Origin of the sequence: Actinomadura bangladeshensis (assembly GCF_004348335.1) — a bacterium.
GTDB lineage: Bacteria > Actinomycetota > Actinomycetes > Streptosporangiales > Streptosporangiaceae > Spirillospora > Spirillospora bangladeshensis.
The window spans coordinates 1-57,671 of the sequence record NZ_SMJW01000004.1; the positions used below are offsets into that span (position 1 = coordinate 1).

Below are 57,671 nucleotides of genomic sequence, written 5' to 3' on the forward strand. Positions count from 1 at the left end.
GGCGCCCACCGAGATCTACACTTATGCGATCGTCGGCAGCGTCATATGTGTATAAGAGACAGCCCCAAGGAGCCCGTATGACCCGGGCAGCACGGCATCACATCCCCCTCCTGGCCTTACTGGTGCTCCTCGCGGGCGCCCTGACCGGTTTGACCACGGCCCGGCCGGCGCACGCCGCGGTCTCCACGTCCATCACCCTCGACGGCACCCGCCCCGGCCTGGTCTTCGACGGCGTCGGCGCCATCAGCGGCGGCGGCGGGAACTCCCGGCTGCTGGTCGACTATCCCGAGCCCCAGCGCAGCCGGCTCCTGGACTACCTGTTCAAACCCGGGTACGGCGCCTCGTTGCAGATCCTGAAGATCGAGGTCGGCGGGGACACCAACTCCACCGACGGCGCCGAGGCCAGCCACGAGCACATCCGGGGCGCCGTGGACTGCGACCAGGGGTACGAGTGGTGGCTGGCCGCGCAGGCCAAGGCCCGCAACCCTGACATCAAGCTCTACGGCCTCGCCTGGGGCGCGCCCGGCTGGATCGGCGGCGGCAACTTCTGGTCCCAGGACATGGTCGGCTACCTGATGGCATGGCTCGGCTGCGCCAAGCAGCACAACCTGAACATCGACTACCTCGGCGGCTGGAACGAACGCGGCTGGAACGCCGGCTGGTACCAGAACCTCAAGTCGACGCTGGCGGCCGGCGGCTACGGGTCGATCAAGGTCGTCGCGGCCGACAGCGGCTGGGACGTCGCCGACGCCATGGCCGCCGACCCGGGCTTCAAGAACGCCGTCGACATCGTCGGCACGCACTATCCGTGCGGCTACATGACCGCGTTCACCTCCTGTCCGAGCACCTCGACCGCCCAGGGCCTCGGCAAACCTCTGTGGGCCAGCGAGAACGGCTCGGAGGACGCCGACGGCGGCGCCCCGGCGGTCGCGCGGGCGATCAACCGCGACTACATCGACGGGCGGATGACCTCGTACATCAACTGGCCGGTCATCGCGGCGCTGTACCCGAACCTCCACTACAACACCGCCGGCATGTCGGTCGCCCCCCAGCCGTGGTCGGGCCATTACTCCCTCGGCAAGACGACGTGGGTGACCGCGCACACCACCCAGTTCACCAAGCCCGGCTGGCGCTACATCGACTCCGGGAGCGGCTTCCTGGGCGGCAACCGGGCGAACGGCAGTTACGTGACGCTGAAGTCGACGAACGGCTCCGACTACAGCACCGTCATCGAGACGATGGACGCAACGGCGGCGCAGACCGCGACCTTCACCGTCACCGGTGGGCTGTCCACGGGCCAGGTCCACGTCTGGTCCACCAACGTGAATTCCTCCAGCCCCGGTGACCACTTCGTGCACGCCGCGGACGTCACGCCTTCGGGCGGCCGGTACTCGCTGACCCTTCAGCCCGGGACCGTCTACACCGTCACGACGACGACCGGGCAGGGCAAGGGCACCGCGACCTCTCCGCCCGCCGCCCCGATGGCCCTGCCGTACTCCGACGACTTCGAGACCGCGGCCACCACCACGTCGCCGAAGTACTTCGCCGACATGAACGGCGCGTTCCAGAGGGTGGCCTGCGGCGGAGGCAGGTCCGGCTCCTGCGTACGGCAGATGGCGCCGACCACGCCGATCCGCTGGACGAACGAGTCCTACAGCGCGCCCTATACGATCATGGGCGACGGCTCGTGGGGCAACTACACGGTCAGCGCCGACGCGATGCTGGAGCAGCCCGGCAGCGTCGAAGTACTCGGCCGCGTCAACCTCCAGGCGACCAACAACAACGGCCTGAACGCCTACCACTTCCGGGTCAGCGACACCGGCGCATGGTCCATCGTGAAGAGCGACACCTCGTGGCACTTCACGACGCTGGCCGGCGGCACCACGTCGGCGCTCGGACTGAACAGGTGGCACCGGCTGTCGCTGAAGCTCCAGGACACGACGCTGACCGCCGCCGTGGACGGCGTGACCGTCGGCAGTGCCACCGACGCCTCCTACACCAGCGGTCAGGCCGGCCTGGGCGTCACCGGCTACCAGACCGACCAGTTCGACGACTTCGCCCTCACGCCGGGCAGCGCGCCGCAGCAGCACATCGGCCCGGTGAGGTCCGGTCTGGCCGGCAAGTGCCTGGACGACAACGCGGGCTCGACGGCCAACGGCACCCGCGTCCAGCTCTGGGACTGCAACGGCGGCTCCGCCCAAGTGTGGTGGTGGGGCAACGGCATGCTGCGCCTCGGCGCCTCGGACGGCAAGTGCGTGGACGTCACCGGCCAAGGCACGTCCAACGGAACGCTGGTCGAGCTGTGGGACTGCAACGGCGGAACCAACCAGCTGTGGACCCCGCAGCCGGACGGCTCGTTGAAGGGCGTGCAGTCCGGCCGCTGCCTCGACGTGCCCGGCTCCAACACGACGAACGGCACTCAGCTGGCGATCTGGGACTGCAACGGCGGAAGCAACCAGAAATGGACGCTGCCCTGACGGCCCTCAGACCCAGGTGTGCGGCTTCGGGGCCGACCACCTCGAGCTGAGGTGACCGACAAGAGTTGAGGGCCGGGTACCGCGAACGCGGGTGCCCGGCCCTCAACTCGCGGACCTGCCGTGCGCCGCCGGCGCCCGAGCCTCCGTCCTACCGCTCCCCGTTCGACCCGCGGAACCCGAGGCCCCGGCAAAGGCCTGCCCGCTGCGCCGGACCGGCGGGCGGACGCGCCGGAGGCCGGGCGCCCGCCCGCCGGGAGAGACGTGAGACGTCCAGGCGGGATCAGCGTGGGATGAAGTCCTGGTTGGTACCTGGAGCGTTCTTGCACGGCCACTGGTCGAGCTGCTGGCCGGGGTTGTCGCCCGCACCATAAACGTCCAGGCACAAACCGCTGTTCTGATTCTGGAACTCAAAGGAACCGTCGGATTGCCGAATCGGCCGCCACAACGTACTGGGCGCACCCGTTCGGGATTGCTGAACGATGTCAGGCACACCGGCCGACGTGGACCCACCGGCCACCCCGAGCACCTGACCGGAGTTCTGAGCCTGCAACTCACCATAGCCATTGGAACCCGGCAGGAACTGGAACTGCTGGTTGCTCTGCCCGTTGCAGCTCCACTGGACGATCGCCGCACCCGACGCGCCGGTATTACCGTATACGTCCACGCACAGCCCATTATTGCCGATGACCAACTGATGATAACCAGTCGGGAAGGCACCGCCGTTACCCGTGCTTCCGTAACCGGCGGCCACCAGATTGGCCTGGACGGCATTCTCGGTCGCATCCGACGGGTAACCGGAGACCATGGCTCCTTCGTAGAAGGTTCCAGCGCTGAGGTTGGCGCCTCCGCCGGGCTTGCAGCAGTCGCCGCCGCTCCCCAGGACGATGGCTCCCTGCTTCTTCATGGGGCTGTACCCGCTGGGGAGCGAGCCGTCCCACAACGTGGTCAGACCGCCGGACTGGGCGTCGCCGCCTTTCAGCGCGAACCGCGATGTCCCGTTGTTCTTCAACATCGCGGTGACGAACCTGTTGGTGAAGGCCCGCTGGTTGGGATTCCAGGTCTTACTGCCTCCGGGGAATAGACCCCATTCGAGATCCGCCTGCACCCAGGGACCGGATCCGGAGCACCCGCCGAACCAGCATGACGTGCTGAAATTGATCGAATCCATCGCACCGGGACCGTCGGCGTTCCTCGTCGTCTCGCTGTTTCCGTAGTCGAAGCAGCAACCACCGTTGACGTGCGTGCCGCTCGTCACCATGTACATGCCCTCGGGGGCACTGCCGGTCGGCACCCCCGTCAGATGGCCGTCCCGCCAATAGCTGTTGCCGGGATTGATGTACAGCGAGTAGGCCTTACTGCCCCCGACCGTCAGCGACTCGGAAGCCGCCTTGGCGGGGCTGCTCTGGCTCGAACCGGGAACCGCGTTCGAGCCCTGGTACCACAGGTCGTTGCCGTGCCCCGACTGGTCATAGACGACCGTGATCACGCACGTGGTCCCGGCGCAGAATGAGTCCTGCGCCGCCGCGTCGGCGACGCCGCCCGGACTCTGCAGGCCGATGTTCCGGGTGGCGTTATCCGATGAACGCCTCACCTGGTACAGGTTGCCGTCGTACGAGCCGTACAGCGCTCGCACCGTGCTGTGCGCGGCGACGCAGGGCGTGCCGCCCGAGGTGTAGATGTCACACGGACCCGTGACGGCCGCCGACGCCGACCACGCTGCCGCCATGGTCGCGAGCAGTGCGGCTAGCACCACCACAACCGCGGCGACGGCGGCCCGCGAGCGCCCACCGCCCGCACGGCCCGGCAAGAACACTGAGGAAGGACGCACAGTTCTGACTCCTTGAGTAGGACATGGCGGAAACCACCCCATCCGGGCCGTGCCCGGGGGCCCTCCGATGGCCGGTGCCGAAGGGATCCGGCGGGGACGAAGTCCTGGTTCCGGGCGGCCTCGTCGAATCGATTCGACTTAAGCCATGGAAGTACCTCCGCACCCCGTTCACCGGCACGCGCCGGAACCTCTCGTCCGATATGCCGAACAAGGTGCGGAATCCTGCACGGCGAAGCTAAGCCGGGCGGCAAGCCGGATCAATGGCACTTTTCATCGTTTTCACGCCGATCATCGCCCGGGAGGCAGGACACGAGATCTTGGTGCTACGTCAGCAGTTCGCCGTGCACCCGCCGGTAGCCCCAGCCTGGGTTCTCCCGCAGCAGCGCCGCGAGCAGCGCTCGGTCCGGGCCGGCGAACCGCACCCTCGGCCCGTCCAACTGGCGCTCCAGCACCGTGATCTGATGCCGCAGCACCAAGATCTCGGCGTCCTTCTCCCAGTCGGTCATCGGAAGTGGCGCGTCCCGAGAGCGGGCATCCCGCACCATCTCGGGGTCATGCGCCTGCGGACAACTGGCGTCCCACAGGACGGCCCCACTAGGAATAAGTGTCTGCGCAGGCAGGTTGTTTAGGTCACTTCAGCAACGAGGAAGGGCGATCCCCATGGTCTCCTCGCTCATCCCGGCGCAGGCGGCATGGTGGCGCCCGCCCGGGAGCCCGGTCGCCACCGCGACCGCGAGGGCCCAGCGCCCGCAACACTGTGAAAGGGACGAACGACATGACCGACAGCACCCTGCCCGAGCCGGTGAAGCTCGGTGACCGCGTGACCTACGACGTGCCCGCCGAGCGTGTCGCCCGCGCGACGCTCACCCGGTCCGAGACCGGGAATCTGCAGGACGTCCACCTGCTCTACCAGCTCGACGCCGCCTACCGGCGCGCCGCGGCCGACGACTCGATCTCCGTGTTCGTCCTCGCCGCGGACGGCCGGGACTTCTCGATCGGGCACGACGTCGATGGGCTCTTCAGCACCGACGGCATGGACCAGGTGACGCTGGAGGGCGGACTGGGGCTCGGCGGCGTCGAGGGCGATATGGCCTGGGAGAACGAGGTCTTCCTGCAACTGCACTGGCGCTGGCGCAACTTCCCCAAGCCGAGCATCGCCGCGGTCCAGGGGCGCGTGTTCGCCGGCGGCTTGATGATCATGTGGCCCACCGACCTGATCGTGGCCAGTGAGGACGCGCGCTTCGCCGACCCGGTCACGGCGTTCGGGATGAGCGCTGTCGAGCTGTTCATGCATCCGTGGGAGTTCGGTGCGCGCCGCGCGAAGGAACTGCTGCTCACGGGCGACATCCTGACGGCGGCGGAGGCCAAGGAGATCGGCATGGTCAGCCGGGTCGTCCCCCGAGCCGACCTGGAGTCGGCCACGCTGGCCCTCGCCGAGCGGATCGCGACCCGCCCCACCGCCGGGCTGAAGATGGCCAAGAGGGCCGTGAATCAGACCCTGGAGATCCAGGGCCAGTGGAACGCGCTGCAGGCGGCCTTCAGCCTCCACACCCTCGGCCACGCCAACAACAGGATCGTGAACAACGGCTCCTATATCGACCCCGCGGGCTTTCCGCTGGTCTCTGACATCTGGGAACTGCCGCAGACGGATTCCTGAGCACTGTCCCCACCGTCAGTGCGGTGATTGACCGCCCGACCAGTCAAGGTGCCGGCGTGCCGGAACACGTAGTGGTGGCTCAGGTTCTCAACGGAGTCGTCGCCGCCACGCCGGGACGCCGGCACCTTGGGCCCCACATCGGCGAACAACGCGGTTCGCCTGAGGCCGGTGCGGTCACCGCGGGCCGGCGCCCTCGTCGCTCTCCGGCCCGAGGCGTGACCAGATCCGGGTGAGGGCGTGCAGGTCGTCGTCGTCGAGGCGGTCGAGGAAGAGTCGGCGCACGTCGGCGTGCTGCTGCTTCCATGCCTTGCGCAGGAGGTTGCGCCCATCGGGTGTCAGGACGGCGACGTAGCCGCGTCCGTCCGCGGCCGCACGCTGACGCTCGATGAGCCCGCGGCGCTCCAGCCGGTCGGCGAGCCGGGTGAAACCACCGGTCGACATCAGCCGCTCCCTGGCCAGCTCGGACATCCGCATGCCGGAGCGACCGGCTCGACCGAGCAGGGACAGGACGCTGTACTCGGCCATGCTCACGCCCAGCGGCGCGATCCCCGCCTCGATCTCACGCCAGATGCGGTCGTGGGCATAGAGGAAGCCCTGCCAGGCCTCGTTCTCAAGGTCGCTCAGACGTGGAGTCGCCACGTCCGAAGTGTACCGCGAGGGCCGTCCTCATCGCCGGGCGTACATGTCTGCGCAGGCAGTACATCGGCTGGAATATCTGCCTGCGCAGACATCTTGTTATGATCGGGACACCGAACGGCGTCCACACATAGACCGTGAGGAGAGCACGTTGCCCACCACCGTCACCGGCGAACGATCCCCCTTCGAGATCGGCTTCATGACGTTCGCCGAGATCACCGCCGACCCGGATACCGGCACGCTCCCCTCCGCGCACCAGCGCGCCCGGGAGACCATCGAGCAGGCGCGGCTGGCCGACGAGGTCGGGCTCGACCTGTTCGCCGTCGGCGAGCACCACCGCACCGACTTCGTCGGCTCGGCCCCCGCCGTCGTCCTGGCCGCGGCCGCCCAGGCCACCACGAACATCAGGCTGACCAGCGCGGTCACCGTGCTCAGCTCCGACGACCCGGTGCGCGTCTGGGAACAGTTCGCCACACTCGACCAGTTCTCCGGAGGCCGGGCCGAGATCATCGCCGGCCGCGGCTCCTACACCGAGTCCTTCCCCCTCTTCGGCTACGACCTGGCCGACTACGCCGACCTGTACCGCGAGAAGCTCGACCTGCTACTGCGGATCCGCGCGCAGAACCCGATCACCTGGAGCGGACGGTTCCGCCCCGCACTGGACGCCGCCGACGTCGGTCCCCGCGCGATGCAGGAGGAACTGCCGATCTGGGTCGGCGTCGGAGGAACCCCCGCCTCCGCCATCAGCACCGGCCGACTCGGCCTCCCCATGGCCATGGCGCTGCTGCTCGGGCCGATCACATCTCACCGGCAGACCATCGACCTGTACCGAGAAGCCGCACGGCAGGCCGGGCACGACCCCGCCACGCTGCGCACCAGCATCAACCTCCACGGCTACGTCGGGCGTACGAGCCAGGGCGCCCGCGACACGATGTACCCCTACTTCGCGCAGGGCATGATGGCCAACAACCACCAGCGTGGCCGCGGGTTCGCGATGCCGCGGGCCGCCTTCGAGGCCCAGACCTCCCCCAACGCCGGACTCGTCGTCGGCAGCCCGCAGGAGGTCATCGAGAAGCTGCTGGCCTACCACGAGCTCTACGGCCTGGACCGCGCACTGATCCAGATCGGCTTCGGCGGGATGCCGCAGAAGGACGTCCTCGAGGCGATCGAACTGCTCGGCACCGAGGTCGCCCCCGTCGTACGCCGCGAGGTCGGCTCCCGGAAGGAGCGGGCGGCGTGACCACCACCGTGAGCGACCAGCGGGCTCTCACCGGCGGCCGCACCGGCCGTCCCCCCTCCCGGGAGGAGGCTCGGACACTGCGGGTGGTGGTCGTCAACGGCAGCCCGAGCGAGAAGTCCAAGACCGTCGGACTGGTCGGCGTCGTGCTGCGAACACTCACCGGCGTGCTCGCCGCCCACGACGTCGCGGTCGAGCACACCCGGATCGACGTGTACCGGCTCGGCCCCGCCTTCACCGGAGCCTTCGAGAGGGAGGGCATCGCCCCTGAGATCGAGGACGCGCTCCGCCGCGCCGAGGAAGCCGACCTGCTCATAGCCGCCACCCCGGTGTTCCGCGGTTCCTATACCGGCCTGTTCAAGCACTTCTTCGACCTGGTCGACCAGTACGCACTCGCGAACAAGCCGGTCTTCCTCGCCGCCACCGGCGGCGGGGATCACCACGCGCTGGTCCTGGAACACGCCCTTCGCCCGTTGTTCGGGTTCTTCCAATCGATGACCCTGCCGGTCGCCGTCTTCGCATCCTCCGGCGACTTCGACGGCACCACGCTCCTCACCCCGCGCGTCTACGGCCGCATCGAGATGGCCGTCGAGGACGTGAGCGACATCCTCACGCTCGTGGCGACTCGCGGGAGGCCCGCTGACTGACACCAGCCGCGTCACGGTGACCACAAAGGAAACAAGCAAGGAGAAAGTCATGCCGCACACACCACTTACCGCCGACAACAGCGCGGTCGTCCTCATCGATCACGAGGTCGGTTTCTCGAACCTCATCGGATCGCACACGATCGAAGAGAACCTCAACGGCACGCTCGCGCTGGCCAAGACCGCGAAGCTGTTCAACCTGCCGCTGATCGTCACCGCCGCTCCCGAGGACTTTGCCGCGGGTCCTCTCTACCCCGAACTCGCCCAGGTCCTCGGCGACACTCCCGTCATCCACCGTCCGCCGGTCTTCGACGCTTTCGATAACGACCAGTTCGCCGCGGCCGTCGAGGCCGCAGGACGCAAAAAGCTGATCATGGCGGGCATCCAGACCGACGTCTGCCTCGCCCTGACCGCCTTGACCGCTCTCGACCGCGGCTACGAGGTCTACATCGTCGTCGACGCCTCTGCGGCGACCACCAAGGAGACACACGACACGGCGGTCATGCGCCTCGTCCAGGCCGGCGCGATCCCCGTCAACTGGCTTGCCGTCGGCTCGGAGATCCTTCGCGGTTGGGTCGACCAGCCGCTCGCACCGGCCTACGGTGAGCTTCTCTACGAGCACCTGCCGTCCTGGCGGCACAACCACGTGGCGAGCGACGCCATCGCGAAGTACGCCACCAAGTAGCCCCCGAACCGCACCCCCGGGCCGGGCGTGCCCCGCAAAGGCCGCCCGGCCCGGCCTGCCTCTCCGCCGGTGCTCGATTTCAGCCGCGGCCACCAGTTCCCGTGCCGTCGGCCGTTCGCGCGTTTCGGACGGCGGGTCGCCCCAAGCAGTACGTGATGAGCAGCCGGTCAGGCCGGGGCGCGAGTACGGTCGCCTGCCCGCAGTAGTCCGCTGGGGAGGGAGATGTCCAGGATCTCCTGTGCTCGGTGCCCTGCCGCAAGCAACTCCTCGAGTTCGAAACCCGTCTCCAGGCCGAGATCGTGCGCCATGTAGACGAGTTCCTCGGTCGCGATGTTCCCGCTCGCACCCGGCGCGAAGGGGCATCCGCCGAGACCGCCGATCGACGAGTCGAGCCAGGTGACATCGGCCAGCAGGGCCGCGTAGGCCGACGCGAGGCCCGTGCCGCGGGTGTTGTGCAGGTGGACGCCGACGTCCACGCCGGGTGCGATGCGGCGCGCCGCCTCCACCAGCGCCGTCAGCCGGCCCGGTGTCACGGTGCCGATGGTGTCGGCCAGGCAGAGGCGGTCGGCGCCGCCGTCGATCGCGCGCGCGACGACGTCGCGTGTCCGGGCCGGCGGCGTCTCGCCGTCGAAAGGGCAGTCCCAGGCCGTCGCGACGATGACCTCGAGCACCCCGCCGGCCTGCCGGACCACGTCCGCCACCTGGGGGACGAGCCGCAGCGCCTGCTCGGTCGTGCGCCCGACGTTGGCCTTGCTGTGCCCGTCCGCCGCGGAGACGACGTAGTCGACCTCGACGATGCCGGCCGCGACGGCCCTCTCCGCTCCTCTCACACCGGCGACCAGGGCGGACCACCGGACGTCGGGCCACCGCGGCAGGGCCGCGGCCAGGTCCGCCGCGTCCGCGAGCGCGGGGACCGCGCGCGGCGAGACGAACGACGTCGCCTCGATACGGCGGGCGCCCGCTCGGACGAGGTGCTCGATGATGTCGAGTTTGGCCTCGGTGGAGATGGGCCGTTCGTTCTGCAGCCCGTCGCGCGGGCCCACTTCGCGGATGTCGAGACGGGAGCGGGTCGCAGTCGTCATCGGCGGTGCCGCCGGTTCGCGCCCCGCGGCTTCAGATGACGCCTTCATCGGCCAGCTCCTCAAGGTCGTTCGCTGTCAGCCCGAGTAGTTCGGGATACACGTCGGCGTTGTGCGCCCCCGGCACCGCGGGACCGGCCCACCGCACCGAACCGGGCGTGGCGGAGAACCGGGGGACCACTCCCGGCCCGAGCACCTCCTCGCCGAGCCGCTCGTCGAAATGCGGAGTGAGCATGCCCCGGGCCAGGAACTGGGGGTCGCTGACGACCTGGTCCACCTTGTACACGGGGCCGACGGCGACACCGCTGTCGGCCAGCACCTCCTGGATATGGCGGGCGTCGTGCCGTCCGGCCCATTCGGCGACGATGCCCTCGATGGCGTCCTGGTTGGCGGCACGGGCCTCGTGGTCGCGGTAGCGCGGGTCGGTGGCGAGCTCAGGCCGGCCCATCACCTCGCACAGCCGCTTGAACAGGGTGTCCTGATTCGCGGCGATGACGACCCAGATCCCGTCCTTGGAGCGGAACAGGTTCGAGGGCGCGATCCCTTCCAGGCGCGTCCCGCCCGGTTCGCGGATCCTGCCGAGGCGATCGAATTCGGGGATGACCGACTCCAGCAGCGCGAGGCAGGATTCGGTGAGCGCGACGTCGACGACCTGGCCCTCGCCCGTGCGGTCTCGGTGCAGGAGTGCGGCGAGGACGCCCTGGACCGCGAACATGCCGGCGAGCGAGTCTCCGAGCGAGATGCCCATGCGCGGCGGCGCCTGCCCGGGGTATCCGTTCAGGGCCCGGAGACCGCTCATGGCCTCGGCCACGGAGGCGTAGCCGGCGCGGTGACTGTAGGGTCCGGTCTGCCCGAAGCCGGAGATCTGGCAGAGGACGATCCCCGGGTTGGCGCGCCGCATGCGCGGATAGCCGATGTTCCAGCGTTCGAGCGTGCCCGGACGGAAGTTCTCCACCACCACGTCCGCGGTGGCGACCATGGCCAGCAGGAGCCGCTGCGCCCGCTCGGTGCGGAGGTCGAGCGTGACGCAGCGCTTGTTCCGGGCGTGCACGGTCCACCACAGCTTGTGCCCCCGGTACGACTCCTGCCCCCAGTGGCGCAGGGGGTCCGGTCGTCCCGGGGCCTCGACCTTGATCACGTCGGCCCCGAGGTCCGCGAGCAGGCGGCCCGCGAACGGGCCGGCGACGACGGAACCGAGTTCGATGACGCGCACTCCGGCCAGCGGTCCGGACGTGCCTGGCCCGGCGGGCCGGTCTTCACCCCGGTCGTCGGGCGGAACTGTGCCGGTCATGACTCTCCTGAATAGTGGAAGCGGCTGGTCAGAACGGAGGCGGGGTCCACAGGCCCGGGTCGGGGTCACCGACCGCGACCGGGATGAACTCGTCGATGGGACCCGCCGTCCCCCACTGGTCGGCCTCCTCGCCGTCGCCCTCCCACCGGCAGGGCACCCAGGTGCTCTCGTCGACCTGCAGCAGCGCGGTCGTGTACTCGACCACGTTGCCGTCCGGCGATCGGAAGTAGGAGAAGGTGTTGTCGCCCGGCCCGTGCCGCCCGGGACCCCAGAGCGCGGGGAACCCGGCCCTGGTCATGCGTCCGGTCCCCCGCATGTACTCCTCGACGCCGCGCATCTCGAACGAGACATGGTTGAGGGAGGCGTGGGCGGCGGCCGCGAACCCCAGCGTGTGGTGATCGCGCCCGCAGCGCATGAAGACCATCCGGTCCTCCACCCAGTCGGAGATCCGGAAGCCCAGATGGCGTTCGTAGAAGGCGATCGTCCGCGCCAGGTTCGCGGTGTTGAACACCACGTGGCTGAGCTTGCTCGGGATGTCCTCGCGCTCCTCGAGCACCCGCGCCTCGCGGGTCGCGACGCCGCAGGAGATCTCGATGAGGCGGCCGTCGGGGTCGAAGAACCGGAACCCGTAACCTCCGCCGGGAGCCGTCAGCGACGCCGGCGTGAGGTCGAGCCGCACTCCGGCCCGCGCGAGGGACTCGGCCAGCCGGTCGACCTCGGCGGGTGTCGGGACGGCGAGTGCCAGCAGGTCGAGGCGCCTCTGCTCGGCCGCGCGCACGCGGAGCACGAACTGCTCCTCGCTGCCGTCGGCGGAGAAGAAGGTCACCCCGGTGTCGTCCACGACGGGCCGCAGACCCCAGGTCGAGCCATAGAAGTCGACCGACCTGTGGTAGTCGGGGACGCCGATGGCGAGATATCGCGTGTGCGTGATCGGTGACACGCTGGGAGCGGACCGCTCTTCGAGAGGCAGGGGAGTGGGCACTATGACTCCTCGGTGTCGTGATCGTTCGGGTGGGAGGCGCCCGGCGGGCCGTCCTCACTCACCCGGATGAGTGTGCGGCCGATCGTCTTCCGGGCGGCGATCAGGCGGTGCACGTCCGGGAGATCGTCGAGTGTGAACTCCTCGACGAGCGGGGGCGCCGGCAACCGCCCCTGCTCGACGTGCCTCCAGACCGCGGTCACGACGTCCTGGCCGGGGATGTTCACGCCGATGATCGACTGGCGGTTGAGGTACAGCCGGCGGATGTCGACGCTGACGACTCCACCGCCGTGCGCCCCGCAGGTGACGAGGCGTCCGCCGGACGCCAGCAGCCGCAGCGTGTCCTCGAACAGCGCGGGGTTGGAGATGTTGTCCGCGACGAGGTCGACTCCGCCCGGACCGGTGATCCTGCGTACGTCCTCGGTCCAGTCCGGCCGGGAGTAGTCGACGACCGAGTCGATGCCGAGGAGTTCCCGGAGCCGGTCGGCCTTCCACCGCGCGCCGACCGCCGCGACGACGTGCGCACCCAGCGAGCGGGCGACCTGGACGCAGGCCAGACCGAGACCGCCGGCCGCGGCCATGACCAGTACGCGGTCGCCGGGGCGGACCATCCCGTTGACGCTGATCAGGTTCCAGGCGACCGGGTAGGTGATGGCCATGGTGGACGCCTCGGCGAATCCGATGCCGTCCGGAATGGGCACCACGAGTTCTTCGGGCACCGTGACGAACTCGGCCTGGCCGCCGTCGCGCTGTATGCCGAGCACTTCGTGCCGGTCGCAGAACGGACGTCCGCCGCGGCAGGGCCCGCACGAACCGCACGGCTGGAAGCCGCCGACGGTGACGCGGTCACCGACCCGGAACCGGGTCGCCCCGGCCCCGGTCCCGGCGACCACCCCGGCGGGGTCCTGCCCGAGGATCCTGGGCAGCTCCGTGATCGGCAGCGTGCGCGCCTGCACGTCGAAGGACGCCGTGGTGACGGTGCGGACCGCGACCAGCACCTCGCCGGGGCCAGGTGTCGGCCGCGGCCACGACCGGACGTACGACCCGTCCGGCTCGCCGCGCCTCTCCAGGACGGCCGCCCGCATCATCGCCCGACCCGTCACGCCAGGCCACCCGGCACGGCGGACGCGGCGGACGCGGCGCCGTCCTGCCCGACCAGCGTCGTCTCCACCCGCCCCAGCGACTCGACCTCGACGGCGACGTGGTCGCCGGCGGCGAGGTACTCGGGCGGACGGCGGCCATGACCGACGCCCGCCGGAGTGCCGGTGGCGATGACGTCGCCCGGCTCCAGGGTCATGATGCGGGACAGGTGCTCGATGATCTGCCAGAAGCCGAACACCATGTCGCTGGTGGAGCCGTCCTGCTTCAGGCGGCCGTTCACCCACGACCGCACCCACAGCTTCTCCGGCGCGGCGACGAAGCGCGCCGGCGTGACGAACGGCGCCATCGGCTTGAACCCGTCGTGCGCCTTGGTCATGACCCAGTCGATGCCGACCGCGGGTGCGTTCGGACCGCTCCAGTCCCGCGCGGACAGGTCGTTGAGCACCGCGAACCCCGCCACGTGACCGGGGGCGTCGGCGGCCTGCACATTGCGGGCGGGGCGGCCGATGACGACGGCGACCTCGGCCTCCCAGTCGATCCGCTCGGCGATCGCGGGGACGGCGACCCGCTGGCCCGTCCCCACCAGCGTCGTGGTCGGCGGGGCCAGGAAGCTGTACGGGTAGGCGGACAGCGCGTCGAGGCTGAACCCCATCTCCCGGATGTGGTCCTTGTAGTTGGTGCCGATGCAGATGAGCTTCCGCGGGTGCGTCACCGGCGCCTGCCAGCGCAGGGACCCCTCGTCCAGCGGCCTCGCCGCCGGACCGCCCGCCAGGGCCTCGGCGATCCCGTCGAGGACGGCGTCCCAGCCGCTTTCGATCAGGTCCTGGACGGAACTCGCGGGCGGGGCCGCCGGCACCAGTTCCGCCAGGTCGTACAGCGAGCCCAGCGACTCCACGACCACCGTCCGCCCGTCACCGCGGATCGCCGTCCCGAGACGGAAGGCCGGCACATCTGAGGACTGAATGTCCGCACTCACAGAATTCTCCCTTTGCCGTTCAGCATGAGATCGACCCGCACGTCAGCGAACGTCCGTCACGGTCCGGCCGCCGGCGGCTTCGTCGGAGCCGAACAGGGCGGCGATGCGCTTGCGGTGTTCGCCGAATTCGGCGGTCGCCGGGTCACGGGGATAGGGCATGTCCACGTCGATGTCCGCGAGGATCCCCGTCGGTTTCGGGGAGCAGACGACGACGCGGCTGCCCACGACAAGGGCTTCCTCGATGTCGTGGGTGACCAGCACGATGGTGAGCGCGGTGCGTTCCCAGAGCGACACGATCTCCTGCCGGAGGCGCCGCCGCGTCTGCACGTCGAGCGCGCTGAACGGCTCGTCCATCATCAGCACGCTCGGTTCCACCGACAGCGCCCGGGCGATCGAGACCCGCTGCTGCTCCCCGCCGGAGAGCGCGTGCGCGGGGCGGTCCGCCAGGGCGCCGATGCCCACCGTCTCCAGGAAGCCGCGGGCGCGTTCCCGGATCTCGCGCCTCGAGCCCTCGACACCGCGCAGCTTCATGCCGAGGACCACGTTGTCCAGCGCGGTTCGCCACGGCGCCAGGCGGGCGGCCTGGAAGACGTACGCGAGCCGGTCCCATGATTGCGCCGCCGGACGGCCGTCCACGGTGACGCTGCCGCCGTGGTGGTCGGCGAGTCCGCCGAGGATGCGCAGCATCGTCGACTTGCCGCAGCCGCTCGGCCCGAGCAGCGTGACCAGTTCCCCGTCGCGGATGCCGAGATCGATGCCGTCGATGACGACCTCGTCGCCGAACCGGACTTCCAGGTTCCGGATGTCCAGGGTGCTCACCGCGCCACCGCCGTTCCGGTCCGCTTGGCGAACCAATGTGCCAGGGGGTCGAAGAGGAGCCGTTCCACCACGCTGACGATCACGAGGACCACGACGATCGTGGCGAAGACCGTCGGCGAGTCGAAGGACTGCCTCGCCCGGTTCATGACGAGTCCCAGCCCGGTCTGCGAGCCGAAGAACTCGGCGATGAGCGCGACCTTCCACCCCACCGAGAAGGAGAGGCGGGCCGCGGCGAAGATGTAGGGCACCAGCAGCGGCAGCTCGATCGAGAAGAGCACACGGACCCGCGACCGGGTGAAACTGCGGCCCATCTCCAGCAGTCCGGGGTCGAGCGCGCGTTTGCCCTCCCACAGGTTGACCAGGCAGAAGGGGATCGTGATCGCGGTCACCACGAAGACGACCGAGAAGTCCCCGACACCGAACCAGATGACGCCGAGGATCGCCCAGCCGAGAGCCGGGACGCTGTTGAAGAACGGCAGCACCCGCTTGCCGATCAGCAGTTCGGTGACCGGTGCGACGCCGGCCAGGAAGACGAGCAGGCTGCCGATGCACGTGGCAAGCAGCACCGCCAGCACGATCCGGCCCATCGAGGTCCAGGTGTGCACCGCGCCCTCGCCGATCAGCAGGTCGATGCTCTCCCGGCCCACCTCGACGGGATTCGGCAGTTCGGCCGCGGAGACGTTCGCCGAGTACCAGAACCACGCCGCGAGCAGCAGCAGCGGCACACCGTCGGCCAGCAGGTGGGCGAGGATCCGGCGGCGGCCGGGCCGCGCCGCTCCGCCGCCGGGGACGGGGTCGTGGTCCCGCGCCCCGCGTCCGGTGCCGCCCTGCTCGTCCAGGACCATGGCGCCCATGCCGTGCTCACTCACCGGTGCCGCCGTTGACCACGATCTCGCCGAGGTCCGGGTTCTTCGGCAGGTACCCGCCCTCGTGCGCGAGCCGGTAGAACCTGCCCGCCCAGTCGATCCATTCGGCGTCGGTACCGCCCCCGAACCGGTAGGACTTCTGGTTCCACCAGTACTCGATGAACTCGGCGTCGACGCCGGTCTGCCTGCTGATCTCCGGCGCCAGTTCGCTCACGTTCTGCTCCGCGTAGGCGACCGACTCGCCGATCATGCGCTGGAACTCGGCGACGCACTTCGCCTTCTTCTTCAGCAGGTCGCCCGGCACGACATAGGCGGCACCCACCAGCCATGCCCCGCTGACCTCGCGGAAGTCGTTGTCGATGTCGGCCACGACCCGGAGGCCGGGGTCATTGCCCGCACGCCAGCCCGTCTGATGGAACATGACGGCGGCGTCGATGTCGCCCTTCTTGAGGGCGCTGTACATCGTCTGCGGATCCAGTTCGACGTACTTGATGTCACCGCCCTCGGCCTTGGCGTCCAGGCCGTACTTCTTCGTGTAGACGATCTGTGTCGACATCATCACGCTCGACCCGAACCCGCTGACGCCGACCGTCTTCCCCTTCAGGTCGTGCCCGCTCCGAATGCCTGATCCGGCGGGGACGAAGGTCTTGGTCCCGCCGCCGGTCTGCGCCTGGATGAGGCCGACGATGCGCAGGTCGACACCACCCTTCTCGCGCGCGTTGACCACACCCGGCAGTGAGGTGCCGACCACGTCGTACTGCCCGGAGGCGGTCGCCTGGATGAGCGCCGGGATCTGCAGATAATTGATCTTCAACTCGCCGATCACCTCGGACTTCACGCGGCCCTTCTCGATCGCGTGGTAGGCCGCGCGGTGCGAGTCGTCGTCCAGCGCGCCGAGGGTGAAGGTGCCGCAGCGGCCGGTGCCGTCCGACGCGCCCTGCCCGGTGCCGCATGCCGAGATCGTCAGCAGGACGGCCGCCATCGTGGATGCGGTTCTCAGAGAAACCATTGAACTGACCCCTCCCATGGGGTGACTGCCGCTTCGGGAGCCCGTTTGCCCGGCCGCGCGGATCAATCGGCGGCCGTGATGCCCGCCAGGTAGGCGAGCGCTTCGGCGAGGGTGACGACGTCGGCGTACTTCTGGTCCATGTCGAACAGGCTCGCCTCGTGCGGCCCCCGGGCCCGGTCCGCCACGCACTCGCGCGGCACCAGAACCGGGTAGCCCAGCTGCATGGCGTCGACGACGGTCGCGCGCACGCACCCGCTGGTGGTCGCCCCGCACACGATCACCGTGTCGGCGCGATCGCGGGTGAGCCGGCCGGCCAGGTCGGTGCCGTGGAACGCCGACGGCCCCCTCTTGACCACGAGTGCCTCGCCGGCCCGCCGGCCCAGGCGTTCGTCCAGCCGGACGGCCGGCGACCCCGCCATGAACGTGCGCAGACCGGGCGCCTTGTCCCACCACGCGGTGGCGTCCTGCGGGCCGTCGTGGGCGATCGTGGTGAAGACGCGGGGCAAGCCCCGTTCCCGCGCCGAGGCCAGCAGCACGGCGCACGCCTCGACCTCGGCCGACATGTCGGCCCCGGTGGGGAACGACGGATCGGTGAATCCCTCGCTGAAGTCGACGACGACCACGGCCGGGCGGCGGCCGCGACGCACGGGGCGTCCGAACCCGGCCTCCCGGTAGGTGGCTTCCAGCATGTCCCGCTCCCCTCGCTCCGACGGAACGTAGGGGCAAAGTGAACACACTTCATCGTGGTAAGTCAAGGGTCCGCGAGGCAAACTGGATCCACTTTGGGGTCGAGTGCGGAGCACGCAGCCGCCGCGGGCGCACCGCCCAAGGCTCGGCCGCCACCCCGCGCCGAGTCGCGAAAACGCAGGTCAGGGGGATGGGATCAGCCCTGCGAGGTGCCCAGGACCATGCGCAGCGCCGTCCGGACGCCGACCGGCTCGTACTCGGGCGCGGCGTGCGCCATCGTCGTCAGGACGGTCCTCGCGAGATGCCTGGCTATCGACTCGACGGCCGTGGACTGGTCGCCGCTCTCCAGCGCCTCGAGCAGCTTCGTGTGCTCCCTGTGGGCGACGTCCAGGGTCTGCGCCTCATGCACCCGGTTCTGCGTGATGTACCGCTGGCAGTGCTCCGCCAGGCTCGACATGATCTGCCGCACCTGACCGCCGACGCGCGTGCTGTGCACCGCGTGGAAGTCGTGGTGCGCCTGCTGCCACGACCTCCAGTCGCCGGCCTCGGCCAGCTCCGCCATCCGCTCCAGGTGCGCCCTCATCTCCGAGAGTCGCTCCGCGTCCAGCTCGGGCAGGGTGAGCGCGATGCCCAGGGACTCCAGGAGGATCCTCGCACCGTAGACCTGATCGACGTAGGCGACGTCGATGTCGCTGACGCGCGCGCGCTGGTTGGGCGCGGTCTCGAGAAGTCCCTCCTCCTGCAGCATGCGGAAGGCCTCGCGCAACGGCGTGCGGCTGACTCCGAGCGTCCTCGCCAGCTCGGCCTGGGCCACGGTCGACCCCGGCGGCAGCGTCCCGTCGAGGATCAGCTGGCGGACGTGGGCGTGGATGTCGACGACCAGCCGGCGGCCGTCGGCTCGCTGCGGCAACCCGATTTCAGCGCTCATCACCATGTCTTCCCAGTCGGTGGACGGCACGCCCGAGCACGGCGAATCAGGGCGTGTCGTTCCGCTTCCCAACTGTATTCAACTCTCCCTCGTTTTGTAGGGGGACTTGACTTTCTGCTCCCTAAGTGGATCCACTTCTCCCATGGCATCGGATGATGACCCCGGCCGACCGCCGGGCCCCGCAGGGACGCGGGAGGGAGCCGCCGTGCGGGAGCCGAGCGGGGCCGGCCTGCCGGTGGACGCCGGCGGCCTCCGGTTGCGGGTTCTCCGCTACGGCGGCGGAGGCGCCCCGCCGCTGCTGGTGCTGCCGGGGATCACCACCACCGCGCATGCGGCGGAGTTCATCGCCCTCGCCCTCGCCGACCGGTACACGGTCCACGTGCCGGACCTGCGCGGCCGCGGCAGATCGGGGCGGGCCCCCGCGGGCCACTACACGCTCGGCCACCACGTGGACGACGTCGCGGCCATCGTCGCGTCCCTGGAACTGGACGCGCCGGCGCTCCTCGGCCATTCGTTCGGCGCGCGCATCGCGGCGGCGTACGCGGTGCGGCACCCCGGCCGGCACGGCCGGATCGTCCTGGTCGACCCGCCGCTCTCGGGTCCGGGCCGGCGGCCCTACCCGACCACCCGGGAGGACTTCCTCGCACAGCTCGGCGAGGCCCGCCGGGCCGCGGGCCGCACCGAGCCGATCCGGGCGCGCTACCCCCGCTGGCCGGAGCGTGAGATCGCCATCAGGGCACGGGAACTGCCGACCTGCGACCCCGCCGCCGTCCTGGAAACGCTCGAAGGCTTCCACCGCGACGACTTCCACGACCTCTGGCGCCGGCTGCTCCCACCGGCCGCCCTGGTGCGCGGCGAGGCGAGCCCGGTCGTCACCGACGCCGACGCCGCCGAACTCGCACGCGCCAACCCGGCACTCCCGGTGATCTCCGTTCCGGACGCCGGCCACATGGTGCCGTGGGACAACCCGGACGGGTTCTGGGCCGCCCTGCGGGACCACCTCTGAGAGGAATGACGATGTACGACCAGAGCCTGATCCACGGACTGTTCCGCGACCAGCTGACACTGTGCGGCGTCCACGAAGGCGAGCGGGTGACCGTGCTGTCGCGGGGGCGCGAACGGCTCGACTACGCCGACGCCTTCATGTACGCGGCCAGGAGCCTCGGCGCCACCACCTTTCACCTGCGCCTGCCGCACCCCCTCCCGGACGCGGGAACCTGGTCGGTGGGCTCGACCGAGCTCGCCGCGAGCCCGCAAGCGGTCGAGGCGCTGAAGCAGTCGGACATGCTCATCGACCTGGCGTTCCTGCTCTTCTCACCCGAGCAGTTCGCCGTCCAGGCGGCCGGCACCAGGATCCTCACGGTCGTCGAGCCGATCGAACTGCTCGCGCGACTCACCCCGAGCCCGGCACTGCGCGAGCGGGTCGAGGCCGCCGCCGGACTGCTGGAGAAGGCATCGACGCTGCGCTTCACCAACGAGCACGGCACCGACGTGACCTACCGGCTCGGCGCGTACCCGACCGTTCCCGAATACGGCTACACCGACACACCGGGCCGGTGGGACCACTGGCCGGCGGGCTTCGTGTTCACCGGGGCCGCGGACGACGGCGTCGACGGCCGGATCGTCCTCGGCCCCGGTGATGTGCTCCTGCCGCAGAACTCGTACGTGACCGACCGCGTCGAATTCACGATCGAGAAGGGATTCATCACCGACATACGCGGAGGGTTCGACGCGGACCTCATCCGCTCCTACATCACGTCGTTCGACGACCCGCGCGGCTACGGCATGTCCCACATCGGGTGGGGTCTCGACGAACGCGCGCACTGGCACGGGCTCGCGCAGCCGTCGTTCCCAGGCGGAATGGGGATGGAGCTGCGCTCCGTCTACGGCAACGTCATGTTCTCGATCGGCCCGAACAACGAACTGGGCGGCCCCAACGACACCGCCTGCCACCTCGACATTCCCATGCGCGGGTGCAGCCTGTTCCTCGACGACGAGCCGGTCGTCATCGACGGCGACATCGCGGTCCCGGACCTGCGGGCGCCGTCCCGCCGGTGATCCGGACGTCTTGACGCTCCCCGTCCCGCGCCCCCGCCCCGGGACTCTCACCGACACCAACGGAGGCAAGGCATGGCCGTGGTCGACAGCCAGTGGCACTGGTACCCACCCGCGTTTCTCGACGCGCACATCGGAAGAACGCACGGCCCCCGAGCGGTACGGACCGCGGAGGGTTACGTCTATGAAGTCTCGCCCGACGAGGTCTGGAAGTACGACCGGCGGTTCACCGACCTCGACCATCAGGTCAGGGTGCTGGACGAGGCCGGGATCGACATGGCCGTCGTCAGCGTGGCGGCGGCGGGCGACGTCAACGACCGGGACCGCGCGGAGGCGCGCGACCTGTGTCTGCTCCTCAACGAGGAGCTGTCCCGCGCCCAGGCGACCCATCCCGGGCGCTTCGCAGCGCTGGCGCACCTCCCGCTCAAGCATCCCGATCTGGCACTCGACATGCTAGAGGACGCCGTCGGCCGGCTCGGCCTGCGCGGGATCTACCTGCCGGGCAGCATCGATGGGATGTCGGTCGCGGACGAGCGGGTGTGGCCGGTCTACGCGCGGGCGGAGGAACTCGGGCTCCCCCTCTTCCTGCATCCGACCCGCTCCTTCCGGGAACCGAGGGTCACGCCTTACAAGATGGAAGTGACGATCGGATACATGTTCGACACGAGCTTCGCGTCGATGTCCCTCATCGTCGGCGGCGTCCTCGATCGCCATCCACGGCTCAAGATCGTTCATCCGCACGTCGGGGGGACGCTGCCGTATCTGCACGGCCGGATCGACGTGTACCGGGGCAAGGGATGGTGGCCCGACCTGGACCGGCCGTTCGCGGACTACCTGCGCCGGATGTGGTTCGACACGGTCTGCAACCAGCCCGAGTCCCTCAGCCTGCTGGCGGACCTGGTCGGGCCTTCACGGCTGCTGTTCTCCAGCGACTACCCGTACTGGTCGACCCGGCACGGAATCGATCTGGTGCGGAAGGTCATACCGGACGACCAGGTCGCGGGTGTCCTCGGTGGGAACGCCATCGAACTGCTGTCTCCGGCGGTTGGGGCGGTGTCCTCCCCCGCCTCACCGCCGACGCCATCCTCCGCGCCGCACTCGACCTGACCGACCGCTGCCGCCGGGCCGGGCGGCCGGGCCGTCCGGCCCGGCCCGCCGAGCAGGCTTCCCGCGGCGGACGGCGTTTCCCGGCGTCCATGACTCCCTTCCTCTTTTGGGGAGTTCCAGAAGAACGGGATCAGGCGGTGACGCGTTCGGCCGCGTCCCCGGTCGTCCGAGTCGGGTGCGCCCGCGGGCGGGGGGTGAATCCGAGGGCGGCCAGGGCGGTGAGGGCGATCCCGGCGGACGCGGCGAACACCGCGGCGCGCAGCCCGTCGGTGGTGGCCGCGCGCAGGGCGGGCCCGGTCACGCCCGCGGTGGGGGCGTTGGCGATGGCGACCAGGACGGCCAGGCCGACGGCGCCGCCGGCCTGCTGGGTGGTGGAGGCCACCGCGGAGGCGATGCCCTGCTGGTGGTCCGGGGTGGCGGCGGTGGCCGCGCCGAACATCAGGGTGTAGCCCGCCCCCTGCCCGACGCCCAGCACGATCAGTCCCGGCAGCAGGCTCAGGTAGGAGCTGCCGGTGCCGAGGCTCGCGCCGAGGACGAGGGCGCCGGTGCCGCCGGCGGCCAGGCTCGCGAGCATCGCGGTGCGGGGACCGCGGGCCGTCGCCAGCCGCCCGGCGAGCTGGGATCCGGCGACGATCGCGGCCATCGGGACCAGGAAGGCCAGCCCGGTGCGCATCGCGTCGTACCCGCGGACGACCTGGAAGTAGACGGTCAGGAAGTACAGCAGGGTGCCGAAGGTGGCCATGTACAGGAACGTGACCAAAGCGCCGGTGGACAGGTCGCGGCCGCGCAGCAGCCGCAGCGGCAGCAGCGGGTCGGCGCTGCGGGCCTCGATCGCGGCGAACGCCGCCAGCAGCGCCGTGCCGAGCCCCGCCGCGCCCACCACCGACGGCGCGTCCCAGCCGGACTCGGGCCCCTGCACCAGCGTGAACACCACCAGCGTCGTCCCGGCCGTCGCGGTCAGCGCGCCGGCCGCGTCGAACCGGCGGCCCGCCCGCCGGACGGCGTCGTGCGGGAACAGCGGCAGGGCCAGCAGCGCCGCGGCGGCGGCCAGCGGCACATTGACATAGAAGACCGCGGCCCAGCCGAACGCCTGGGTGAGCACGCCGCCCAACAGCGAGCCCAGGATCATGCCGCTGCCTCCGGCGGTGCCCCACACCGCGAACGCCCGGTTGCGTTCGCGGGCTTCGGTGAACCCGGTGGAAACCAGCGTCAGCGTGGCGGGGAACAGCAGCGCCCCGCCCAGGCCCTGCACCGCACGGGCGGCCACCAGCGGCACCGGGGAGCCGGCCAGCCCGCCCGCCAGCGATGACACCGCGTACAGCGCCAGCCCGGCCATGAAGACGCGGCGCGGGCCGAACAGGTCCACCGCCCGGCCGCCCAGCAGCAGGAACCCTCCGAACGCCACCGCGTAGGCGCTGACCACCCATTGCAGGGTCTGCGCCGAGAAGCCCAGCTCGGAGCCGATCTCCGGCAACGCCACGTACACGATGTTGTAGTCCAGGGAAATGATCAGCTGGGCGAACGCCAGCAGCGCCAGCGCCGCGGCCGGCCGGCGGAACCGCGCCGGTCCGTTCCGTTCGTCTGCCATCTGAGGGTCACCTTCCATTCGAGGGGAGGACAGCGGGCGTGGAGGAGGCGGCGGTCATGCGCGGGGCGCCCGCTCGTCGGTGCCCGGCACCTTCGCGGTGCTGATGGCGATGCGGTTCCAGGTGTTGATCGTGAAGATCAGGGCCAGCAGCCGCGCCAGCTCGTCCTCCCCGAACAGTCCGGCGGCGCGGGCGTAGACCGTGTCGGGGACGCCGCCCCGCGACACCAGGGTGACGGCCTCGGTGAGGTCGAGCGCCGCCCGCTCACGGTCGGTGAAGAAGCCCGCCGCCTCGCGCCAGACGGCCGTCATGTGGAGCCGCTCCTCGCTCTCGCCGGCCTTGCGGGCGTCGGAGGTGTGCATGTGCAGGCAGTAGGCGCACCCGTTGAGCTGCGAGGCGCGGATCTGGACCAGTTCGACCAGTGCGGGGTCCAGCCCCTCGCGCGCCGCGGCGTCGAAACCGATCAGAGCCTTGAACGCCTTGGGGGCGGCCTTGGCGAAGTCGACCCGGGCAGCGGGGGCAGGGGTGTTCTCGTGGGTGCTCTCATGCGTCATGACCACCACGCTAGGGACCCGAAAGACCTTGGATAGGGTTCATTTTCGTGGCGGAATCATGGGTCAATCTGGCGGAACGGCTCGGCAGCGACCTGCATCTGGACCTTGCCGGACCGGGCGGCCGCCGCGCCGTCCTCAGCAACGCGCTGCGCGAGGCCGTGCGGGACGGGCGCCTGGCCCCCGGCACCCGGCTGCCCCCGTACCGGTCACTGGCCGCCGACCTCGGACTGGCCCGCAACACCGTCGCCGACGCCTACGCCGAACTGGCCGCCGAGGGATGGCTGATCGCCCGGCAGGGCTCGGGCACCCGCGTCGCACCGCGCACCGAACCCGTCCGCCCGCCCCGGGTACCGAAGGTGGCGCCGGCCCGCCCCGCGCCGCCGGCGCACGACCTGCGGCAGGGGCGGCCGGACGCCTCCGCGTTCCCGCGCTCCGCCTGGCTGGCCGCCGCCCGCCGCGCGTTGAACGCCGCACCGAACGAAGCCTTCGGCCCGGGAGATCCGCAGGGCCGCCCCGAACTGCGCCGCGCCCTCACCGAGTACCTGGCGCGCGCCCGCGGCATCCGGACCGCGCCCGACCGGATCGTGGTGTGCTCCGGCTTCGCCCATGCCCTGCGGCTGCTCTTCGGCGGCCGGGTCCTGCGCGGCCCGCTGGCCGTGGAGTCGTACGGGCTCGCCTTCCACCGCTCGCTCCTCGCCGCCGCCTCCGTCCGGACCGTCCCGCTCACCCTCGACGCGCACGGTGCCCGGACCGCCGAACTGGCGGACCTCAAGGGAGTGCGGGCGGCGCTGCTCACCCCGGCGCACCAGTTCCCGACCGGCGGGCCGCTGCACCCCGAGCGGCGCGTGGCCGCGCTGGACTGGGCCCGGACCTGCGGAGGCGTGATCCTGGAGGACGACTACGACGGCGAGTTCCGCTACGACCGCGAACCGGTCGGCGCCCTCCAGGGCCTCGACCCCGAACGGGTCGTCTACATCGGCTCGGTCAGCAAGAGCCTGTCACCGGCGCTGAGGCTGGGCTGGATGGTGCTGCCCGAGCACCACGTCCCGGCCGTCCTGACGGCCAAGGGAGAGCGGGAGGCATGGGCCGGCGTGACCGACCAGCTCACCCTCGCCGACCTCATCGAATCAGGGCACTACGACCGGCACGTCCGCCGCATGCGCCAGCGCTACCGCGCACGCCGCGACCGGCTCGTCGCCGCCCTCGCCGCCCGGGCCCCGCACATCGCGCCCACCGGCATCGCCGCCGGGCTGCACGCGGTCCTGCGCCTGCCGCCCCGGACGGAGCGCTCCACCGTCAAGGCCGCCACCTGGCACTCCGTCGCCCTGGACGGGCTCGCCGACTTCCGCCACCCCGACGCCACCATGCCCACCGAGGACGGACTGGTCGTCGGCTACGCCACCCCTCCCGACCACGGCTACGCGCAGGCCATCGAAGCGCTGTGCCGGATCCTCCCGCCCGACCCCGCCGAACGCTGACCGGCGCACCCCTGCGCGACGCGGCGACCCCGCACGCTCGGGCTCGGTAATCTCGAGACCGTGGCGGAGACAGCGGGTGCGGCGGACGGGCCGGCGGAGGGCTCGGTCGCCGGCCTCGGTCCGATCAGCCATGCGATCTTCCGTGTCGCGCGGCTGCACAAGGCGTTCGCGGGCCGGCTGCTCCGCGACGTCGGCCTCTATCCCGGCCAGGAGCTGCTGATGATCCAGCTGTGGGATCGCGGACCGCAGCGGCAGGTCGACCTCGTCCGGACCCTGGAATCCGACGCGCCTTCGGTGGCGCGTTCGGTCCGCCGGCTGGAGGCGGCCGGGTTCGTCCGGCGCACCCCCAGCCCCACCGACAAGCGGGCGACGATCATCGAGGCCACCCGTGCCAGCCTCGCGCTGAAGCAGAGCGTGGAGCGGATCTGGGCCGAGCTGGAGTCGCTCACCGTCGGCGAGATGGACGCCGCCGAGCGGGACCGGGTGCTGCACGCGCTGCACGTCCTGGAAGGCAACCTGGCCGCCGCCGAACAGCGGGAGCCGGGCCCGCCGGCCTGACGGCGGGCCCGGCCCGTGACACGCTTCAGCTTTCGGGCCCGCGGCGGACGAAGCGGATCACCGGCAGCGGTCGCGGCGCCTTGGCCTGGTAGGACGCGAAGGCGGGCGCCATCTCGACGAAGCGCGCGAACGCGGCCTCGCGCTCCTGGCCGGCCAGTTCGACGGCACGCACCGGAACGGTGGCGATATCGCCGTCGATCGCGACCTCGATCTCGGTGTCGGGGTGAGCGCGCAGGTTGACCGTCCAGGCCGGGTCGCGCGGCGCACCCTTCGCGGATCCCACCACCAGCCAGCCGTCGCCGTCGCGCAGGGACATCGCGGGGTTCACCCGCGCGGTCCCGGTCCGTACACCGCGGTGGTGGATGAGGACCAGGTTGGTCCCCCAGGCGCCGACGTGGCCGCGGCGCGCCCGGAACTCCGCGATGACGCGGTCGTTGAACTCGGTCATTATCGGTTCCTTCCGTTCGCCGGGCCGCGCCCCGCGCCGGAGCGCGGCCCGCCGAGGTCAGTTCATGAACATGCCGCCGTCGACGTTCAACGTCTGGCCGGTCACGAAGCCGGCGTCCGGGGACGCCAGGAAGAAGATCGGCCCGACGAGGTCGCCGGCGTGCTGGTCCCGCTTGAGGGCGCGTCCCTCGCGCTGGGACGCGATGAGCTCGGCCGGGAAGTTCTCCAGCACGGGCCCGGTGAGCGTCAGGCCGGGGGTCAGCAGGTTGACGGTGATGCCGTCCGCACCGACCTCGCGTGCGAGGCTGCGGGTGAACCCGACCAGTCCGGCCTTCGCCGTGACGTAGTGGACCTGCCCGGGGACGCCGGGGAACATCGACGCCGACCCGACGTTGACGATCCGGCCCCAGCCGCGGCCCCTCATCAGGGGCAGCAGGGCGTGAGTCACCAGGAAATAGCCGGTCAGATTGATGTCGATCACCATGCGCCAGCGGTCGGGGCTGGTGTCCTCGAACATGTCGAACGGGAAGAATCCGGCGACGTTGAGGAGCACGTCGACGCCCCCCGACCGGCGAGCGGCGTCGGCGATCGCCTGGACGTGGTCCTCGTCGGCGATGCTGCCCGCGACGGTCACGAGCGACTCGTCCGCGCCCAGATCCGCGCGGAGCTTGCCGAGGGCGGCGGCGGACAGGTCCGTGGCGATCACCCGATCGCCGTTGCGCAGGAATCGGCCGACGAGAGCGGACCCGACTCCGCCGGCTGCGCCGGTGATGACGACGACCCGTCCGGTGCCGTGGTCAATGCGTGCGGTGGTGGTCATAGCGGTGTCCCTCCACTGGTAGTGGACGTCAGGAGGAGGCCCCGGCCGTCGGCGCGGGCTGCAGGGCGGGGTAGTCGGTGTAGCCCGCGGCGTCGCCGCCGTAGGCCTTGCTCAGGTCCGGTTCGTGAAGCGGCGCGCCCGTCTCCAGCCGGTGCGGCAGGTCGGGGTTGGCCATGAAGAGGCGGCCGAAGGAGACCAGGTCGGCGGCACCCTCCTCGATGAGCGAGAGGTGTTCCGGCCCGGTCCGCGACCCGGGAGTGGCCGGGTTCACCATGAACACGCCGGACCACCGCGCCCGCAGGACGGACGTCAACGCTGGATCCGTGGACTCCAGCACGTGCAGGTAGGCCAGGCCGAGGCCGTCCAGTTCGTCGACGAGCAGCCGGTACGTCTCGGCGTGGTCGCGCTCCTCGATGTCGTTCAGCGGGTTCGCCGGGGAGATCCGCAGCGCGGTGCGCCCGGCGCCGATCTCCTCGGCCACCGCGCGGACGGCTTCCAGCGTCAGGCGGATCCGGTTCTCCGCAGGTCCCCCCCACTCGTCCTCGCGCCGGTTGGCGTTGGTGGAGAGAAACTGGTGGAGGAGGTAGCCGTTGGCGCCGTGCAGTTCGACGCCGTCGAAGCCGGCCGCGATCGCGTTGCGGGCGGCCGAGGCGAAGTCCGCGACCGTCTCCCGGATCTGCCCGCTGGTGAGCGGCACCGGCTCGACGAAGTCCTGCAGTCCGCCGGCGGTGAAGATCTGGCCTTCGGCGCGGACCGCCGACGGACCGACCGGCGTGGCGGACGAAGGATAGTTGTCCGGATGACCAATTCGGCCCGTGTGCATCAGTTGCGCGACGATCTTCCCGCCGTTGCCGTGCACGGCGCCGGTCACCCGGCGCCACGCCTCGACCTGGGCGGCGCTGTGGAGACCGGGCGTAGCGGGGTAGCCCTGGCCGATCCGGCTGGGCTGGACGCCCTCGGTGACGATCAGCCCCGCACCGGCCCGCTGCGCGTAGTACTCGGCCATCAGCCGGGTGGGACTCGCGTCCGGCCCGTACGCGCGGCTGCGCGTCATCGGTGCCATCACGACCCGGTTCTTGAGCGTCCCGAACCCGACCTCCACGCTCTCGAACGGGTTCACGCGGGCTCGGCCGCCGAAGGAAGCAGTCATGCCGCCGTCCTCATTCCTTGCTCGACTCACTGAACAGTTAGCCGAACAAGTAACTCTCGCGAATGATTCCCGGCGGGCTCCGTCGCGGGCGATGCCGGCTCAGTCTCCGTTCGCCGTGCCGGTTGGACGGTGCCGCTCCGGTCAGACGGTCACGACGAGTTTCTTGGCGGAGACACCGTCCCGAAGTCGCCGGAGCGCGTTCGTTCGCGGCCAAGGTGGACGGCCCTTCCGAGGCGGTCCGAAGCGCCGCGGAACGCCTCTTCGGGGTCCTGGCCGGCATCATGAGCGCGGGCGTAGAAGCGGGCCTCTATGACGATCGCGACGCCGGCCGACTGACTCTGGTGCTGTCCGCGACCGTCCAGGGCGCCGCGACCCTCATCGCGTCCCGCCGGATCACGACGTCCCAAGGCGAGGCGCTCATCGACGACGCGATAACACTCTTCCTCGCCGCCACATCCGCCCAACGCTGAGCCGCCCACCTGCGCGCAAGCAGGCGAACCGCCGGGCCGCGGGGTGGCTGCGGCCCACGCACTGGATCTTGCGCCGAACTGGACCCGGCCTCTCCCCGTCACAAGGAGTGTCCGTGGTACTTGACAGACTGGCGACGAGGTAGGGAGCGCGATGCCGGATCGGCTGGAGCCGGGGGACCCTCAGCAGGTCGGTGAGTTCTGGCTGTCGGGCCGGCTGGGCGCCGGCGGCCAAGGCGTGGTCTACGACGCCTACGGGCCGGACGGGACGCGAGTGGCCGTCAAGGTGCTGCACGGGGCACAGGAGACACCCCGGGAACTGGCCCGGATGGCCGCCGAGGCGCGCGCGGCGCAGCGGGTCGCCTCGTTCTGCACCGCCAGGATCCTGCAGGTGCGTCTGGAGCCGCCGCGGCCCTACATCGTCAGCGAGTACATCGACGGGCTGAGCCTGCAGGACACCGTCAACGGCGCGGGCGACCGGCCGAGGCGCCGGTTCGCCGGGAACGACCTGCACCGTCTCGGGATCGGCATCGCCACCGCGCTGGCGGCGATCCACCAGGCCAAGGTGGTGCACCGCGACCTCAAGCCGGGCAACGTGATGCTGGGCCCCGACGGGCCCCGCCTGATCGATTTCGGGATCGCCCGGGTACTGGACACGCACTCGGCGACCGAGGGCGGGTTCGCCGGGACGCTGCGGTACATGGCGCCGGAGCTGTATGCGGGGCAGCGCGCCGGGGCCGAGGCCGACGTGTTCGCCTGGGGAGCGATCATGATGTTCGCGGCCACCGGCGAGCACGCGTTCAAGGGCGGCACGCTGCCCGAGATCGCCCACCGGATCCGCACCCACGACCCGGACCTGACCGCGCTGCCCGACATGCTGCGTCCGCTGGTGGAGGCGGCGCTGGCCAAAGACCCGTTGGCGCGCCCCTCCGCGCGGGCGATCCTGGCGGCGCTGACCGACGATCCCCGCGAGGGCACCGGCGACCTGCGGGACCTGGTCGCCACCGGGGCCGCGCAGTCGGTGTTGCGGTCTCGGTGGGAGCCGGGCGATCCGGCGCTGGGAAAGGTCGCCGAGGACGCCTATGCCGCCCTGCCGCCGCGTGAGCGAGGTCTGGTCCCGGAGGTGTTCCTGCGGTGCGTGGTGCCCGGCGAGGACGGAAGCCTGACCACCCGTGCGGTACCGGCCGCGGAACTGTCGGACCGGGGCGATCCCGCGGAGGCGCGGGCGCTGGAGCGGGTGGTGCGCGCGTTCGGGCCGTTGCTGGTCGCAGCCGGCGACCGACCGGACGAGCAGATCGTCCTGGCGCGCCCGGCGGTGTTGCGGGCCTGGCCGCGGCTGCGGAGGTGGGTCGAGGACGAGCGCGAGGGGCTGGGGGTGCATCATCGCATCCGCCAGGCCGCCCGCACCTGGGACGATCACGGGCGGCGCCGCGGCGACGTGCTGACCGGTGCGCACCTGGACGAGGCCGTGCACTGGGCCGCCATCGCCGACCGCCGCCAGTCCCTCAACCGGCTGGAGCGCGGCCTGCTGGACGCCAGCACCCGCGCCCAGACCGCCCGCAGCCGGCGCATCCGCGCCGTCGCCGCCGTGCTCGCGGTGACCACGGTCGTGTCGCTGACGGCCACCGGATGGGCGATCCGAGCACAACTGAGAAGCGTCGACCAACGCGACGTCGCGGCCTCGCGGCAACTGGCCGCGCAGAGCCGGCAGTTCGGCGGCACCGCCCCGGACAAGGCGGCCCTGCTGGCCGTCGCCGCGAACAGCATTCGTGATACCCCCGAAAGCCGCGCCGCGCTGCTGAACGTCGTCGCCAACCCGGGCCGCGGCGTCCTCAGCGGCTACAAGGGCGCACCCGTCTCGGCCACGGCCGACCACGACGGAAAGCTGCTCGTCATCGGAAACGAAGACGGCACCGTCGCATTGTGGAATGTACGAAGGCATCGCCAGATCGGCGGTTTCCTGCGCTTGTTCACCCCCTCCACCACTCTGGGGGGCATGTCGGTGGCGCTGAGCCCGGACGGCCGGACGCTGGCCGCCGCCGCGAGCGCAGCGAACAAAGCCGGCGACGACGTGAAGGGAGCCGTGCGGCTCTGGGACGTGCGCACCCGCCGCCCCCTGGGTGACCTGCCCGTACGGGGCCAGCCCGTTTCGGTGGTCTTCACCTCCGACGGGACGAGCGTGGCCGTCGACAACGGCGAGAAGGTCGAGCTCTGGGACGTCCGGACCTTACAACGCCACGGTTCCGTCGTGGCCCACTCGACGAACGAGGACCCAGACCGTTACACCGTGATCGGTCCCCGTGCCGCAACCGTTGCCACCGGCGAGGAGACGGGCGACGGCCCGTCCACCATGCAGTTGTGGGACATCGCCACCGGTCGGCGCACAGCGTCCTTCCCCGTGAAGGGCAGAGTGGTCGCGCTGAGCCCCGGGGGACGGACCGCCGTCACGAAGGATTACTCACTATCGGCCGACCGCTACAACGTGTACCTGTGGGACACCCGGACCGGCCGGCAACAAGGCGGCGCCATTCCCTTGCCCCTCACAAGCGACGTGGGACCGTTCAGTCCGGACGGGCGCGTCGTGCCCATCGGCACGCAACTGTGGGAAAGTGGCGGCACACACGTAGGTTCCATCGCCACCGACGTCGGTGGCCCAGTGAGGGTCGCCGCGTTCGCCGGCGAGGACACCGTGGTCTCCCTCGTCGGCGGGGACGGGCCGACGAAGGCGGTCCGGCTGTGGGATGTCAGCGTCCACCAGCCCGATCACCGCCCCCTCCGCGTCGGAAGCCCCGAAGAAGACATCCTTCATGGATTCGCCGCCGACGGGCGGACCCTCATCACCGACAACCGTATGTCCGACAAACCTCCCGCCTTCCTGACCTGGGATGTCGCCACCGGGCGGAAGACACGGCCCGCCCTCCCCATGTCGGCGGACAAGGTGGGTGTACCACCGGCCGCCCCGCCCGACAAGATCGTGGTGGCCCCGGACGGGCGGACGTTCGTCACCGGCGACCTGTACGGTCAGCTCAGGCTCTGGGAACCGGCGGCGCGGCGCGGGTTCAAGCTGGACGGCGGCCCGGAAGCAAGTATCAGCGCGATGGCCATCAGCTCGGACGGGCGCATCCTGGCAACCGGCGGAGGCTCACAGAGCCAGATGCTCAACCCGTCCGTTGACGGCAAGGTGCAACTGTGGGACCTCCGCACCCGCACCCTGATCACCAAACGGCCGCTCCTCTCCTCGGGCACCGAGGTGTCGGCGCTGGCCTTCAGCCCCGACGGCACGACCCTGGCCGCCGGCGTCGGCCGGACGATCCGGCTCTGGAACGTCTCCGACCACAAGCAGCTCACCCCGCCGATCAGCGAGATCAACGACCGTGCCAACGTGCTCGCCTTCGGCCCCGACAACCGCACCCTTGCCGTAGGCACCACCAACACGACCGTGCTCTGGGACATCCGCGAGCGGCGCCAGATCGGCACACCGCTCACCGGCCACTCCGGCGCGGTGACGGCCCTGGCCTTCAGCCGCGATGGGACGACGCTGGCCACGGGCGGCGACGACCAGGTCGTCAAGCTATGGGACGTCACCGGCCAAATCCAGATCGGCGCGCCCCTTTCGGGCCACACCGGGCCGGTGCGCTCTGTGCTCTTCGGTTCGGACACGAGGACCCTGATTACCAGCGACGACAGAGCGACCGTGCGGCGGTGGAACATCGCCGTCCCCGCCGACCCCGCGGTGATCGCCTGCTCTATCGCCGGCCGCACTCTCACCCGCGCCGAATGGGCCCGGTACGTCCCGCCCGGCATCGACTACCGCGACCTCTGCCCGTCACTGAGCCAAGGCCGCTGACCGGGCCCGCTGCTCCAGATCAACATGCGGCCGAGGAACTCACGGCGGCAGGTCTGCACCCACCGTCCTGCGCATATCACCTGGACGGAAGAGATCTTTCGGCGGGCACAACCTCCTCGGGTGGTGTTGAGCGCCCCCGGACAGACGCTAACGGTCCGTCCGTATCCCGAGAAAGCCAAGATTCATCGCTTTTCATGGGCGGCCGAGCGCGAACGGGCCTTGACGGTGCACCCCTCGCGTTATTTACTCCGCCTAACCACCGGCGATCGATCCCGCCTTGGACCACGGCGAAATGTTAGCGCTAACACTTCCCGATCGACCGAGAAAGGTACCCGCTCCCATGACCCTCTGGAGAAAGGCGCTGCTCGTCGCGGTCGGCGCGCTCGTCCTCGTCGCGGGTGAACTGACCGGCTTCGCCGTCACCGGAGCCTCGGCGGCGACGACGCAGCCCTGCGACATCTACGCCGCGGGCGGCACGGCCTGCGTGGCCGCGCACAGCACGACCCGGGCACTGTACGGCGCGTACAACGGGCCGCTGTACCAGGTGCGGCGCTCCTCGGACAACGCCACGCGCGACATCGGCGTGCTGAGTGCGGGCGGCTACGCCAACGCCGCCGCCCAGGACTCGTTCTGCGCCAACACGAACTGCCTCATCACCGTCATCTACGACCAGTCCGGCCGGGGCAACCATCTCACTCAGGCGCCCCCGGGCGGATTCTCCGGCCCGGCTCCGGGCGGATACGACAACCTCGCGGACGCGAAGGCGGCGCCGATCACGATCAACGGCAACAAGGCCTACGGCGTGTACGTGGCACCCGGCACCGGATACCGGAACAACCACACCAACGGGGTCGCCACCGGCGACCAGCCGGAGGGCATGTACGCCATCTTCGACGGCACCCACTACAACGGCGGCTGCTGCTTCGACTACGGCAACGCCGAGACCAACAGCCGGGACAACGGCAACGGCACGATGGAGGCCATCTACTTCGGCAACATCAAGGTCTGGGGCTACGGCACCGGCCCCGGCCCCTGGGTCATGGCCGACCTGGAGAACGGCCTCTTCTCCGGGGTCAACGCGGGATACAACTCCAACGACCCGACCGTCAACCACCGGTTCCTCACCGCCATCATCAAGGGCGAGCCGAACCACTGGTCCATCCGGGCTGGAAACGCCCAGTCGGGAGGTCTTTCGACCTACTACGACGGGCCGCGGCCCAACGTCCCGGGGTACAACCCGATGCGCAAGGAGGGCGCCATCATCCTCGGCACCGGTGGCGACAACAGCATCGGCTCGGCGGGCACCTTCTATGAAGGCGTCATGACCTCGGGCTATCCATCGGCGGCCACGGAGAACGCCGTCCAGGCCAACATCGTCGCCGCGGGCTACGCCACCGGCACCGGAGGCTCGCGGACCGGGCCGATCACGTCCGGAGTCAACAGCGCCAAGTGCATGGACAACAACAACGCCGCCACGACCCCCGGCAACAAGGTGCAGATGTGGGACTGCAACGGCTACGCCGCCGCGCAGAACTGGACGGTCAACAGTAACGGCACCATCACCATCGGCGGCGGCTGCCTCGACATCACCGACGCCGACTACAGCGACGGAACCCTCGTCGAATGGTGGCCCTGCAACTCCGGTGCCAACCAGCAATGGCAGGCGAGCAACGGCCGGCTCGTCAACCCTGCCTCCGGCAAATGCCTGGACGACCCGCAGCACAACACCGCCAACGGGACCCAGCTCGTCCTGTGGACCTGCAACGGCGGAAGCAACCAGCAGTGGCACCTGCCGTAGCGCTCCAGCTGCGGTTGGAGATCCCGGTCTGATCAAGGCCGGGGCGTGAGACCGCCACCGCCGTGATCGCGTGGGGCCCGGTGGCCCGACGGTTCCCTGACTCGCGCACGGCGGTGGCGCCTTCTTCGGGGGCGGGCGGATACTCGCCTGCCGGCTGTCATGGGAGCACCCGAGCCGGTGCCATGTTGACGCAAACAAAGGCACACAACGTGGCGACTATTGGGCGATCTTCGGGGACGTCTCCCCTTGAGCAGACCACCGACCGCCGAACTCATGAAAGTCGTGAAACAACACTTCCGAGCCCGCTGCGAACCGTCCTATCGTCTCAGCAAACCAAGAATGGAAGCGCTCTCAAAAGGCATCAGAAGATGTTGGCGACAACCTTAGGACTTGACGGCTCAGCCTGACAAGTGCCGGATCAGTCACACTCACTTCCATTTCCGCGACCCGAGAGAGACCATCGTGCAATTCCCACTCCATCGCCCAGCGAGGCGCGTCATCGCCGCCTTAGTCGGCATGCTCTGCGTCACGGCGCTCTTTTCGGCCGCGGCCCGGGCGGACAACCCGATCGTCCAGCACGTCTACACCGCCGACCCGGCTCCGCTCGTGTACAACGGCCGCGTCTACCTCTACACCGGACACGATGAAGACGGCTCGACCTGGTTCACCATGAAGGACTGGCGGGTCTGGTCGTCGGCCGACATGGTGAACTGGACCGATCACGGCTCGCCCCTGAGCCTCGCCACGTTCAGCTGGGCCAGCGCGAACGCATGGGCGGGACAGGTCGTCTTCAGAAACGGCAAGTTCTACTGGTACGTGCCCGTCACGAACCGGGCGACCGGCAGATACGCGATCGGGGTGGCGGTCTCCGACAGCCCCACCGGACCTTTCAGAGACGCCCTCGGGCATCCCCTGGTCGAGAACAACGAGATCGACCCGACCGTCTTCATCGACGACGACGGGCAGGCCTATCTCTACTGGGGGAACCCGAACCTGTGGTACCTGAAGCTCAACGCCGACATGACGTCCTTCTCGGGCGGCCCGACGCGGATCCCGCTCACCACCGCGGGATTCGGCACCCGCACCGGTGACCCGAACCGTCCGACCCTCTTCGAGGAGGGGCCCTGGGTCTACAAGCGCAACGGCCTCTACTACCTCGTCTTCGCGGCGAAATGCTGCTCGGAGTTCATCGCCTATTCGACGGCGCCCGGCCCCACCGGCCCATGGACCTACCGCGGAACGATCATGCCCACGCAGGGCGGGAGCTTCACCAACCACCCCGGCGTCATCGACTTCAACGGGGGCTCCTACTTCTTCTACCACAACGGAGCGTTGCCGGGCGGCGGCGGTTTCACCCGTTCGGTCGCCGTGGAGAAGTTCAACTACAACGCCGACGGCGGCTTCCCGACGATCAACATGACCGCCACGGGCGCACCGCAGACGGGGACATTGAATCCGTATGTGCGCCAGGAGGCCGAAACGATCGCCTGGGAGTCCGGCATCGAAACCGAGCCGTCCAGCGAAGGCGGAATGAACGTCGGGTGGATCGAGAACGGGGACTGGATCAAGGTCAAGGGCGCCGCCTTCGGCTCCGGTGCCGCCTCCTTCACCGCGCGCGTCGCCTCGGCCGGCGGCGGCGGCACCATCGAGCTGCGTCTCGACGGCTCCACCGGAAGGGTCGTGGGCGATTGCCAGGTGCCGGTCACCGGTGGATGGCAGTCGTGGACAAGTGTGTCCTGCCCGGTGAACGGCGCGACGGGAACCCATGACCTGTACTTCAGGTTCACCGGCGGCAGCGGCTACCTGTTCAACGTGAATTGGTGGCAATTCACCAGCTGACAGATGGAGTGGCATTCGGAAAGGAGTGTGCATTGAGACGGATCACTCGACTGCTCGCCGGCATCGCCGCCGCGATCGTCGCCGCGGCGCTGTGCGCGGTCACGGCGCCCGGACCGCGAGCTTCGGCGGCGGCACTGACCCAGGTGTCCGCCTTCGGGCCCAACCCCGGAAACCTGCAGATGTACGTCTACGTCCCCGACAGCGTGCGGGCAAGTCCGGGCGTCCTGGTGGCGATGCACGGCTGCAACGGCCGGGCCACCGACTTCTACCGGGGCACCGAGTTCGCATCGCTGGCCGACCGGTACGGCTTCATCGTCATCTATCCGCAGGCGTTGCACAGCTACAACGGCCTCTCGAACTGCTTCGACGTGTGGTCGGACGCGGCGCTGCGCCATGGAGGCGGCAGCGACCCGGTGTCGATCGTGTCCATGGTGACCTACGTCGAGCAGCACTACGGCGGCGACCCCCAGCGGGTGTTCGCCACCGGCTTCTCGTCCGGCGCGATGGAGACCAACAACCTGCTCGCGGTGAACCCGGACGTGTTCAAAGCCGGCGCGCCGTTCTCGGGCGTCCCCTACGGATGCTTCGGGCCCGCCGGATGCGGCGACAAGACGCCGCGGCAGTGGGGCGACCTCGTCCGCGCCGCCTACCCGGGCTACACCGGTCCCCGGCCGCGCGTGCAGGCCTGGCACGGTACCAACGACAACGTCCTGAACTACTCGAACCTGCAGGAGGAGGTCGACCAGTGGACGGACGTGCTGGGCCTCAGCCAGACCCCCACGTCCACCGACACCCCGCAGTCCGGGTGGACCCGGCGGCAGTTCGCCGGCTCGTCCGGCACCGCGCAGGTCGAGGCGTTCACCGTCGCCGGGGCCGGCCACGACCTGCCGCACGCCGGAATGGCCGCCTACGCGATCCGCTTCTTCGGCCTGGACGGCGGCGACACCACTCCCCCGCCGGATGAGCCGGCCTCCTGCCGCGTCACCCCCAAGGTCAACGCCTGGTCCGGCGGCATGACCGAGGACATCGCCGTCACCAACACGGGCGACACGGCGATCAACGGATGGTCCCTGGTGTTCACCCTGCCGTCGGGGCAGACCATCACCTCCGGGTGGAACGCGGCTTTCAGCCCGAGCAGCGGCCGCGTCACGGCCACCAACATGAGCTACAACGGTTCGCTCGCGCCGGGGGCCTCCACCAGCATCGGGTTCCAGGCCACGCAGACCGGCGACACCGCGGCGCCCGCCGCGTTCACTCTCAACGGCAGCACCTGCACGGTGACCACCTCGAATTGAACCAGCACGGCCGGGCACCGCATCTCGCGGTACCCGGCCGTCCCGGGCCCTGCCGCACGGCAGGGCCCGTTCGTACGCGGCGAGGCGTCGGCCACGCTCACTACTGACTTGTCGTGCACTCGGTGCCGTTGAGGCTGAACTCGGTCGGTGCGGCGTTCGTCCCGCTGTAGGTGGCCTGAAGCCCGAAGGACGTGGCGGCTCCGGCGGCGATCGTGGCGTTGTAGGGGGCGTTACGGGCGGTGGCCTGGGCACCGGACTGGGTCACGTCGGCGTTCCAGGCGCTGGTCACGTGCTGGTCTCCCGGCCACGTCCAGGTCAGGGTCCAGCCGTTGACGGTGGTCGTGCTGGTGATGCTGATCTGCGCGGTGAAGCCGTTGTTCCAGGTGTTGGCGGTATAGCCGACCTGGCAGGTGGAGTCGGACGGCGGGGGCGTCGTGGGGGTGCCGGACGCGAGGCCGAAGAACTCGACGGCGTACTGCGCCATGCCGCTCATCGGCAGGCTGTGCCCGGCACCGGCGACGGTGATCGCCTCGACCGGGGCGGTGCCGGAGGAACCCGCGAAGCGCTGCCGGGTCCAGCCGGACTGCGGGGTGTCGGTAGCGGTCGGCGTGGTGCTCAGACCGTGCACGTTGGTCCACTGCTTGATCTCCTCGGCCAGTTCGGCGTAGGAGACGACGTTGTCGGCGGTGCCGTGCCAGAGCTGCATCCGCGGCCAGGGTCCGTGGTAGCCGGGGTTCGCCTGGCGCACCAGGTCGCCCCACTGCTGCGCGGTCTTGCCGACGCACGGCGAGGCGTTGCCGCCGGGCTGGTAGGCGCCCTCGTTGGGGAAGCACGCGAAGGGGACGCCCATGAACGCCGCGCCCGCCTTGAACACCTCCGGGTACAGGGCGGCCATCGCGTTGGTCATCATGCCGCCCGAGGAACTGCCCGTCACGAACACCCGATCCGGATCGCCGCCGTAGTGCTGCTCCGCATAAGTGATCATTGACATGAGCGAGACGGGATCGGTGCGCCCGCCGCGCACCTTCGACGCGTCGGACCAGTTGTCGAAGCAGTTGAACTTCTTGTTCGACGCCGACGGGAAGATCACGACGAATCCGTACCGGTCGGCCAGGGACGCGAACTCGCTGGAGGAATAGAAGCCGGGCCCCGAGCCGCCGCACGGGTGCAGCGCCAACACGATCGCCGGCGACTCCTGTGCCGTGTCGGGCACGTAAGCGTACATCTGCAGGTTGCCCGGATTGTCGCCGAAGTCGGCGACCTGCGTCAGACTGCCCGCCGCCGCGTGCGGTACCGGCAGCACGGCCGCCATGACCGCGCAGAGCAGCGCCGCACAGGCGCCGGCCAGCATGGTCGCGAGTCGTTTCATCCGCCCTCCTTTATTTGGGCCTGGGACATGCCGCCGTCATTTCATCGGACCGGCATCAATTACCGGAATATAAATGGCGTGTCGATCACCGTCAACGCATTACCGCGTCCATCGGACGATCGGATCATGGGAGGCGAGTTTCCGCTGGTATCAAGGGTATTGATATCAAGATCCTTGCGACGTGTTCATGAAAACTTTCACGGCCGACAGTTCCGGGAGGCTCCGGAGGTATGGTCTTCCGGTGACCGACCGCCGCACTCCCCCACCGGCCCGGCCGGCCGGTGCTCCGCAGCCGCGCGTGAGCTATCTGGTGTTCCGGTTGGAGCGACGTATCCGGGCCCGTCTCGACGATGCGCTGGCCCGGCACGGCGTCACCACGACCGAGTACATGGCGCTCAGCGAGCTTCATCTTCGGGACGGGCCGTCGTCGGCGGAGCTGGCCCGCATCGCCTTCGTCACGCCGCAGGCGATGAATCTGGTCATCCGCGACCTGGAACGGCGCGGGCTGATCCGCCGCGATCCGCATCCGGACGGCGGGCGCGTGCTGCGCGCCCGGGTCACCGGCAGGGGCCTGGACGTCCTGCGGCGCTGTGACCGCGCGCTGGACGACATCGAAGCGATCATGTTCGCCGAGATCGACGCCGTCGACCGCAAGTCGCTGGCCGAGAACCTCCTACGGTGCGCACACGCCCTGCGGTCCGACACGAGCACCGGCCGCCTGGACCACCATTCCCCCCTCCGCGGACCCGGCGACCCCGACAACTGACGCATCGAGTCGCGCGAAGGCATGTTCATGGTCGCTTTTCCCGGCGTGTGCCGGGGGTCGGGAGTCGCGACGCCGGCAGCCGCGTGCAAGGCAGCGCGGACGCGATCAGCAGCAGGAGGATCTCGATCCAGTTCGTCCAGGCCGTGGGGTTCTCGAAGGGATGGGCGGAGTTGGCGTTGTAGCCCCGCCGCGTTCACGGCGCTCACAGGCGCACCACCGCCTGCACCACCAGCACGAGCGCCGCGAACACCGCGATGGTCAGCGCCACAAGCACCACGTCTGCCATGACCGCGACTCCCTCGATCGGCTCTGGACTCACGTCCGACCCCCGCCCCGCCCAGCGCCCAGGGCCGGCGCTGCAGGGCCCGCGCGGGATCGTGCCATGTGCCCGGAGTGCGGCGATCTCGGCCACCGAGGCCACCGAAGATCACTAAGATCCTTCGATGATCACCAGACGATGGTTCGCGGGCGGCGGTCTGCTCGGCCTGCTGGCCGCCCTGACGTTCGTCGGCGCGCCCCCCGGCACCGCCGATGACGGCGATGCCGAAGCTCCCGCGGAGCCTCCCAAGGTCGAACTGGTGCTCGACGTCAGCGGTTCGATGCGCGCCCGCGACATCGACGGGCGCAGCCGGATGGCGGCCGCTCAGCAGGCGCTGAACGAAGTGGTGGACGCCCTGCCCGCCGAGACGCAACTGGGCATCCGGGTGCTCGGGTCGCAGTACCGGTTCCCCGGCAGTCCCAAATCCGTCGGCTGCCGGGACACCCGGCAGCTCTTCCCGGTCGGTCCGATGGACAAGGTGCAGGCGAAGACGGCGATCGCGACGCTGCGCCCCACCGGCTGGACGCCGATCGGGCTGGCGCTCCGCGCGGCGGCCCGCGACCTCGGCACCGGGGAGACGACACGGCGAATCGTCCTCATCACCGACGGCGAGGACACCTGCTCGCCGCCCGACCCCTGCGAGGTGGCCCGAAAGTTGGCCGCCCAGGGAACGCATCTGGTCGTGGACACCCTCGGGCTCACCCTGGACGAGAAGGTCCGCCGGCAGCTCACCTGCATCGCCGACGCGACCGGCGGGACCTACACGGCCGTCCAGCACCAGGAGGAGCTGACCGGCCGGCTCAACCAGCTCGTCCAGCGGGCCGGCGCGACCTACCGGCAGACCCCGCAGCAGGTGGCCGGGGGCGCGCAGTGCGCCGACGCGCCGCTGCTGACGCCCGGCGTGTACACCGACCGGGAGCGGTTCAGCGAGCACCGCTGGTACCGGGTGCGGGTGGCTCCCGGGCAGGAACTGCGCGCCTCCATCAGCCTCTCGCTCGACCGGAGGCTGAACCCCGACCACGGCGTGCTGCTGCGCGCGGTGTCGACGGACGGCCAGGAACTCGTCCGCGGCACCGACGCGGGCAGTGGACGCACCGACGTGAGGTCCACAGGCCTGCGCTGGGCGGAACGGCAGGTCAGGGCGGACGCGTCGCCCACGTCCGACGGCGGGTCCGGCAGTTCGCCCGACCTGCGGCCGGTCTGCCTGGTCGTCAGCAACTCCTTCTCCTCTCCCGCCTACGTGCGGACGGCGCCCGGCATGCCGCTGGAGCTGACCGTCGACCTGGTGCCGTCCTCGGACGCACCGGGCGGGCCCGACCTGGGCCGCGGCTGGCTGCTGCTGGTGGTGCTCACCGGGACCGGCCTGGTCGCCGGTCTCGTCATGGGATGGCTCGCCCGCTGGCGGGTCGCCATCTGGAAGGAGAACTGACCGTGCGCGCCGCCCCCCTGCTCGTCCTGCCGGCCGCTGTGCTGGCGACCGCCGTCCTTCCGCCGTCCGCCGGACGGGCCGCCGCGGACGAGCCCTCCCCTCCGCCGCCGGTCGGCACCGCCGGGACGTCCTTCCTCACGGCGACCACCGTGCAACCGGGCCAGCCGGTCCGGGTGTCCGCCTCGACCGGCGACCATCTGTACTGGTCGTTCGCCCTCGCCGCCGGGCAGACCGGCCAGGTCACGGTGACCGTCACCCTCCCGCCGGCGGGGAACCGCCACGGCGCCGCGACGTACACCGCCGACGTCTTCGACGGGCTGCGCCGCCGCCAGGCGTGCACGGCCGGCCCGCAGAACGCGACGGTCGGTGCCGACGCCGCACGGGCCGACCTCCGCTGCACACTGCGGCGGGTCCGCGCGTGGGCCGAACCGTGGTCCGACGACCCGCTGCCGGGCACCTACTACCTGCGGCTGTCGGCGAGCGCCCTGCCCGAGCAGGACCTCGGCCTGCCGATCCGGGCGGACGTGCGGATCACCGCGAAGGACGGCGACGCGCAACCGGCGGGCGGGAACCTGAAGGCGCCGCTGTCCCCGCCCGTCAACCCGGGGGCCACCCTGGCCCCGGACGCGGCGGCACCCGCGTCGCCGTCCGGGTCTCCGACCGCGGCCGGTTCCGCGCCGAAACCCGCCGAGCGCGTCAAGGGCTGGTTCTCCTGGCCGTCCAGCCGGTGGTGGTGGACGCTCGGCGGCGGTGTCCTCGCCGCCGCGGCGGCCGTGGCGGGATACAGCCTCACCCGCCACCCGCACCGCTGGTTCTCCGCCCCCCGCTGAACCGGCACCCGCGGCCGGGCGGTGCCCGCGGCCGGGCACCGCGGGCACCGCCCGGCCGCGCGCATCACCGCCTCCGAACTCCGAGCGGAGTGGCACGTCTCGATGATCGAGAAGGCCGCAGACGTAGCCGGTGCAGCGAAATAGTGTCCGGCTGGTGGTGACCCGCCAGCGAACGTTCCCAGCCCTCCTCTCGCCCGGCACGGTCCACCTCGTCGGCGACGCCAACGAGGTCGACTACATCGAGGGCGCGATGCACTCGGCATGGAAGGTGGCCACCGCGATCTGACCACGGTTGTGTCCGCCTCGGCTGCCGGTGTCACCGGTCGATCATGCCGAGGCCGTGGTCGCCGTATCGGGCTCCTTGGGCCCCGGTGGTGGGGACGGCGGCGTCGATGGCGTTGAGGTCGGACGCGGTCAGGATCGCGTTCGATGAGATCCTCGCCGCCCACCTCGCCCAGATCGAGGCCGCGATTCCCTGACGCGCCCTCTCGTCCCCTCCGGGTGACACCGCGGGTCAGGACCCTGCCGCGGCGGGGTCACGCGAGTCAGGCCTTGGCGCGCTGCCGCTTGAGGCGGAGTTCCTCCCTGCGGACTTCGGCTTGGACGGCCTGCTCGCGTTCCAGCCAGTCGGGCCTTTCGGCCTTCAGGTCCTCGATCTCGGCCGTGGTGAGGGGGTCGGTGATGCCGGCGCGGGCCAGACCTGAGATGGAGACGCGGAGCTTGGTGGCGACGACCTGGCGGGGATGGGGGCCTTCGCGGCGCAGGTTCGCCAGCCATGAGGGCGGGTCGGCTTGGAGCGCGTTCAACTCGTCCCGGGAGACGGGCCCTTCCTGGAACTCGGCGGGTGCTGCCGACAGCAGGATCCCCAGCTTCTTGGCCGCGGTCGCGGGCTTCATTGTCTGCGGGGTCTTTGCTTTGGACGTGCCCATGGCCTCAAGGGTAGCCAGCGGCAGGGAACCGTCTCGCCGTGACTAGGGTGGCGGGGTGACCGATGGTGAGTTCCGGCTGGCCTACGTGCCGGGCGTGACGCCCGGGAAGTGGGCCGGGGTGTGGGCCGAGCGGGTCCGGGAGGTGCCGCTTCGCCTGCTGCATACGCCGGCGGCCGAGGTCGTCCCCCTGCTGCGGAACGGTGGCGTGGAGGCGGCGTTCGTACGCCTGCCCGTCGACCGCGAGGGCCTCCATGTGATCCCCCTGTACGTGGAGACGACGGTGGTCGTGGTGCCCAAGGACCACGCGGTGGCCGCAGTGGAGGAGGTGGATCTCGCCGATCTCGCCGACGAGGACGTGTTCGAGCCGCTCGACGACGTCTTGACCTGGGGCGAACGCCCCGGGCAACCGGCCTTCACCCGTCCCGGGAGTACCGCCGACGCGATCGGGTTGGTGGCGTCGGGAGCCGGCGTCCTGCTGCTCCCGCAGTCTCTGGCCCGCCTCCACCACCGCAGAGACCTCACCTACCGGACCGTGACCGACGCTCCTCAGTCGCAGATCGGCCTGGCCTGGCTCGATGCCGAGACGACCGACCTGATGGAGGAACTGATCGGCATCGTCCGCGGCCGCACCCCCAACAGCTCCCGTGGCCGCAATCCCCGGCAACAGCCCGCCCGTAAGAAGCCACCGCAACAGCGCCCCGCCTCCAAGCACCGCCACCAGAAGCGCCGCCGCAGGTGACGAGAACCGCGCCTCACCGACAGCACCCCGCCATCTGACAGGCGCGGTCGTAGAGCCCGGCGTGTCACTTGCTCGGCTGGGGGACCTTGCAGTCGGCGGTGGGGTTGAGACCGATGTAGTTGAGCGGGCCGGAGGCCCAGGTGATCCCGATCGTGGCGATTTTGGCGCAGCTGCCGTCGAACTGGGCGTAGTAGTGGCGCTGTCCCGCGGCGAGCGCCCCAATGATCAGCCAGGCGACGAGCATCCACCGTCCGGACCTCATCGCTACCTCCGGTGATCGCTTCGCCGACCTTGGGGTACGACAGTAACGACAAGATCGTCCATAGTTAAGCAAGTCGGGCCGGGTGTGTCCTGTCACGGGCGTCTCGCGCGGCCGCCGCCCCCGGTTCCACCGTGGTCTACCCCGGTTGCGTCATGTCCCGGTCCTGGCCGCGTCGACCGCCGCCTGCACGGTGGGATGAACGTGCCTCAACTCCGGCCTGGCCTCGGCGGTGCGCAACACGTCCCGGACCTGACCCACGTCGCCGGCCAGCAGGAGCCGGACTCCGCGGGTCTCCAGTTCCTCGGCCATCTCGTCGAGCATGCGTACCGCGCTGACGTCGACGAAGGGCACCGTCTCGGCGTCGATCACGACCGCCGTCGCCCCTTCCCGGCCGACGGCGCTTCGTACCGTGGACCGGATCCGCTCGGCGTTGGCGAAGTAGATGCCCGCCTCGACGCGCAGCACGATCACCCCCGGGATCCTGCGGCCGTCGGTGTGCCTGTCCAGCGCGGCGAAGTGGCCGTTCCCCGGCAGTTGCCCCAGTTCGCTGATGACCGGGCGCGAGGAGCGGTAGAGGAGCAGGAGCAACGAGGCGCCGATGCCGATGAAGAGGCCGGGCAGCGTGTCGAAGACCATGACCCCGAGCATCGCGGCGACCGCGGTGACGAAGTCGGGCCGCGCGGCGATGCCGTAAGCCCGGCCGGGCCTGCGGGTGGAGACGCGGTAGAGGGCCGCCAGCGAGGGGACGTCGACCAGCCCGGCCACCGCCGCGATCACCACACCCGCGAGCACCGCCTCGGGGAGCTTCTCGAAGAGGCCGGTGAAGAAGAGCAGCGTGATCACGGTGAGGAGGGCGGTGAAGACCCCGGACAGCTGGGTGCGCGCGCCCGCCGACCAGTTGACGGCGGTCTTCGACAGGCTGCCGTTGACGACCATGCCGCTGGACAGGCCGGCCCCCAGGCCGGCGGCCCCGAGCCCGATCAGCTCGCGGTCGGCGTCCACCTCGTAGTGGTCGCGGGCGGCGTAGCTCTTCGCCGCACCGAGTCCCTCGGCGAAGGCGACGAGCAGCACGCCGACACTCCCGGCGGCGAGGCCGCCGAGGTCGTCCACCGAGACGTCGGGGAAGCCGAACGAGGGCAGCCCGGTCGCGATTCCGCCGACGACGGCGACACCGTGGTCCTCCAGATCGAAGGCCGCCGCCGCCGCGATCCCCAGCGCCACCGCGAGCAGCGAACCGGGCAGGAACGGGGCGACCCGCTTGAGGACGAGGATCAGCAGGAGGCTGCCGGCGCCGACCACGAGGGTGAGCCCGCTCGTTCCGCCGAGGGCGCCGAGCAGCGCCCAGACCTTCTCGAAGAAGTCCCCCGGCGCAGCCTCGACGCCGAACAGCTTCGGCAACTGGCCCGCGATGATGGTCAGTGCCAGGCCGACGATGAAGCCCTTCAGGACCGGCTCGGAGATGAAGCCGGCGAGGAAGCCGAGGCGCAGCAGTCCGGCGAGGAGCGCCGCGATGCCCACCGTGACGGCCAATGCCGCCGTCATCGCGGTGCGGACATCCGCGCTCGAACCGCGTGCGGCCTCACCGACGATCGCCGCCGACAGCGCCGCCGTCGCCGCCATCGGCCCGACCACCAGGTGCCTGGAGCTGCCGAAGGCGGCGTAGAGGATCAGGGCCACGGGCGCGGCGTAGAGGCCGACCACGGGCGAGACGCCGGCGATCGTCGCGTAGGCGAGCGCCTCGGGCACGAGGACCGCCCACACCGTCACCCCGGCCAGGGCGTCCCGCCCCAGCCATTGCCGCCGGTACCCCCGCAGTGAAGGGAACAGCCCGGGCATGCTCGGCCTCATCAGGAGGAGAGATCACTGATCGCGTTGCCCACCAGCTTCGCGGCGAGGATCAGGCAGACCACGGTCATGATCGCCGAGTTGTTGCGCTCCATCCAGAGCTTGAGGCCGTCGAGGATGCGCCGGGAGCGCTCCTTGAGGACGAAGTAGAGCACGACCGGCACTCCGGTCCCGAGCGCCCCGATCACGACGAAGACCGCGAGTGCCGCGGCCTGTGCGCCGGCCGAGGTGTCCGTGCGCGCGATCGCCGCCGCCGCGGCGATCACGAGCAGCAGGTTCTTCGGGTTGACGGCGGACAGCGCGATTCCGAGTCCTCCCGCCTTGACGGGTGTGAACGAGTCGACCGTGCGCATCCACTTCGGCAGCGGCACCTCCTCGTCGCCGCGCGGCCGGCCGCGCCACTCCCGCACCGCCACCCACAGCAGCAGCACGCCGAGTGCCAGGTCGAGCGCGCTGACCCAGCCGGCAGGCTGCCCCTGGTCGCTCGGGCCCGCACCGCCCGAGACCAGCAGCACGATCGTGCCGACCAGGGACAGACCCAGGACCCAGCCCAGGAGCAGCGCCGGCCCGTTGGACCGCGCTCTGGGGGTCGCGAGCATCAGCACCACACCGATGATCGGGAACGGGCTCAGCGCCACTCCGACCCCGTACGACAGAATCTGACCGATCGCCTCGCCCACGGCCGTCTACCTCATGCCGGTTCGACTTCGCCCGGCCGCCAGCTCTGGTCGAACCAGCCTTCCAGCGGACCGTAGAGCCGCAGGACGACGAACCATCCCTTACCGGGGACCGTCTGGATCCAGTTCGCCTCCCGGCCCGGCGGCGCGGTCGGGCCGAAGTGGATGACCGTGTCGCCGTCGTCCTCGGCCCGCACGGCGTCCGAGAGGCTGTTCACGCTCGGGTAGGGGTCGTCGGTGCGCAGCAGCGACCGGGTCTGCGGGTCGTAGACGTCGACGGCCCAGAAGTTCTTCGCCGGGATGCCCTTGGGAAGGGTGAGCGTGTAGCTCTTCTCGCCGTCGAGCCAGGCGCCGGTGGAGTCCTCGGCCGTGTAGGCGTACTGCGATCCGGCCCCGACCGCCGCCTTCGCCATCGCCGGCGTGACCACGACGGCCGCGTGATGGTAGATGGCGCGAGCGTCCAGCAGCCGCGCACCCTGCGGCGATAGGAACTCGTGGCTCCCCGAGGGGAACATGTTCTTCCACGAGCTGCCCGCGTAGTAGTAGAAATCCGGGTCGCGCGGTTTGAAGGTCAGCGTCCGTACGAGGCCCGCCCCGACCCGCGCGGCGGTGTCGAGGATGGAGCGCATGCGGTCGTCCGGCCGAAAGGGTTCGCCGGGCACGATGCCGATCGAGGCGAGCTGTCCCGCGCGCTCGGGGTCGAGCGCCTCGGGCGGTTCCTCCTGGACGATCTCGTCGACCTCCCCGAAGAACGAGAAGTCGTTGGCGGGGACCGAATTGAAGACGGAGTCGGCGAAGTTGACGAAACGCTGCTCAGGCGGGTCGGCCGCGGCCGAAAGCGGGTACATCCGCGTCTTGAGCAGGCTCTCGACGCCCCCCAGCACGCGGAACGTCGCCCAGCAGGCGAAGGTCGGCGACCGCGAGACGAAGTAGCCGTCCGGGACGTCGCCGTCGTGGCCCGGGGGCAGGAAGAGGTACTTGCCTCCTCTGCCCTCGTCGGGTCCGGCGATCCCCATGTCGGCGACGTAGCGCTGCCAGAAGTCGTCGACGACGCTCAGCGAGCCCTCCGGCACCTCGATCACCGTCGGGCCGTCCTGATCGAGCGCCAGGAAGGCCAACCCGTACGTGGTCTCGGTGTTCACCGTGAGTATCAGGGGTGCCGAACTGCACCGCGGGGCCGTGTAGCCGATCGCGTGGGAGTCGATCCCGAGGCTCCGCAGCCCGCGCCGCATCGCCACCATCGCGGCGCCGGGCAGGCAGTTGAGGAAGACCTCGATCCCGCGCAGAAGGTCGAGCGCGTCGTAGCTCCGGGTGACGGTGTCGGGCAGGGGCAGGCCGTCGAAGAAGCCCATCGCGCCGAAGACCGCCTCCAGCCGGTCCGGGACGCCGATCGACGCGAGGGTCTCAGCTGATACGCCCGGGCTGGGCGCGTCGCTCACGTGGGGCACTGCGTTCCTCCTAGAAGCATGGCCGGCTCGCCGTCCGGACCGTCACACCTACCGATCGCCCCGATCACCGCCGCGCCGGGTCAGCCCACCGCCTCGACCTCGCCCGGACGCCAGGTCCTGTCGAAGAACGGCGGCAGAGGGCTGTAGAACCGCAGGACCACGAACCATCCCTTGCCCGGCACGGTCTGGATCCAGTTGCCCTCCGGCACGCCGTCGGGCCGGTCGGGCCCGAAGTGCACCGTGGTCGTGCCGTCCGCATCGGCGACCGCCGCCGGGGTCGGATAGTCCTGGCTGCCGGCCCGGGGGAAGCGCTGCGGCGTGGAGAGCATCGAGCGGGTCTGGTTGTCGTAGACGGTGCACGACCAGAAGCGGGCGGCGGGAATGTCCGGCGGAAGCACCAGACGGTAGTGCCCGCCCCCGTCGAGGGCCCGGTCCTGCCGGTCCGCGAACGCGAACAGGTACTGCGAGCCGATGCCGGGCAACGGTGCGGTGAACGCCGGGCTGATGCCCACGCCCAGGTACCACCACCAGTTCCGGAGGTTGAGCCTGCGGGCGCCGTCGCTCCTGCGGAGCTCGACGCCCCGGTCGGTGATCTCCGGGGGCGGGGTCATGAAGTCGTAGCCGGACACGAGCAGGCCGTTGACCCATTGGGAGGACGCACCGTAGAAGTGCGCCCCCTCGTCCGGGCGCGGGCGGAAGGCGAGGGTACGGGCCGTGGCGTTCCCCACCGCGGCCGCCTCGGCGAGGATGCCGCGCATCCGCGGATCCGGCTGGAAGGGCCGGCCCTTGGCGATCCCGACCGCGGCCAGCGCGCCGGCGATCTCCGGATCGAGCGCCTCGGCCGGCTGGTCGTGCACGAGTTCACTCGCGAAGTCGAAGTACGTCGCGTCCGCGGGCGGGACCGTGTTCACGGCGAGCCCGGTGCCCTCGATGAAGCGCGGCGGGTCGGCCCTGCGGAGCGCGGCGGTCCACGTCTCAGCGGTCCACGGCGACGGCGGGGCCGTGCCCCCCGTGACGATCTCCCCGATGCTGGTTCCGAGGAACCCGGGGACGTAGCGGTGGATGCGCAGCCCCTCCTTGATGCGCTCGACCGCCGGCTTCGGGTCGTCGCGCTCCAGGAACGCCCGCCCGCCGAGGAGAAGGCGCGTGGTGCGAGTCGGCTGTGTGAAGTAGCCGCCCTCCGGGAGAGGACCCTCATAACCGGGCGGCACGAAGAGGTATTTGCCGCCGGCCCCGCGATCCGGCCCGGCCATACCGGGATCCGCGACCCAGCGGAACCACATGTCATTGACGAAACAGAGGGAGAGGGGCGGTATTTCCACTACCAGCGGGCCCTCGGTCAGGTCGAGAAAGCTTATGAAATAGACGGTGTCGGCGTTCCCGGTGAGCACGAGCGTCTCGGAATCCATGAACTCCGAGAAGAGCAGGACGTCGTGGTCCCTGATACCGGCCTCGAGGAAGCCCCTGCGCGCCGCCCACATATTGACCCCGGAATACGCGTCGAGGAAGCCCCGGACGGCCTGCACATGGTCCAGATGGTCGTAGACGCGGTCGGCGGTCTCGTCCGTGGGCCTGCCCAGCGGGAATTCCAGAGTGCCCAGATGCGTCTCCACCCGCTCGGGCGTCGAGAGCGACTCCATGACCTGGGGCGAGATCCGTCCGGCTTGCTGCAAGGCATCGCTCCGTTCTCGAGAGAGGTCCCCTCTCGACCACGAGCCGTACCTGCCGCGGACCACCACTAAACGCATTTTCCCAAGTCATGGATTGCTCATTACACGACAAGCCGCGGGGCCGATACGTCATCGGCGCGTGCTTTCTCTGCGGACGATGGACCATGGCGCGGTCCGGGAATCGGGCTTCCGTCCGAGCGCTGCGCGCGCGCATGCCGCGCCTTGTTCGCGCAGGGATTGCGCGACCGTCGTCAGTCCGAGTCGCGCCGCCACCGCCGCGTCGTCCCATCCGGTCACCGCCAGATCGCCGGGAATGGCCCGTCGTGCGGCGCGGGCCGCGTGGACGACCCCGGCCGCCTGCTGGTCGCTCATCGCCGCGATCGCGTCGGGCGGGTCGGCGGAGGCGAGCAAGGTCGCCGCGATCCGCTCGGCCTCTGCCGCGTCGTTGCGTGCGCATACCGCGATGGTCACGTCCCGCCAGGCGATTCCGGCGTCCTCGGCTGCCCGCCGGTAGCCTTCCAGCCGCTCCCGCGTCACCGGGAACAGCACGTCGGTGACGTCCGCGCCGCTGACGACCGCGCTGGTCCGCTCCCGGGAAAGCGGAAAGCTCACTACCGCCGGACGTTCGGCGCCCGCGAACGCGATCGCGCCCACCGCGCGTGCCGCCGCGCGATTGTCAATGCCGACCAGACCCATTCCGCGAACCTTCGGCCCGCCATGGACGACCGCGGGACGCTTCATCGCCTGGACGGCCGCCAATACCGGGTCATCGTCGGACGTGGTCCAGACGATGAACCCGTCGACGGCGGCGTCGGTGATCCGGGGGACGTCATCGGCGGCACCGGTGATCGGCAGGATCGTCATGCCGTAACCGCGGTCGGCGCAGACATCGGCGATCCCGGCGAGGAAGGAGACCGCCTCCGGGTCGTCGAACGCGTAGCTCAGATGCTCCCCCATCACGACGCCGAGCGTTCGGGTCGTGCCGCGGCGCAGTGATCGGGCGCTCGGGTCGGGCCCGGCGTACCCGAGCCGGGCCGCCGCCGCGTGCACCTTCGCCCGCGCCCGATCCGATACGCGGTCGGGCCGGTTGTAGGTGTACGAGGCGGTCATGACCGATACGCCGGCCAGCTCGGCGACCTGTGCGAGGGTCACCCGCTTCGGGCCCACGGACGATTCCACGAGAGCCAGCCTAGCGTGGCTTGTGTATCGTTACACACATGGCGAGAGCTCCCGATCCGTCGCCGCGCCACGTGATCGTCCGGGCGTACGTGCCCTTTGCCGCGTTCGGCTCGTTCTGGGGTGTGTGGGGCACCTCCGTGCCGCGGATCCAGCAGCAGGCCGGCGTCGGGGACGGCCGGCTCGGCCTCGCGCTGCTCTTCGTGGGCGCGGGCGCTCTTCCCGCGATGCTGCCGGCCGGCAGGGCGCTCGACCGGTGGGGGCCGCCGGTCGCGGCCGCGGCCATCGCCGCCCTCGGCCTCGCCGGTGCCGTGCTGTCGCTGGCCGCGGTGAACACGGCGACCCTGTGCGCCGGGCTCGCCCTGGTCGGCGCCGCCAGCGGAGCCGCGGACGTGACCATGAACGCGCTCGCCGGACGAGCCGAGAGGATCATCGGCCGCCCCGTCCTCACCCGTGCGCACGGCGTCTTCTCCGGCCTGGTCGTCCTTGCCAGTCTTGGCACCGGGCTGGCTTCGGCCGCGTCCCTGCCGCTCGCGGTCCCGTTCACGGCCGTGGCCGTTCTCTGCCTGGCGGCCGGCGCCTCCCTGCGCAAGGCACCGGCTTCCGGCGCCGCCGCTTATGGGCACGGCCGCGTCCCCGCTGCGTCTCCGGCACGGCTCGGCCGACGCGGGGCCGTCGCGTTGCCGCTGGTCGGAGCCCTGGGCGCGCTCGCGTTCGCCAGTGAGAACGCGCACCAGAGCTGGAGCGCGGTCTTCGCCCACGTGGAGCTTCACTCCGGTGCGGGGCTGAGCGCCGTCGCACCCGCCGTATTCGCCGGCACGGTCGCGGTCACGCGGTTCTCCACAGGCGGTCTCAAGGCCGCCCATGCCCGCACCGTTCTCCTCGCCGGCGCGTCGGCCGCCGCGTCCGGTGCGCTCGTCATCGCCGCCGCGCCCACGTTGTTCATCGCCGCGCTGGGTCTTGCGGCGGCCGCCGCCGGAACCGCGGTGCTGTTCCCGACCCTGCTCGGCGTCGTCTCGGCGAACGTCGACGAGTCCCGCCGGGGCCGCGCGACATCGGTCGTCACGGCCGTGTCCTACCTCGGCTTCCTCGTCGGCCCCGTCTACGTCGGGCTGTGGGCCGAGGCCGTGGGACTCCGCGGAGCGATGGTCGCGGTCGCCGCCCTCGCCGTCCTCCTGTTCGCCTTCACCCCGGCACTGCTCAGCAGAGTTCCCGCGCCCGCCGGCGCTCCCGAATGTTAACTAGGGGGAGACATATATCAACTTTGACGTTATTTTAACGTCGAGATCGCAGGTGATCCTGATATCGACTCAGTCCTGTGTGAGGGCTGCGGACGGGAAGGGAAGCGTGCAGGTGAGCGAAGATGTAGACCCCGGGCCTGCTCTGAGGGATCCGGGCAGGCGGCGTTTCCTGGCTTACTCCGGGATCGGGGCGCTGGCGCTGGCGTTCGGGCCGTTGCGGGCGGAGCCGTCGACCCTGACGCGGGAGGTGTCCCGGTTCAAGGGCGATCCGTTCAGCCTCGGCATCGCGTCCGGCGACCCGCTGCCCGACTCGGTCGTCCTGTGGACGCGGCTGGCGCCGGATCCGCTGGCCTCGCTCGGCGGCATGGAGCCGTACCGCGTCCCCGTCCGCTGGCAGGTCGCCGAGGACGCGGGGTTCCGGCGGGTGGTCCGGGACGGGACGGCGACCGCCAGGCCGGAGTACGCGCACTCGGTGCACGTCGACGTGCGCGGCCTGCGTCCCGGCCGGGAGTACTTCTACCGGTTCAAGGCGGGCAACGAGATCTCACCGACCGGACGGACCAAGACCGCCCCCGCGCCCGGGACGACGGCGAGCGCGTTCGCCTTCGGGATGGTGTCGTGCCAGGCGTGGTTCGACGGCTACTACACCGCGTACGGCCACCTGGCCGGGGAAGACCTCGACCTGGTCGTCCATCTGGGCGACTACCTGTACGAGTTCGGCGTCCAGACCAATGGCGGCAGGCCCGACACGCCGGTGCCGGACAAGTTCCACACCCCCACCGTCCACCTGTCGGAGTACCGCGACCGGTACGCGCTCTACAAGCTCGACCCGGAACTGCAGGCCGCGCACGCCATGGCACCGTGGATCGTCACCTGGGACGACCACGAGGTCGTCGACAACTACGCCGACCTCGCCCACCCGTCGGCGCCGCCGGAGGACTTCCTCGTCCGCCGCGCCAACGCCTACCGGGCGTACTGGGAGCACATGCCGCTGCGGGTCCTGGAGCCGGCCGGTCAGAACATGCCGCTGTACCGCCGGTTCACCTTCGGCCGGCTGCTGGAGTTCAACGTCCTGGACACCCGCCAGTACCGCAGTGACCAGGCGTGCGGCGACGGCCTGAAGACCGACTGCGACGAGCGGCTCGACCCGTCCCGGACGCTGCTCGGCGACGCCCAGGAGGCGTGGCTGCTGGACGGCCTCGGACGCTCGCAGGCGAAGTGGAACGTCCTGGCGCAGCAGATGATGCTGTCGCAGGTCGACTTCAACACCGATCCCGGGCAGGCGTTCGGGATGGACCTGTGGGACGGCTACAAGCCGTCCCGCGACCGGCTGCTGAACGGGATCGTCGAGCGGAAGGTCCGCAACCCGGTCGTGCTGTCGGGCGACTTCCACCGCAGCATGGCCGCGGACGTCAAGCGGGACTTCGACGACCCCGCCTCCCCCACGATCGCGACGGAGTTCCTCGGCTCGTCCATCTCGTCCGGCATGGACGGGGCCGACATGGACGAGTACGGCTCGCAGTTCCTCGCGGCGAACGACCACATCCGCTTCTACAACGGGCAGCGCGGATACATGACGTTCAACGTCACGCCCGACACGCTGAACGCGTCCTACCGCGTCGTGCCGTACGTCCGGGAACGCGGCGCGCCCGTGTTCACCCGCGCCGGCTTCGCCGTCGAGGACGGCAAGCCCGGCCTGCAGGCCGACTCCACCAGTACCGCACGCGGCAAGAGCTTCCTGGCCGCCTCCGAAGTCGACCCTCCCGAGCCGCTGAAGGGGAAGCGCACGTGAGCGTTCGCAAGATCATCGCGTTGCTGGCCGCGTCGCTCACGGCGGTCGCGGGTGTGGCCGCGTACGGCGGCACGGCCTCCGCCGCCAAGCAGGGGCGCGGGTCGGTCACCATGACGGTGCAGTCCGGGGCGCTGGACGTGCTCGCCGCCCCGTGCGGAGGCAGGCCGCTGCTGATCGACCTCGCCAACTCCGGTTCCGAGGGCGAGTACGTCGACGTGTTCATCACGCCGGAGCGTCCGCTCCTCACCTCGCACGACGTCATCTCGACCTACGTGCCGCCGAGCCGCAGCATCGTCGTCCGGGCGCAGGTCTCCGCGCCGCTCGGTTCCGCCGGAGGGACGCACGAGGTGTCCCTGCGGCTCGGGCCGCGTGGACCCGCGCAGGAGACGGCCGTCACGGTCACGCCGAAGCCGTCCGGGCCGGGCGCCAACCTCGCCCTCGGCGGACCCGTCAGCGCCTCGTCCACGCACGGCAACTTCAACGTCTGCGGCGCGGTCGACGCCAACACCGACTCCGAGGACTGGTCCGCACGGACCGGCTGGAACGACGGCACGCGCGCGGTGTTCCCGGACACCTACACGGTCGAGTTCGGCGGTCCGCAGCCGATCGACCGGGTCGTCCTGCACACGCTGAACTCCGCGCGCTACCCCGCCGCCCGCTACGGCCTGAAGGACTTCGACGTCCAGACGCTCGGCAGCGGCGGCGAGTGGACGACGGTGTCCAGCATTCGCGGCAACACCGCCGGCCGGGTGGAGATCCCGCTCGACCCGGTGGTCTCCACCGCGTCCGTGCGCGTCGTCGCGCTGGCGTCCAACAGCGGCGACTACTCCCGCATCGTCGAACTGGAGGTCTACCAGGACTCGTAATCGCCCGCGACTTCCCACCGGACTGCGCGCGACTCCGCGCCACGTTGCCGGGCCGGCCCCAGGCCGGCCCGGCAATCTCCGTTGTAGCGGGGGCGATGCCGGACCTGTGCCGACCGGGCGACATCGTGATGCACATCCCAGACTGTACTTCGGTTGACAAAGTCTGCTTGCAAAAGACAAGCTTGCTTCGGACCAGCCCCCACCGATCAAGGGACTCTTCATGACGCAGACGATTCACACCCCGGCCGCCACCCGTCCGGTGCACGCCGCCCGCCCCGCGCACGCCGCCCGTCCGGCGGTCCGGCCGCTGCTGGGCTGCGCGATGGCCGCGGGTCCGCTGTTCCTGGTGACAGGCGTGGTCCAGGGGCTGCTCCGGGACGGCTACGACTTCACCCGCAACGCCATCAGCCAGCTCAGCCTGGGCGACCTCGGCTGGATCCAGAAGACCGGCTTCGCGCTCACCGGCGTGCTGATCATCGCCGGCGCGGTCGGGATCCGGCGGGTACTGGACGGCGGTCCCGGCGGCGTCTGGGCACCCAGACTCGTCGCCGTGTTCGGCGCCTCGTTCCTGGTCAGCGCAGTGTTCACCGCCGACCCCGGCGCCGGCTTCCCCGCCGGCACCCCCGATGGCCCGGCCGCGTCGCTGAGCACGAGCGGCGCCGTCCACATGCTCGGCGGCATGGTCGGTTACCTGGCGCTGTGCGCGGCGTTCTTCGTGCTGGCCCGGCGCTTCTCAGCACAAGGGCAGCGCGTCTGGGCGGTGGCGTCCCGGATCGTTCCGGTGGCCGTCCTGGCCGGTTTCGCCGGCTCCGCCGCGAGCGTGCTGGTCTTCACCGCGGGGGCGGCGCTGGGCCTGGTCTGGCTCACCGCGACGACCGCGCGGCTCGCCGCCGCGCCCGGTTCCTCGTCCTGAGCGGACGATCAGCGGGGCGGCCTTGGGGCGGGGACGAGGAGGCGGTGCAGGCGGAGTGTCCGCTTGCCGCGCTCGCGGTCGTCCGGGCCGAGGGGCGGGAGCCTGAACCGGTTGCCGCGGATGTGCCGGAGCAGACCGGGCTCGGGCGGGATGCCGTGGTGGTCGAGGTGGTGGACGGTGCCGCCGCGCCAGACCCAGGTGCCGTCGGTGTGGTAGCTGTCCGGAACCCGTTGGGGGCGCGCGGGGTCGAAGCCGTCCGCGAAGAACCGGCCGCTGTCGTGGACGGTGAGGCCCCGGCGCAGGTAGTCCAGCACGGCGTCGCGTTCCTGCGGGTCCAGGGCGGGGCGGCGGGCGACGTCCGGGGCGCCGGGGACGGGGTTCTCGGAGAAGCGGAGCGACTGGCCGTAGACGGACGCGTGCCGCCGCAGGTCGTCCAGGCTCGCCGATTCCTGCGCGGGCGCGTCCGGGCGGACGTGCCCGGCGGTCGGGTCGGCGGGGAACGTGCGGCAGCGCTGTAGCGCCTCGATCGCGGGGACGCCTTCGGCGTGCAGTTCGCGGAGGCGCAGGATCCAGGGGCTCATCGCGGCGCTGCCGATGGCGGCGGCGTCGTCGCGCGGGAGGAACTGGGCGGCGTTGCCGTGGAGGCCGGCCCACAGGTAGCCGAGAACGAGGCCGTCGTCACCGACGACCGGCAGATGACGGACGGGTCCGGTGGTGGTCAGGTCGTAGGAGGGAGGCAACGTGAAGGACAGCGGCCCCCAACCCTTCGAGCGGTCCATGGGCGAGCCGTCGGGGAGTTCGCCGTAGAGGATCGAGTCCGTGGGGGACGGCTGGTAGCCGGGGTCGTCGAGCCGGCGGAGCGCGGTGTAGTCGGCGGCGGTGCGCTCGGTCGCGTCCGCGGGGACGCCGCCGCCGATCGGGTCCTCGGGACGTCCGATCCACTGCCTGACCGCGTCGCGGGAGGGGAGTTCCCGCCGGCTCGCCTCCTGGAGGCGCCGTGACCAGAGGATCGGGGTCTTGTAGGCCACATCGAGGAAGCCCGGTCGGCGCAGGAAGCCCGCGGAACGGTCGTCCGTCCCCGCCCACAGGTAGCCGACATGGTCGCCGTTCAGCATCACCGGGAAGTAGATGAGCGGATCACGGGTCACCGGCCGGTACGCGCCGCTCGCGTGGGGAGCGCGGAACGGAGCCGGCGCCGCGCCGCCGGGAACGCCGCCCGGGAAAGGGCCGCTCTGGCCGTCTGGTGGAGGAACGCTGTTCATTCGACTCCATTCTGCATCCGATGGCCCTCCGAGGCGGCTAGGGCAGGGGGTCGGTGGGGGCGGCCTGGGCCAGGCCGGTTCGGTAGGCGATGACGACCAGTTGCGCTCGGTCGCGGGCGTCCAACTTCGTCATGGCGCGCTGGACGTGGGCGCGGACGGTGAAGGGGCTGAGGAACATCCGCTCGGCGATCTCCTGATTGGACAGGCCGGTCGCGACCAAGGCCACCATCTCGCGTTC

Annotated in this window: 53 protein-coding genes and 2 pseudogenes (1 of these 55 running past the window's edge); 24 read left to right on the forward strand and 31 right to left on the reverse strand. The window is 70.7% G+C overall.

The genetic code is table 11. The annotated features are described in order from the left end of the window. Positions 1–77 precede the first annotated feature (77 nt). Positions 78–2,477, forward strand: a complete 2,400-nt coding sequence (locus E1284_RS01720; RefSeq protein WP_131936291.1) for a ricin-type beta-trefoil lectin domain protein — start codon at positions 78–80, stop codon at positions 2,475–2,477. Positions 2,478–2,757: 280 nt separating this feature from the next. Here E1284_RS01720 and E1284_RS01725 read toward each other — a convergent pair whose 3' ends face one another. Both E1284_RS01725 and E1284_RS01730 read right to left on the reverse strand, forming a co-directional pair. Then, positions 2,758–4,290, reverse strand: a complete 1,533-nt coding sequence (locus E1284_RS01725; protein ID WP_131936293.1) for an arabinofuranosidase catalytic domain-containing protein — start codon at positions 4,288–4,290, stop codon at positions 2,758–2,760. Positions 4,291–4,628: 338 nt separating this feature from the next. Then, on the reverse strand, positions 4,629–4,811 hold the full coding sequence (locus tag E1284_RS01730; RefSeq protein WP_207923497.1) for a hypothetical protein: 183 nt from the start codon (positions 4,809–4,811) through the stop codon (positions 4,629–4,631). Positions 4,812–5,080: 269 nt separating this feature from the next. Here E1284_RS01730 and E1284_RS01735 point away from each other — a divergent pair, with 269 nt between their 5' ends. Continuing rightward, positions 5,081–5,962 (forward strand): enoyl-CoA hydratase, encoded by an 882-nt coding sequence (locus E1284_RS01735; RefSeq protein WP_131936297.1) that lies wholly within the window; start codon positions 5,081–5,083, stop codon positions 5,960–5,962. A gap of 174 nt (positions 5,963–6,136) precedes the next feature. On the opposite strand, the gene E1284_RS01740 is transcribed toward E1284_RS01735, so the two are convergent. Beyond that, positions 6,137–6,601: a MarR family winged helix-turn-helix transcriptional regulator gene (locus tag E1284_RS01740; RefSeq protein WP_243714194.1), complete on the reverse strand. Its 465-nt coding sequence runs from the start codon at positions 6,599–6,601 to the stop codon at positions 6,137–6,139. A gap of 148 nt (positions 6,602–6,749) precedes the next feature. On the opposite strand from E1284_RS01740, the gene E1284_RS01745 reads away from it, so the two are divergent. From E1284_RS01745 to E1284_RS01755, 3 genes are read left to right on the forward strand one after another with little or no spacing between them, the layout of a single operon-like run. Next, positions 6,750–7,838 carry an LLM class flavin-dependent oxidoreductase gene (locus E1284_RS01745; RefSeq protein WP_207923498.1) on the forward strand — a complete coding sequence of 363 codons (1,089 nt, stop codon included), beginning with the start codon at positions 6,750–6,752 and terminating at the stop codon, positions 7,836–7,838. Beyond that, positions 7,835–8,482, forward strand: coding sequence for an NAD(P)H-dependent oxidoreductase (locus tag E1284_RS01750; RefSeq protein ID WP_207923499.1), 648 nt, complete (start codon positions 7,835–7,837; stop codon positions 8,480–8,482). The genes E1284_RS01745 and E1284_RS01750 overlap by 4 nt, the downstream gene beginning before the upstream one ends. 49 nt (positions 8,483–8,531) lie before the next feature. Further along, entirely contained in the window at positions 8,532–9,164 is a 633-nt protein-coding gene (locus E1284_RS01755) for an isochorismatase family protein (RefSeq protein WP_131936298.1), read from the forward strand. A 167-nt stretch (positions 9,165–9,331) separates the two neighbouring features. On the opposite strand, the gene E1284_RS01760 is transcribed toward E1284_RS01755, so the two are convergent. From E1284_RS01760 to E1284_RS01805, 10 genes are all read right to left on the reverse strand, one after another. After that, on the reverse strand, positions 9,332–10,294 hold the full coding sequence (locus E1284_RS01760) for a hydroxymethylglutaryl-CoA lyase (protein WP_207923500.1): 963 nt from the start codon (positions 10,292–10,294) through the stop codon (positions 9,332–9,334). Continuing rightward, entirely contained in the window at positions 10,278–11,534 is a 1,257-nt protein-coding gene (locus tag E1284_RS01765) for a CaiB/BaiF CoA transferase family protein (protein WP_131936300.1), read from the reverse strand. The genes E1284_RS01760 and E1284_RS01765 overlap by 17 nt, the downstream gene beginning before the upstream one ends. A gap of 28 nt (positions 11,535–11,562) precedes the next feature. Beyond that, a complete protein-coding gene (locus E1284_RS01770; RefSeq protein WP_131936302.1) occupies positions 11,563–12,474 on the reverse strand; it encodes a VOC family protein in 912 nt (303 codons plus the stop codon). Positions 12,475–12,515: 41 nt separating this feature from the next. Next, the gene (locus E1284_RS01775) at positions 12,516–13,616 is read right to left on the reverse strand and encodes a zinc-binding dehydrogenase (RefSeq protein ID WP_131936304.1); all 1,101 of its coding nucleotides are present in this window, start codon (positions 13,614–13,616) and stop codon (positions 12,516–12,518) included. Then, entirely contained in the window at positions 13,613–14,563 is a 951-nt protein-coding gene (locus tag E1284_RS01780) for a fumarylacetoacetate hydrolase family protein (protein WP_207923501.1), read from the reverse strand. The genes E1284_RS01775 and E1284_RS01780 overlap by 4 nt, the downstream gene beginning before the upstream one ends. A 69-nt stretch (positions 14,564–14,632) precedes the next feature. Continuing rightward, entirely contained in the window at positions 14,633–15,409 is a 777-nt protein-coding gene (locus tag E1284_RS01785; RefSeq protein ID WP_165965088.1) for an ABC transporter ATP-binding protein, read from the reverse strand. Continuing rightward, complete coding sequence (locus E1284_RS01790; RefSeq protein WP_131936308.1) at positions 15,406–16,278, reverse strand: ABC transporter permease; 873 nt, start codon at positions 16,276–16,278, stop codon at positions 15,406–15,408. The genes E1284_RS01785 and E1284_RS01790 overlap by 4 nt, the downstream gene beginning before the upstream one ends. Continuing rightward, a complete protein-coding gene (locus E1284_RS01795) occupies positions 16,271–17,284 on the reverse strand; it encodes an ABC transporter substrate-binding protein (protein WP_165965089.1) in 1,014 nt (337 codons plus the stop codon). The genes E1284_RS01790 and E1284_RS01795 overlap by 8 nt, the downstream gene beginning before the upstream one ends. A gap of 62 nt (positions 17,285–17,346) precedes the next feature. Continuing rightward, positions 17,347–17,973: an isochorismatase family protein gene (locus E1284_RS01800; protein WP_131936312.1), complete on the reverse strand. Its 627-nt coding sequence runs from the start codon at positions 17,971–17,973 to the stop codon at positions 17,347–17,349. Between the two features lie 194 nt (positions 17,974–18,167). Then, a complete protein-coding gene (locus E1284_RS01805) occupies positions 18,168–18,899 on the reverse strand; it encodes a GntR family transcriptional regulator (RefSeq protein ID WP_165965090.1) in 732 nt (243 codons plus the stop codon). A 205-nt stretch (positions 18,900–19,104) separates the two neighbouring features. Between E1284_RS01805 and E1284_RS01810 the strand changes: the two genes are divergently transcribed. The 3 genes from E1284_RS01810 (at position 19,105) to E1284_RS01820 (ending at position 22,061) form a co-directional block, all read left to right on the forward strand. Continuing rightward, positions 19,105–19,905, forward strand: a complete 801-nt coding sequence (locus E1284_RS01810; RefSeq protein ID WP_207923502.1) for an alpha/beta fold hydrolase — start codon at positions 19,105–19,107, stop codon at positions 19,903–19,905. Positions 19,906–19,916: 11 nt separating this feature from the next. Continuing rightward, positions 19,917–20,957: a 2,5-dihydroxypyridine 5,6-dioxygenase NicX family protein gene (locus E1284_RS01815; protein ID WP_131936318.1), complete on the forward strand. Its 1,041-nt coding sequence runs from the start codon at positions 19,917–19,919 to the stop codon at positions 20,955–20,957. Between the two features lie 72 nt (positions 20,958–21,029). Continuing rightward, on the forward strand, positions 21,030–22,061 hold the full coding sequence (locus tag E1284_RS01820; protein ID WP_131936320.1) for an amidohydrolase family protein: 1,032 nt from the start codon (positions 21,030–21,032) through the stop codon (positions 22,059–22,061). A gap of 130 nt (positions 22,062–22,191) precedes the next feature. Here E1284_RS01820 and E1284_RS01825 read toward each other — a convergent pair whose 3' ends face one another. Both E1284_RS01825 and E1284_RS01830 read right to left on the reverse strand, forming a co-directional pair. Beyond that, complete coding sequence (locus E1284_RS01825; RefSeq protein WP_131936322.1) at positions 22,192–23,649, reverse strand: MFS transporter; 1,458 nt, start codon at positions 23,647–23,649, stop codon at positions 22,192–22,194. A gap of 54 nt (positions 23,650–23,703) precedes the next feature. Then, positions 23,704–24,201 (reverse strand): carboxymuconolactone decarboxylase family protein, encoded by a 498-nt coding sequence (locus tag E1284_RS01830; protein WP_131936324.1) that lies wholly within the window; start codon positions 24,199–24,201, stop codon positions 23,704–23,706. A 47-nt stretch (positions 24,202–24,248) separates the two neighbouring features. Here E1284_RS01830 and pdxR point away from each other — a divergent pair, with 47 nt between their 5' ends. Then, the gene (gene pdxR, locus E1284_RS01835; RefSeq protein ID WP_131936326.1) at positions 24,249–25,679 is read left to right on the forward strand and encodes a MocR-like pyridoxine biosynthesis transcription factor PdxR; all 1,431 of its coding nucleotides are present in this window, start codon (positions 24,249–24,251) and stop codon (positions 25,677–25,679) included. Between the two features lie 60 nt (positions 25,680–25,739). Beyond that, positions 25,740–26,237, forward strand: a complete 498-nt coding sequence (locus E1284_RS01840; RefSeq protein ID WP_131936328.1) for a MarR family winged helix-turn-helix transcriptional regulator — start codon at positions 25,740–25,742, stop codon at positions 26,235–26,237. Positions 26,238–26,262: 25 nt separating this feature from the next. Here E1284_RS01840 and E1284_RS01845 read toward each other — a convergent pair whose 3' ends face one another. Genes E1284_RS01845 through E1284_RS01855 form a run of 3 tightly spaced genes read right to left on the reverse strand, consistent with a single transcriptional unit; the run spans position 26,263 to position 28,654 of the window. Beyond that, positions 26,263–26,685 (reverse strand): nitroreductase/quinone reductase family protein, encoded by a 423-nt coding sequence (locus tag E1284_RS01845; RefSeq protein WP_131936330.1) that lies wholly within the window; start codon positions 26,683–26,685, stop codon positions 26,263–26,265. A 57-nt stretch (positions 26,686–26,742) separates the two neighbouring features. Then, positions 26,743–27,504 carry an SDR family NAD(P)-dependent oxidoreductase gene (locus E1284_RS01850; protein ID WP_131936332.1) on the reverse strand — a complete coding sequence of 254 codons (762 nt, stop codon included), beginning with the start codon at positions 27,502–27,504 and terminating at the stop codon, positions 26,743–26,745. A 28-nt stretch (positions 27,505–27,532) separates the two neighbouring features. Then, on the reverse strand, positions 27,533–28,654 hold the full coding sequence (locus tag E1284_RS01855) for an alkene reductase (RefSeq protein ID WP_131936334.1): 1,122 nt from the start codon (positions 28,652–28,654) through the stop codon (positions 27,533–27,535). Between the two features lie 215 nt (positions 28,655–28,869). Here E1284_RS01855 and E1284_RS01860 point away from each other — a divergent pair, with 215 nt between their 5' ends. The 5 genes from E1284_RS01860 to E1284_RS01880 all read left to right on the forward strand — a co-directional run bounded on the left by E1284_RS01860 (position 28,870) and on the right by E1284_RS01880 (position 37,900). Continuing rightward, positions 28,870–29,124 carry a hypothetical protein gene (locus E1284_RS01860; protein WP_131936336.1) on the forward strand — a complete coding sequence of 85 codons (255 nt, stop codon included), beginning with the start codon at positions 28,870–28,872 and terminating at the stop codon, positions 29,122–29,124. Positions 29,125–29,275: 151 nt separating this feature from the next. After that, positions 29,276–32,968, forward strand: a complete 3,693-nt coding sequence (locus E1284_RS43560; RefSeq protein ID WP_131936338.1) for a protein kinase domain-containing protein — start codon at positions 29,276–29,278, stop codon at positions 32,966–32,968. Positions 32,969–33,308: 340 nt separating this feature from the next. Further along, on the forward strand, positions 33,309–34,766 hold the full coding sequence (locus E1284_RS01870; RefSeq protein WP_131936340.1) for an arabinofuranosidase catalytic domain-containing protein: 1,458 nt from the start codon (positions 33,309–33,311) through the stop codon (positions 34,764–34,766). A gap of 390 nt (positions 34,767–35,156) precedes the next feature. Further along, on the forward strand, positions 35,157–36,605 hold the full coding sequence (locus E1284_RS01875; RefSeq protein ID WP_243714195.1) for a glycoside hydrolase family 43 protein: 1,449 nt from the start codon (positions 35,157–35,159) through the stop codon (positions 36,603–36,605). Positions 36,606–36,637: 32 nt separating this feature from the next. Beyond that, on the forward strand, positions 36,638–37,900 hold the full coding sequence (locus E1284_RS01880) for an extracellular catalytic domain type 1 short-chain-length polyhydroxyalkanoate depolymerase (RefSeq protein ID WP_207923503.1): 1,263 nt from the start codon (positions 36,638–36,640) through the stop codon (positions 37,898–37,900). A gap of 100 nt (positions 37,901–38,000) precedes the next feature. Here the strand turns inward: E1284_RS01880 and E1284_RS01885 are convergent, their stop codons facing one another. After that, entirely contained in the window at positions 38,001–39,269 is a 1,269-nt protein-coding gene (locus E1284_RS01885) for an extracellular catalytic domain type 1 short-chain-length polyhydroxyalkanoate depolymerase (RefSeq protein WP_131936342.1), read from the reverse strand. A gap of 310 nt (positions 39,270–39,579) precedes the next feature. On the opposite strand from E1284_RS01885, the gene E1284_RS01890 reads away from it, so the two are divergent. Next, entirely contained in the window at positions 39,580–40,035 is a 456-nt protein-coding gene (locus tag E1284_RS01890; RefSeq protein ID WP_243714198.1) for a MarR family winged helix-turn-helix transcriptional regulator, read from the forward strand. Positions 40,036–40,060: 25 nt separating this feature from the next. Here E1284_RS01890 and E1284_RS01895 read toward each other — a convergent pair. Together E1284_RS01895 and E1284_RS01900 are read right to left on the reverse strand one after the other, a co-directional pair. Beyond that, positions 40,061–40,204, reverse strand: a pseudogene (locus E1284_RS01895) (potassium-transporting ATPase subunit KdpA); the annotation flags it as partial. Between the two features lie 33 nt (positions 40,205–40,237). After that, entirely contained in the window at positions 40,238–40,447 is a 210-nt protein-coding gene (locus E1284_RS01900; RefSeq protein ID WP_131936344.1) for a hypothetical protein, read from the reverse strand. 31 nt (positions 40,448–40,478) lie between these two features. Here E1284_RS01900 and E1284_RS01905 point away from each other — a divergent pair, with 31 nt between their 5' ends. The 3 genes from E1284_RS01905 to E1284_RS43565 all read left to right on the forward strand — a co-directional run bounded on the left by E1284_RS01905 (position 40,479) and on the right by E1284_RS43565 (position 42,899). Next, complete coding sequence (locus E1284_RS01905; RefSeq protein WP_131936346.1) at positions 40,479–41,783, forward strand: VWA domain-containing protein; 1,305 nt, start codon at positions 40,479–40,481, stop codon at positions 41,781–41,783. Between the two features lie 2 nt (positions 41,784–41,785). Further along, the gene (locus E1284_RS01910) at positions 41,786–42,613 is read left to right on the forward strand and encodes a hypothetical protein (protein ID WP_243714196.1); all 828 of its coding nucleotides are present in this window, start codon (positions 41,786–41,788) and stop codon (positions 42,611–42,613) included. Positions 42,614–42,770: 157 nt separating this feature from the next. Next, the gene (locus tag E1284_RS43565; RefSeq protein WP_279433011.1) at positions 42,771–42,899 is read left to right on the forward strand and encodes a hypothetical protein; all 129 of its coding nucleotides are present in this window, start codon (positions 42,771–42,773) and stop codon (positions 42,897–42,899) included. 259 nt (positions 42,900–43,158) lie between these two features. Here E1284_RS43565 and E1284_RS01920 read toward each other — a convergent pair whose 3' ends face one another. Further along, positions 43,159–43,542, reverse strand: coding sequence for a DUF5997 family protein (locus tag E1284_RS01920; protein ID WP_131936348.1), 384 nt, complete (start codon positions 43,540–43,542; stop codon positions 43,159–43,161). 55 nt (positions 43,543–43,597) lie between these two features. On the opposite strand from E1284_RS01920, the gene E1284_RS01925 reads away from it, so the two are divergent. Continuing rightward, positions 43,598–44,281 (forward strand): LysR family transcriptional regulator substrate-binding protein, encoded by a 684-nt coding sequence (locus E1284_RS01925; RefSeq protein WP_131936350.1) that lies wholly within the window; start codon positions 43,598–43,600, stop codon positions 44,279–44,281. A 64-nt stretch (positions 44,282–44,345) separates the two neighbouring features. Here E1284_RS01925 and E1284_RS01930 read toward each other — a convergent pair whose 3' ends face one another. The 7 genes and pseudogenes from E1284_RS01930 to E1284_RS43570 all read right to left on the reverse strand — a co-directional run. Further along, positions 44,346–44,543: a hypothetical protein gene (locus E1284_RS01930; protein WP_131936352.1), complete on the reverse strand. Its 198-nt coding sequence runs from the start codon at positions 44,541–44,543 to the stop codon at positions 44,346–44,348. A gap of 150 nt (positions 44,544–44,693) precedes the next feature. Continuing rightward, positions 44,694–46,379, reverse strand: coding sequence for a SulP family inorganic anion transporter (locus E1284_RS01935; protein ID WP_131936354.1), 1,686 nt, complete (start codon positions 46,377–46,379; stop codon positions 44,694–44,696). An 11-nt stretch (positions 46,380–46,390) separates the two neighbouring features. Further along, positions 46,391–47,068 (reverse strand): GAP family protein, encoded by a 678-nt coding sequence (locus tag E1284_RS01940; RefSeq protein WP_131936356.1) that lies wholly within the window; start codon positions 47,066–47,068, stop codon positions 46,391–46,393. A gap of 11 nt (positions 47,069–47,079) precedes the next feature. Further along, complete coding sequence (locus E1284_RS01945) at positions 47,080–48,513, reverse strand: DUF1254 domain-containing protein (RefSeq protein WP_207923504.1); 1,434 nt, start codon at positions 48,511–48,513, stop codon at positions 47,080–47,082. 80 nt (positions 48,514–48,593) lie between these two features. Beyond that, entirely contained in the window at positions 48,594–50,186 is a 1,593-nt protein-coding gene (locus E1284_RS01950) for a DUF1254 domain-containing protein (RefSeq protein WP_207923505.1), read from the reverse strand. Between the two features lie 126 nt (positions 50,187–50,312). After that, positions 50,313–51,140: a substrate-binding domain-containing protein gene (locus tag E1284_RS01955; protein ID WP_243714199.1), complete on the reverse strand. Its 828-nt coding sequence runs from the start codon at positions 51,138–51,140 to the stop codon at positions 50,313–50,315. Between the two features lie 72 nt (positions 51,141–51,212). After that, positions 51,213–51,362, reverse strand: a pseudogene (locus tag E1284_RS43570) (LacI family DNA-binding transcriptional regulator); the annotation flags it as partial. Between the two features lie 38 nt (positions 51,363–51,400). Between E1284_RS43570 and E1284_RS01960 the strand changes: the two are divergent. From E1284_RS01960 to E1284_RS01975, 4 genes are all read left to right on the forward strand, one after another. Beyond that, positions 51,401–52,600, forward strand: coding sequence for an MFS transporter (locus E1284_RS01960; RefSeq protein WP_131936360.1), 1,200 nt, complete (start codon positions 51,401–51,403; stop codon positions 52,598–52,600). 112 nt (positions 52,601–52,712) lie between these two features. Beyond that, entirely contained in the window at positions 52,713–54,392 is a 1,680-nt protein-coding gene (locus E1284_RS01965; protein WP_207923506.1) for an alkaline phosphatase D family protein, read from the forward strand. Continuing rightward, a complete protein-coding gene (locus E1284_RS01970) occupies positions 54,389–55,258 on the forward strand; it encodes a discoidin domain-containing protein (RefSeq protein WP_131936364.1) in 870 nt (289 codons plus the stop codon). Before E1284_RS01965 ends, E1284_RS01970 begins: the two co-directional genes overlap by 4 nt. A 220-nt stretch (positions 55,259–55,478) precedes the next feature. Next, positions 55,479–56,171 (forward strand): DUF998 domain-containing protein, encoded by a 693-nt coding sequence (locus tag E1284_RS01975; protein WP_131936366.1) that lies wholly within the window; start codon positions 55,479–55,481, stop codon positions 56,169–56,171. An 8-nt stretch (positions 56,172–56,179) separates the two neighbouring features. On the opposite strand, the gene E1284_RS01980 is transcribed toward E1284_RS01975, so the two are convergent. Further along, complete coding sequence (locus E1284_RS01980; RefSeq protein WP_131936368.1) at positions 56,180–57,319, reverse strand: hypothetical protein; 1,140 nt, start codon at positions 57,317–57,319, stop codon at positions 56,180–56,182. Between the two features lie 151 nt (positions 57,320–57,470). After that, positions 57,471–57,671, reverse strand: partial view of a response regulator transcription factor gene (locus E1284_RS01985; protein WP_207923510.1) — the end only. The gene runs 480 nt beyond the window's last position; 201 of the gene's 681 nt are visible here — the last part of the coding sequence; its start codon lies off the right edge, out of view; its stop codon occupies positions 57,471–57,473.

Excerpts from the sequence above, each read along its gene's own strand:
- E1284_RS01720 (WP_131936291.1), top strand. The coding sequence starts at position 78 with ATGACCCGGGCAGCACGGCATCACATCCCCCTCCTGGCCTTACTGGTG.
- E1284_RS01730 (WP_207923497.1), bottom strand. The coding sequence starts at position 4,811 with ATGACCGACTGGGAGAAGGACGCCGAGATCTTGGTGCTGCGGCATCAG.
- E1284_RS01735 (WP_131936297.1), top strand. The coding sequence starts at position 5,081 with ATGACCGACAGCACCCTGCCCGAGCCGGTGAAGCTCGGTGACCGCGTG.
- E1284_RS01755 (WP_131936298.1), top strand. The coding sequence starts at position 8,532 with ATGCCGCACACACCACTTACCGCCGACAACAGCGCGGTCGTCCTCATC.
- E1284_RS01760 (WP_207923500.1), bottom strand. The coding sequence starts at position 10,294 with ATGAAGGCGTCATCTGAAGCCGCGGGGCGCGAACCGGCGGCACCGCCG.
- E1284_RS01765 (WP_131936300.1), bottom strand. The coding sequence starts at position 11,534 with ATGACCGGCACAGTTCCGCCCGACGACCGGGGTGAAGACCGGCCCGCC.
- E1284_RS01795 (WP_165965089.1), bottom strand. The coding sequence starts at position 17,284 with ATGGTTTCTCTGAGAACCGCATCCACGATGGCGGCCGTCCTGCTGACG.
- E1284_RS01800 (WP_131936312.1), bottom strand. The coding sequence starts at position 17,973 with ATGCTGGAAGCCACCTACCGGGAGGCCGGGTTCGGACGCCCCGTGCGT.
- E1284_RS01805 (WP_165965090.1), bottom strand. The coding sequence starts at position 18,899 with ATGAGCGCTGAAATCGGGTTGCCGCAGCGAGCCGACGGCCGCCGGCTG.
- E1284_RS01815 (WP_131936318.1), top strand. The coding sequence starts at position 19,917 with ATGTACGACCAGAGCCTGATCCACGGACTGTTCCGCGACCAGCTGACA.
- E1284_RS01820 (WP_131936320.1), top strand. The coding sequence starts at position 21,030 with ATGGCCGTGGTCGACAGCCAGTGGCACTGGTACCCACCCGCGTTTCTC.
- E1284_RS01825 (WP_131936322.1), bottom strand. The coding sequence starts at position 23,649 with ATGGCAGACGAACGGAACGGACCGGCGCGGTTCCGCCGGCCGGCCGCG.
- E1284_RS01830 (WP_131936324.1), bottom strand. The coding sequence starts at position 24,201 with ATGACGCATGAGAGCACCCACGAGAACACCCCTGCCCCCGCTGCCCGG.
- E1284_RS01845 (WP_131936330.1), bottom strand. The coding sequence starts at position 26,685 with ATGACCGAGTTCAACGACCGCGTCATCGCGGAGTTCCGGGCGCGCCGC.
- E1284_RS01850 (WP_131936332.1), bottom strand. The coding sequence starts at position 27,504 with ATGACCACCACCGCACGCATTGACCACGGCACCGGACGGGTCGTCGTC.
- E1284_RS01855 (WP_131936334.1), bottom strand. The coding sequence starts at position 28,654 with ATGACTGCTTCCTTCGGCGGCCGAGCCCGCGTGAACCCGTTCGAGAGC.
- E1284_RS43560 (WP_131936338.1), top strand. The coding sequence starts at position 29,276 with ATGCCGGATCGGCTGGAGCCGGGGGACCCTCAGCAGGTCGGTGAGTTC.
- E1284_RS01870 (WP_131936340.1), top strand. The coding sequence starts at position 33,309 with ATGACCCTCTGGAGAAAGGCGCTGCTCGTCGCGGTCGGCGCGCTCGTC.
- E1284_RS01885 (WP_131936342.1), bottom strand. The coding sequence starts at position 39,269 with ATGAAACGACTCGCGACCATGCTGGCCGGCGCCTGTGCGGCGCTGCTC.
- E1284_RS01905 (WP_131936346.1), top strand. The coding sequence starts at position 40,479 with ATGATCACCAGACGATGGTTCGCGGGCGGCGGTCTGCTCGGCCTGCTG.
- E1284_RS01920 (WP_131936348.1), bottom strand. The coding sequence starts at position 43,542 with ATGGGCACGTCCAAAGCAAAGACCCCGCAGACAATGAAGCCCGCGACC.
- E1284_RS01930 (WP_131936352.1), bottom strand. The coding sequence starts at position 44,543 with ATGAGGTCCGGACGGTGGATGCTCGTCGCCTGGCTGATCATTGGGGCG.
- E1284_RS01935 (WP_131936354.1), bottom strand. The coding sequence starts at position 46,379 with ATGCCCGGGCTGTTCCCTTCACTGCGGGGGTACCGGCGGCAATGGCTG.
- E1284_RS01955 (WP_243714199.1), bottom strand. The coding sequence starts at position 51,140 with ATGGGGGAGCATCTGAGCTACGCGTTCGACGACCCGGAGGCGGTCTCC.
- E1284_RS01960 (WP_131936360.1), top strand. The coding sequence starts at position 51,401 with ATGGCGAGAGCTCCCGATCCGTCGCCGCGCCACGTGATCGTCCGGGCG.
- E1284_RS01975 (WP_131936366.1), top strand. The coding sequence starts at position 55,479 with ATGACGCAGACGATTCACACCCCGGCCGCCACCCGTCCGGTGCACGCC.